We start from the raw sequence: 55,987 nt of genomic DNA on the forward strand, positions 1-55,987 counted from the left end.
GATGAGCTCGACGCGGCTGTCGGAGGTGTTCACGTGCTGGCCGCCCGGCCCTGACGACCGCGAGAACCGCCAGCCGAGTTCGCGCTCGGGAATGGTCAGCGCGGGCGACACCTCCAGATCCATGTGACCAGCGTGACACGATCTTGGGGTTGGTGTCGGCTGGAGTGCTCCGGTGGCCAAGCAACACCGTGATCGCGCCTGTCGAACTGTGGGGGCACTGTGCGCCCGGGTGGTGGCGGACAAAGCCACGTTTCTAGGAGGCGGTGGTGACTTGATTTCGGGAACACACGTTGACGCTGGTCGAGCCCGCCGAGACCGGTGAGCGGCTGGCCGGGTTCCCTCCCCCAGGCCGCCAGGTGCGGGTGGGGTCGTAGCAGTAGGGTGCCCGGACTTGGGGTGTGCCCCGGATCATGCGGATGTCCCAGCCGGAGGTGTCGATGCTGTGGTGGTGGTACCAGCAGAGCAGTACCCCGTTGGTGATCTCGGTCTTGCCGCCGCGGTACCAGGGGGTGACGTGGTGTACTTCGCACCAGGCGGCGGGCACGGTGCACCCCGGAATGATGCAGCCGCCGTCGCGGGCGGCGATGGCGCGGCGCTGGGCCCGGTTGAAGAAACGATTCTCGGTGCTGAGGCTGAGGACCTCGTTCCTCAGGCCGAACACGATCTCCTGAAATCCGCCGGCGCAGAGCGCCTGCTTCACACTTGTCAGCGAGATCGGCGCTTCGACGCCGTCGATCCAGCCCACCCCGCGGTCGGCGGCCAGNCCCCGCGTCACGGGTGGCGGCTTCGAACACCCCGCGGAGGATGTCGGCGCGCTTCTGACCGCCGTTACGGTCGTCACTGAGGGCCGCGGCTTCCGCGCCCGGGATCAGCTGCCCGGCCGCCATGCGCGCCTGTTCCTTGGCCGTGGGGAATGCGGGCGCCGCGTGAGCGGAGAGATACGTGTCGAAGATGGCGTTCATGATGCCGCGGAGCTCCGACGTGACGCCGCCGCGAAGCGGGTAGAGGCCGTCGCGGAAGAGCCCGAACCCCACAGTGCTGCGGGCCTCGGCGACGGGCTCGTTCGGGGCGGTGCCGTCGGGATCGAGGCGAGCCTGCCACTGCCCCGCCATACCCCGCACCAGGTCAGCAGGAAACGCGAACCCCTCACCCGGCAGGCCCTGGGTTTCGTCGGTGACGGCGCCGGTCGCGCTGGCCACCAGGGCGCGCTCGGCGGTGCCGAGGTCGTCGGGCGCGACCCGGGCCGCGACCTGGTCGAGGGCGGTGACGATGTTCTCGGCCGCATCCACGCCGAGGTCCCCGGCGGTGAGGGCATCGGCCACGGCCGGGTAGTAGGGCGGCAGCATGCTGGTGCCCGCCCGGCGCGGGGTCACGTTCTCGCCCAGGCGCACCCGCCGGTTCGCCTCACGAGAAGAGACGCGGGTCAGACGAGTGATCAGGTCGATGCCGCTGCTGGCCCCGTTCTTATCCGCCAGGGACTCATGGCCCAGGATGCGCCGGGACCGCACCGCAATATCGGCGGCGGAGGCGACCCTGGCCGCATCGACCCGGCGGCCGAGGTCTTCGACCGTGCCGAGCACCATCATCGCGTCCGCCTCGCCCAGGAGGGAAAAGGACACCGAATCCAGCACGGCCGCGGCCAGATCACGCGCCTGCTGCAGCTGCTGCACAAGGGGTGACTGTGTACGGGGTGCCTGCGCGAGGGGTGCCTGCACGAGGGAAGGCACCGCCTGCGGTGAGGCGGTGGGGTGGTGCGGAGTGGGGGCTCCAGCCATACCTCAATAGTAGACTTATACGAATGTACAGTCAAGAGGTTCTGCACGGATATCGAAAGTAATTCGGTCGGCGCGGTGCCGTGGTGTTGGCTACGCACCGGCATCCGTTGCTGTGATCTCAGGCACCCGGGCTCCCTAACGAATTCGACGGAGATTTTACCGATTTCGAGCCCAAACGGATGCTGTGGGCCGGTTCTGAGCAAAATCTCCGTCGAATTCGTTCGGCCGATGGCCACCGGTTGGAAGCTTCGCGATGGGTTGGGAGGTTGGGCCGCCTTCAGGCTGAGCCAGCAGCAGCAGCAGCAGCAACAGCAACGGCAACCTCAGCCTGCAGCGGAAGCGCCCGGACGCTCTCGAAGCGGCGCAACTCCCCGTCGATCGGATCGGTGAAGGTCACCTCGCTCGCCAGGAGCTGCAGCGGGCGGGTGAAATCGTCGAGCGCGACATCCTGAACGACCGGGTACACCGGGTCATCGATGATGGGGATCCCTAGGCCCAGCATGTGCATCCGCAGCTGATGGGTCTTTCCGGTGCGCGGCGTCAGCCGATAGACGCCCGTGTGCTCCAGAACGGTCTCCAGCTCGATCAGCGACTCGGCATTGGCCGGGTCGTCGGTCACCTCGGCCTGCCAGTGGCCGCGCCTGCTCGTGAGGTGGTTGCGCACGGTGACGGGCAAATCCAGATCCGGCCGCAGCGGGGCCAGCGCCCGGTAGGTCTTTTCGACCTCGCCGCGTTGGAACATCGATTGATACTCCCCACGCCAGCGCCGCTCCGTCGCCAGAACCACGAGGCCCGATGTCACCCGATCCAGGCGATGCAACGGCGAGAGCTCGGGAAGTCCCAACTCGGCGCGCAAGCGCACCACCACACTCTGTACAACGTGTCGGCCGCGCGGAATGGTCGAGAGAAAGGCCGGCTTGTCGATCACGACGAGTCGGGCATCCCGATGCACCACGTGGATGGTCCCGGGCACGACTGTCTCATCGGCGAGATCGCGATGAAACCAGACAAAGGTACGCGGGCCATAGGGGTCGCTGCCCACGACCAGCGCGCCCGACTGATAGGCGAAGCGTTCCCCGGCCAGAAACCCGGCGACATCGACGAACTCGGCGAGTCGCTCGAGCAACCACGCACCCATGGTCGGCCACGGATGCGGCCCGGCCCGGCCCCCATCCGGCGTGCATACCCAGGCAGCGTCAAGCCCGTGGCGCTGTGGCAACGGGGAGGGCGGTGGCATTCACCGATCGTACGCCGCCCGGCAACCGCTCCACCAACTCGGAGACACCGGCGGCGAGCCGAAGCACATGACTGCGAAACCCTACAGGTAGTATGTGAATCGCACCCCAACCACTAGATGTGGTTCTTTCGCCCGACTCAGCGTCCCGCCCGATTGCCGTGGGTACCAACCCCAAGGAGATGGCAGCGCGTGCTGAAAATGGAAAACCCCGGCGCAGGAAACCTCACGACCGAGCATGCTCTGGGCGCGCTCATGGTGGCCAAACGGGACGGCCGCCTGCTCGCCTTCGACAACGCCCGCATCTACGGGGCACTGGCCAAGAGCTTCACCGAGGTGAACGGCGAGTTGACCCCGCTCACGCACCGCACCATCCGTGACCTGGTCGCTCGCGTCGACCGCGAGATCGCCTCGCGCTTCGCCGTCGACATCAAGATCTACGAGGTGCAGAACATCGTGGAACACGCCCTGCTGGACAGCAAGGAGTACGACGCCGCCGAGGCCTACATCAATTACCGCATCCAGCGGGACTTCGCTCGCAGCAAGGCCACCGACATCAACCACTCGATCATAAAACTGATCAGCAAAGACGAGTCGGTCGTCAACGAGAACGCCAACAAGGACAGCGACGTCTTCAACACCCAGCGCGACCTGACTGCCGGCGCGGTGGGCAAGGCCATTGGCCTGAAGATGCTGCCCCCGCACGTCGCCAACGCCCACCAGAAGGGCGACCTGCACTTCCACGACCTCGACTACCACCCCTACGCGCCGATGACGAACTGCTGCCTGATCGACTTCACGACGATGCTGAGCCAGGGCTTCCGAATCGGCAACGCCGACGTCAACCCGCCCCGGTCGATCCAGACGGCGACGGCCCAGATCTCGCAGATCATCGCCAACGTGTCGTCGAGCCAGTACGGCGGATGCTCGGGGAACCGCATCGACGAAGTTCTCGCCCCCTACGCCGAGAAGAACCTCGAAAAGCACTTGGTCGACGCAGGCAAGTGGATCGCGGATAAGTCGCAGCACCGGTCCTATGCCGAGGAGAAGACCCTCAAGGACATCTACGACGCGATGCAGAGCCTCGAATACGAGATCAACACCCTGTTCACCTCGAACGGGCAGACCCCCTTCACCTCCCTGGGCTTCGGCCTCGGCACCAGCTGGTTCGAGCGAGAAATCCAGAAGGCGATCCTACAGATCCGGATCGAGGGGCTCGGCAGTGAGAAGCGCACGGCGATTTTCCCGAAACTGATCTTCACCATCAAGCGCGGCCTCAACCTTGCACCGACCGACCCGAATTACGACATCAAGCAGCTTGCGCTGGAATGTTCCACCAAACGCATGTACCCCGACATCCTCAACTACGACAAGATCGTCAAACTCACCGGCAGCTTCAAGGTGCCGATGGGCTGCCGCTCGTTCCTGCAGGGCTGGACCGACGAGCAGGGCAACGACGTCTCCGAGGGTCGGATGAATCTCGGAGTCGTGACGCTCAACCTGCCCCGGATCGCCCTCGAGGCCGCCGGTGACAAGGACAAGTTCTGGAGCATCCTCGCCGAACGGGTGAGCACGGCGCGCGACGCCCTGCTCTTCAGAATCGACCGGTGCAAGGAAGCGACCCCGGAGAACGCCCCGATCCTCTACATCTACGGCGCCTTCGGCCAACACCTGAATGCCGGTCAGCCCGTCGACACCCTTTTCAAGAACAAGCGCGCCACCGTTTCCCTCGGCTACATCGGCCTCTACGAGGTGGCCGCGGCCTTTTACGGCGGTGACTGGGAGTCCAATCCGGAGGCGAAGGACTTCACCGTCGAGATCCTGCGCACGCTCCATGGGCGCACCCAGGAGTGGAGCACCGAGTACGGCTACCAGTTCAGCGTGTACTCGACGCCGAGCGAGAGCCTGACCGACCGGTTCTGCCGACTCGACACGGCGAAGTTCGGCGCCGTGGCAAACCTCACCGACAAGGACTACTACACCAACAGCTTCCACTACGACGTGCGCAAGAGCCCGACGCCGTTCGAGAAGCTGGACTTCGAGAAGGTCTACCCGGCGTACTCCTCCGGCGGGTTCATCCACTACTGCGAATACCCGATCCTGCAGCAGAACCCCAAGGCACTCGAGGCGGTGTGGGACTACTCCTACGATCGCGTCGGCTATCTGGGCACCAACACTCCGATCGACCGGTGCTACGCCTGTGGCTTCTCGGGCGACTTCGACGCCACCGCGCGCGGGTTCGAGTGCCCCGAGTGCCACAACGCCGACCCGATGACCTGCGATGTCGTCAAGCGCACCTGTGGCTACCTCGGCAACCCGCAGGCCCGCCCGATGGTGCACGGCCGGCACACCGAGATCACCTCCCGGGTCAAGCACATGCCGGGCGCCACCGGCATCCGTGGGGCGGATGCCGCGGCATCCGTCGCCGAGGATGCGTAACCCCCGGCCCGGCGAGTGGCTGTCGGAGAAACTGAGCCAGCGGTACGTCGGCGACTACAAGCCCTTCGTCTTCGTCGACGGCGAGGGGGTGCGGTGCAGCCTGTACCTGTCCGGTTGCCTGTTCGCCTGCGAGGGCTGTTTCAACGAGGCCACCTGGAGTTTTCGCTACGGGCAGCCGTACACCCAGGAACTTGAAGATCGGATCCTGGCCGATCTCGGCCAGGAGTACGTACAGGGCCTCACCCTCCTCGGCGGGGAGCCGTTCCTCAACACAGGGGTGTGCCTGGCCCTCCTCGACCGCGTGCGCCGGGAGCTCGGCACGTCGAAGGATGTGTGGTGCTGGACCGGCTACACGTTCGAAGAACTGTTGCGGGAGAGTGCGGACAAGCTGGCCCTTCTCGGCACGATCGACGTTCTGGTCGACGGTCGGTTCGAACTGGCCAAGCGCGACCTCAAACTGCAGTTCCGGGGCAGCAGCAACCAGCGGATCATCGACGTTCAGGAGTCCCTGGCCAGTGGACAGGTGACGCTGTGGGGCGGGCTCACGGACGCGACCGGCACCTTCGAACAGATCGAGAAACGGAACCTGATCTAGGTCAGAACAGCGGCCAGGGCACCGCGGGCATGTCGCCGCGCGGCGCAGGGAACCGCCCTTCAGAGCGCAACCGGTCGCAGCGTGCAGCCAGTGCGGCGATCTCGGCGTCGGTGAGCAACCCGGCGAGGATGTCGCCGAGCTCGCCGGTCAGCTGCGCACTGACCCGGTCGATCCCGTCCAGCTCGTCGGCGATGAGCTCGTCGCCCAGCCAGCCCCAGAGCACGGTGCGCAACTTATGGTCGATATGAAAGGTGAGGCCGTGGTCGATGCCGTGACGGTGCCCGTCCGGCATCGCCAGGATGTGGTCGCCCTTGCGATCGGCGTTGTTCACGACGATGTCAAACACGGCCATGCGTCGCATCGCGGCCGAGTCCTCATGGATGAGGGTCACCGCACGATTGTGCTCGTCCCGGCCGTCGAAGACGCGACGCCAGCCCGGGGTCGGCGCGGCTTCCCACGGGACGAGGTCGACGGCATCCTGATCGGGATCGGTATGCTGCCACAGCTGCACCATCCCCCGGCCCATCGGGCCACCCCGCAGCCAGGTCCGAGGCACGACGTTCCAGCCGAAGGCCTGCGAGACCAGGTAGGCCGCGGCCTCGCGGTTGGCGAGGTTGCCGTCGGGAAAGTCCCACAACGGATTCTCGCCGGCGATGGGCTTGTAGACCACCGTGAACCCGCCGATGGTGCCGAGGAAGGTCGCGTTCGAGGCCGTCGTGATGCGTCCCGTGAGCGCGAGCTCACCGTTGAGCTCACCGTCGAGGGCGGCATCGTGCATCAGGGGCTGCCGGGGAGGGTGCAGGTGTGTCCGTCGGCGTCGATGGGGTTGCCGCAGAGCGGGCAGAGGGGGCGGCCGGCCCCCACCACCTCGCGCGTGCGCTTGGCGAAGGCCCGGGCGGTACCGACGGGCATCCGTACCAGGAGCATCTCCGCCGGCTCCTGCATGATCGCGTCGAGCAGATCCTCGTCGGGCACGTCGTCACTGGCCGGATCGACTTCCACGAGCGGATAGGCCTCAAGCACGACCTGCACGGTCGAGGGGTCCCAGCCCAAGCTCATCCCGCCGGTGCGGAATTCCTCCGCGACGGGCTGATCCAGCGGCTCGTTGTCGACGAGTTCGACGGGGGTGGTGCTTGGGATGCTGAACGGGTTGCCCTCATGGCTCATCAGCTGGTCGAGCATCTCATCGATTTTCTCGGCGAGCAGCGCGGATTGTTGTTTCTCCAGGGCGATGCTCACAATCTGAGCTCCGGTGCGCACCTGCAGGTAGAACGTGCGAGAACCAGGCAGACCGACGGTGCCGATGACGACACGATCCGGCCAGGCAAACTCATGGACGATTGTGGGCATGTGGGTATTTTAGGCGACCGTTGTGTGCGGCGCCTGACCAGCCCCGCCACCCACCGGCGCGTCGGCCAGAGGGGCGCTGGCGCCGAGCCAGGCGAGGTCGCCGGCATCCGTGTTGATGGCGTGCACGCTCGGCCGACTGGTGCCGAAGCGCACGATCGAAACGGATGCCGGACCCACGTTGATGCGCTGAAAGAAGTCGAGGTGCATGCCGAGCGCATCGGCCAGAACGGACTTGATGATGTCGCCGTGGCTGACCGCCACCCACACCGCGCCCGGACCGTGCTCGGCCTCGAACGCCGCATCGTGACGACGGATGGCGGCGACCGACCGGGCCTGCATGGTCGCCATCGACTCTCCGCCGGGAAAGGTGACGGCCGACGGCTGAGACTGCACTGACGACCAGAGCTTCTCCTTGGCGAGATCGCCGAGGGCTTGGCCCTGCCACTCACCGTAATCGCACTCGGTGATGTCCTCCTCCACCGGCGTCACGAGCGAGCCGGCCTGGTGGTCCAGGATGAACTGAGATGTCTGCCGGCAGCGCTCCAGAGGACTCGACACCACGCCGACCAGCGGCACCACGGCCAGGCGCTTGGCCGTGAGGGCGGCCTGGTCCTGCCCGATCTGGTCGAGCCGAACGCCGGCAGCGCGGCCGGCCAGCATTCCGGTGGCATTTGCGGTGGTGCGGCCGTGCCGCACGAGGATGACTGTGGCCATGGGTACAGCCTAGACAGGCAGGGTGGGAACGGAGCCCGGCCAGACGATCTGATGCTTGAGGAAGCCGGATGTCACGTCGCGTCCTCCAAGCTGACCGCCGGCACCGTCCACGCGGTGCAGTCAGCTGGACTCTCCGTGACTCAGCCGGTCGGGTCGGTGATGAACCCCTCGTCGATCATCCAGGCATAGGCCACATCAGCGGGTTCCTTCCCGTCAACGTCAACCTGACGGTTCATGCCGCGCAGAACCTTGTCGGTGAGCTTGGGCGAAATCCGGGCGAAGATCTCTTCCAGGCCGGGGGTGGCCTCGATCGACTCGGTGAAGAAGACCGGCGCGACGTTGTACGCAGGGAAAAACGCGAGATCGTCGATCAGAACTGTGAGGTCGAGCGCGTCGAGTCGACCGTCGGTCGTGAAAACCTCGCCGAAGTTGCAGGCCCCGTCGTCGGTCGCGCTGTAGATCGCACCGGTGTCGTAGATTCCGATGTTGCCATTGGGCACCCCGTCAGCGGCGTCACGTTCGAGTCCGTAGTGGGCGAGCATGGGGTTCATGCCGTCCGGCCGGGAGTTGAATTCGGATTCGACGCAGAAAGTGCGATCCTCGACCGGCAACGCGGCGAGTTCGGACATGGTCGTGATGCCGCCGAGCTCGGCGACCGCCTCACTGCGCACAGCCAGGGCGTAGGTGTTATTCATCGGGGCCGGTGCGCCCCAGGTGATGCCGTTCTGGATGTCGATGTCATACACGGCTTGCCACATTTTGTCTTGGTCGGCGATCGACTCGTCCTGACCGAGGTAGGTCAGCCACGCGGTTCCGGTGTATTCCCAGATCACGTCGGCCTGACCAGAAAGAATCAGCTCGCGGGTCGGCTGGCTGCCGGGCAGATTGCTGAGGTCTGTGACGTCGAATCCCGCGGCGGTCCCGGCGAGCACCGCGATCTTGCCGAGCAGTAGCTGCTCCGTGAAGTTCTTGGACGTGACCGTGAGGTCGACGCCCTCGGCGCCCTCGAGCGGGGTGATCGACCCAGGTCCGACCGCGGGAACGTACGAGGTTGCCGGCTTCAGGCCGCAACCGGTCAGAGCGACTGCGGACAGGGTGAGGAGACCGGCTGCCACCCCCCAGCGGCCCAGGGACGTGAGGCGGGCGCGAGAAGACGAGCGATACATCTAGAGTCCCTTCGGGCGGGCGATGTGTTCCACAACGCGGCCGACCCAGTCGATGAGCAGGGCGAGCAGAGCCACGAGCAGCGCTCCGGTGACGAGCACGGGGGTGAGGCTGAGATTGACGCCCGTAGTGATCAGGATGCCGAGTCCGCCGCCGTTGACGAACGTGGCCAGGGCCGCGGTGCCCACCAGCAGAACGAGAGCGGTGCGCACGCCCGACAGCATGACCGGAACGGCGAGCGGGAGCTCCACCCGAAACAATACGGCGGCGGAGCTCATGCCCATGCCTCGTCCGGCCTCGATGAGGCGGGCGTCGACCTGCTGCAGGCCCACCATGGTGTTGCGCAGCACCGGAAGCGCGGCGTAGAGCACGAGACTCAGCGTCGCGGCCCAGAAGCCGAAGCCGACCCAGAACGCGAGCAGCACGACGACGCCGATCGCGGGGGCCGCCTGACCGAAGTTGGCGATGGCGAGCACCGGAGCGGTCAGAAACCGCAAGGGTCTGCGGGTCAGGGCGATTCCCAAGGGAATCGCGATGACCAACACGATCACCGCAGCGAGCAGGGTGAGCTGGATGTGCTCCACCGTGTAGACCCAGAGCGCGCCGGGAGCGAGGGTGGTGAGCACGATCGGCGACAGGTTGGCCGTCAGCAGCCAGATCACGAGCGCCAGGAACGCGAGCAGGATGCCGGCCAGCTGGTAGACCAGTCCCCGCCAGGATCGCCACACCGCGCGCGCACGGCTGACCGGTAGGCCGGTCGCAGTCGGGTCGCCCGGCGTTTCAACGGCGGAATCGCCGCCGGCAAGGCCCGCCTCTGTATGCGGGGTGCGGGTACTCACTGAACGGACCGCGCGTCAGCGCCGCTGGGATCGGTCTCGATCAGGTCTGCCTCGGCGGCAGACACCTGCGCCTGGAACAGGCCGGTGTTCAGCCCGACGGGGGCTTGGTCTGACTCAAGCACGGCAGCGGACTGTGACCGGGTGATGGCGTCCATCACGGTTTGAACGTCGATGACGCCCTTGAACATGTCGCGGCGGCCCGTGACGAGCGCGGCCCCGGCGCTCGAGACGAGCATCGTGTCGAGCGCGTCATTGAGCGTGGCCCGCTTGCCGACGAGCGGAAGTTTCGGGTCGGGAACGTCGCTGATGACCTCGAGGCGGCCGAGCTGGCGCGCGGAGAGCCACTGGATGGGTCGGCGACGCTCATCGACGATGACCGCGTGGCCGTGGCCGGTCTCGACGACGCGGGCCAGCACATCCGCTGCCCGTTCACCGGGTTTGCCCACGACGGCGTCGCTGAGGCTGACCTCCGCCACCCGCGTCAGGGTGAGCTGTTTGAGGCCGGCGCCGGACCCGATGAAGTTTTCGACGAACTCGTTGGCCGGGTCGCCGAGGATGCGTTCCGGAGTGTCGTACTGCACGAGCTGGGCACCCTCGTTGAAGATGGCGATCCAGTCGCCGAGCTTGACGGCCTCGTCGAAGTCGTGGGTGACGCAGACGATGGTCTTCTGCAATTCTTCCTGGATGTTGAGCAGTTCGTCCTGCAGGCGCAGTCGGGTGATCGGGTCGACGGCGCCGAAGGGCTCGTCCATCAGAAGCACGGGCGGGTCGGCCGCAAGGGCGCGCGCCACGCCGACGCGTTGCTGCTGGCCGCCGGAGAGCTCCTTGGGGTATCGGTCGCGGTAGAGCGCCGGGTCGAGGGAAACAAGCTCGAGAAGCTCGTCGACGCGGGCCGCGATGCGGGCCTTGTCCCAGCCGAGCATCTTCGGCACGATGCCGATGTTGGTGGCGACCGTCATGTGCGGGAAAAGTCCTCCGGCCTGAATGACATAGCCGATGCCTCGGCGCAGGGTGTCGCCGTTCATGTCGGTGACGTCGTCGCCATCGACGACGATGCGACCCTCGGTCGGTTCGATGAGCCGGTTGATCATCTTGAGGGTCGTGGTCTTGCCGCAGCCCGAGGGACCGACGAGCATCACGATCTTGCCGGCCGGGATCTCCATGGTGAGACCGTCGACGGCGGGGCGCGCCTGGCCGGGGAACCGCTTGGTGACGTGGTCCAACAGGATGCTTGCACCCGTGATGCCGGTGGGGGTGACGGATTCTTCGGTGCTGCTGGATTCAGCAGGGTTGGATGCAATGTTCTCAGACACGGATACCTCGAGGTGTGGTCAGGCGGCCGAGGCCGAGGAGAAGGAGATCAAGAATAAGGGCGAGCACGACAACGCCGATGACGCCCGTCAGCACTGACTCGAGGGAGTTGGCGCCGCCGAGTCGGGATAGGCCGGAGAAGATGAATCCACCCAGGCCCGGGCCGAGGGAGTATGCGGCGATCGCGGCGACACCCATGACCATCTGAGCGGATACCCGAACGCCCGTGAGGATGATCGGCCAGGCGATCGGCAGTTCCACCTGCAGGAGCGTGCGAAACCGGCTCATGCCGATGCCGCGGGCGGATTCCACGATCGATGGAGCGATACCCGACAGGCCCACGACCGCGTTCCGCAAAATGGGCAGCGTGGCGAAGAACGCCACCACGACGACGGCCGGAGGGACACCGAAGCCGAGCGGCGCGATGAGCAGTCCGATGAAGGCAAACGACGGGATGGTCAGGCCGATGGCCGACACCGAGTTGGCGATCCCGGTGAGCGCGGAACTGCGGTAGACGAGCGAAGCCAGCACGACGGCGATGACTGTCGCCAGGATCAGGCACTGAACGACAAGGCTGAAATGCTGCCAACTGCTGAATAGGATCTGCTCATACTGATCCCCTAGAAAGTCCAACACATCAAAACCTCTTCGAGTCGAGAACACACCGATTCACCGCCACCGGCACGGGCGCAACGGGAGGCGCGGATGCAGAACTGGATGGGGACGCAGGCTGTGAGCCTTTGGTGAGGGTTGCTGAGTATTCTCGCACGGCCACCCCCCCTATTGCCGCAGCGAGATATAACGGACCGGTGTGCGCCTGACTGACCGACGGGATGCTCCTCTAGGGTGTGAACACCGTTTACGTCAGGAAGCAGCTGAATGAATTTCGATCTCGCAGGCAAGACAGCCCTCGTCACCGGCGCCAGCTCGGGCATCGGCAGTCACTTCGCCCGAGCCTTCGCCGCGACGGGGACGAGCCTCATTCTGGTGGCCCGCCGAACCGAGAAATTGGAGGCTCTCGCATCCGAATTGCGCAAGCAGAACGGGATCGACGTCCACGTCATTTCGCAGGACCTGAGCGAGCCCGGTGCGGCCGCCGCGGTCGAGCACCAACTCCTCGACCAGCAGATCACCGTTGATGTTCTCGTGAACAACGCCGGCTTTGGAACCAATGCGCGCCTGGTCGACGAAGACCGAGCCCGCCTTCACTCGGAAATCGCTCTGAACGTCAGCACGCTGGTCGACCTGACGGCTGCCTTCCTGCCGGGCATGGTGGCCCGAGACTCGGGCATCATCGTGAACATCGCCAGCACCTCGGCGTACCAGCCCGTGCCCGGGATGGCGGTCTACGCAGCCACGAAGGCGTTCGTCCTATCGTTCACCGAGGCCGTCTGGGGCGAGACCCACAACACCGGAGTGCGGGTTTTCGCGGTGAGTCCGGGTTCCACCGACACTGAGTTTTTCGACATCGCCGGTTCGCAGTCACCCGGCAAGCGAGTGCCGGCCTCGAATGTCGTCGACGTGACCCTGGCTGCCATCAGCGCCAGAAAATCGGTGCCGTCCGTGGTTGTCGGTGCGCGCAACAGAGTCACCGCATCGCTCGTCGCGTTCATCCCGCGCAGAACGGTGATCACACTTGCCGGTTCGATCTTCCTTCCCCGGGGCTAGCCGATCGGTCTGTGGCTCCCGGAAGGTCAGATCCAGTGCCAGGTCGAGAGCGGATTCGGCCAGGGCACCATCGGCGTGCGGCCCGGTGTCGCCGCCTGGCTCGACCTGACCTCGAAGGAAGGGCACGTGCGCAAAAAGCTCGATGGCGACGTGCTCCCGACGCGTCCGAGCCGACCGTCGCGGTGCGTGCGCGCACCCAGTTCGGCAACATCAGCATCCAGCGCGCGGTGAACTCGGCGCCGAGGAGGTTGTTGCAGCGCCATGCCCGGCCTCGCACCAATTCGACGGAGATTTTGGGTCAGACACCCGTTTTAAGCCTCAACGCGCTGTTTAGAGCAAAATCTCCGTCGAATTCGTTCAGGACGAGGTGCTGCCGGGCCCCACACCAGGAGGTTGTTGTCTTGCCGCGCCCGAGCAGGCGGCCCTTGGCACCGTGTTCAACCAGTACGGCACATAGTCTCGATCGGCGGTCCGTCCAAGGCCCGGCGTTCGTCGAGGACCGCCCTCTCGATACTCGTGCGCGAAACATGCGGGAATCTCTCGGCGAGACGATCGACCACCTCTGCGACGGCCCTGAGTGCGTCTTCTCTGCTCACTTGCCCAGCCGTGTTCGGTTCAGCACGTCAAATGGAGCACCCTTGCGGAAGGTCCCCTGGGGCGACGGGCCGCGAAATGAGGTAGCCCTGCACGGTGTCACAGCGCAAATCACGCAGGAGCTGGAGTTGGTCCTGACGTTCGACGCCTTCGGCTGTGACCGAGAGCCCGATGGCATGGGCGGTGTCGATGATCCCGCCCACGAGCAGGGCGTCCGAAGGTGAAGAATCGATGTTGTCGACGAAGGATTTGTCGATCTTGACCGTGGTCAGAGGCAGGCTACGCAGCAGGGCAAGCGAAGAGAAGCCGGTGCCATAGTCGTCCAGGGCGATGCTGATCCCCGCCTCCCGGAGCTGTTGAAGCTGTCCGATCGCCCGGGGCAGATCGGTGATCACGGCGCCCTCGGTGATTTCAACCTCGATGAGGTGCGCGGGAACGCGATGCCGGTGAAGTGCCTCAACGAGCTCGGGAACGATGGTGCGGGCCGCCAGTTGGAGTGGAGACACATTTACTGCGACTCGGCGCGGGGTTCCCGCATCCAACCAGAGTCTGGCTTGGGCGCAGACCTCGTTGAGGACCCCTTGCCCGATGCGGTGGATGTCGCCGGACAACTCCATGATCGGAATGAATTCCGCGGGCGAGACGGGGCCCAGAATCGGGTCGGTCCAGCGCAGCAGCGCCTCCACCGCCGAGAGGTCGCCGCTGGCCAGGTCCATCTGCGGCTGATAGTGCAAGTTGAAAGCGCGGGTCGCGAAGGCCTGCGGCAGGCGCCGCCGGATGAGCGCATTCCGCACGATGGGCGCGGCCTCGCCGTGCCCATCGAGACGGGCAACCTGGCGTTTTCCGGCCTGCTTGGCCTTGAGCATGGCCCCGTCGGAGTGGCGGAGCAACGCGTCAAGCCAGCTCAGTTCCCGTTCTGCTCCAACATCACCGGCCATCGCGATGCCGACGGATGCCGAAACATGCAGCAGATGGCCGTCACAGACGAAGGGCACCGACGCGCCGAGTACGACCTGATCCGCGATGGCGAGAAGCTGCACGTCATCCACGTCGACCAGCAACACCGCAAACTCGTCGCCGCCGATGCGGGCGAGCACATCGGCGGGGCGAACGATGTCGCGCAGCCGGTCTGCGAAGCCGACCAGGATCTCATCCCCGGCCTGGTGACCGAAGGTGTCGTTGATCGCTTTGAAACCGTCAAGGTCGATGTAGAGAACCGCGATGCGGGTCATATCCACGGTTCCCTCAATCGACGCGGCTCCGCTCTCCTCCAATTGCCTGCGGTTGGGCAGTCGGGTCAGGGAATCGTGGAGTGCGGCGTAACGAAATTCTGTCGACAACCGTTCGAAGATTTGTGACACCGACACGACCCGTGGCCCCTCGTCGGTCAGCACGAGCACGTCACGGTACCGGTTGCCCTCCGGCAGCTCCAGGATGCGCTGCGCCGCATTCGCCAGGCTCATCGCACCGGGCAGGGCGAAGGAATTTTCCGGCACCATCTGGATGGCCGTCGACCGGGCGTGCAGGCCGCGACCGTAGCCCAACCGTCCGGTCAGAGTGAATTCCACCTGTTCCCGTGTCAACAGGAAGAAACTGCCGGCTTCCCGCACGACGAGGGAACGAAGTTGTCGGTTCGCACGGAATATGCGGTCGATTTCGCTGACCGGCGTCGTGGCCGTCACCTGTTGGACGCTGGTAGCCAGGTCTGCCAGACACACGACCCGCCCCACGCGGTTGGGTGCGGTGTCAGGAATGGTGCTCATCCCAAATGGTTACCCGAATGCTATCCGGGACCCGACGTAACCCGCCGGAGTTTGCCAGTTGTCCAGCCACCCGCCGCTCATCACCGCCGGATGAACAGCGGGTCGTTGCCTCAGCGGGGTCACGCTCACATTTATGGCTGGGCTTCGGTTTCTGCCTGCTGTCGAGCCTGGGTGTGCTGGATAACGAACACCATGACGAGGGTGATCGAGGACGTCACGCTGTAGTAGGGCACGTTGTTCCACCAGGAAGGAAAGCCAATCAAAAAGCCCAGCGCCAGCCATAGCGCCGTGTGAAATGCGACAGCCAGCCCTACCGTGGCGAGCGAGGTCGCATCACCCACCTGATGGAAAGTCGGCTGTCCTACAGGTGCTCCCGCCGCTCTGGACCGCGGCTTTCGCCTCGCGGGGCACTTCTGACGCCGCCGCGGTGAATTGGGCGACCGGGCGCGCGTCGTGACCTCGAGGCCGACGGCAACCCCGCATCCCGCTTTTCGTTCTGACCAGACATAGGCATTTCAGTAACCGAAATGGCGTTCCTCGCAGTCGGGACTAGAGCAGCGGTCCGCGCCGCGCCGATAGCCCGGCGAAGAGGGCGTGCAACAGCGGGAGCGCGGACACGGCTACGAGCACCGTTCCGAGCACGACATCTTCGGCACGAAGCAGAATGCCGCCGATCAGCAGAGCGGCGAAGAGGATTGCCGAGACGATCTGACGTGCGGTTCGCTCGATGATGACCAAGCGACGCTCGATCCGGGGAGTCTGCACCGAGACGGTACCGTCGTCGAATCGCGTCGTGAGGCTGTCGAGCCGCTGGGGAAGCCGCGCGATGATGGCCGCAACCGACGCCACTTGCTTTGCGGTCGCCTGCACCACGTTCCCGCCCTCAGCGCGGATCAATCGGGCGGAATATGGCTCGATGGAATTCCAGATATTGAAGGCGGGGTCGAGCGAACTGCACATTCCCGAGGTCAGCGACATCGCGCGCACGATGAGCAGAAAGTTCTCCGGAAGCTGAAACGGCAGCGAGCGCACCACATCACCGAACTCGATGGCGAAGGCGCGGAACTCGCGCGGGTCGACATCCTGCAACTCGGCGAAACCCATCCCGCCGAAACGGGCGAACAGCTTCGTCATCGCGCGCTCGAGTTCGGCGGTGTCAGCGGACGGCAGGAGCACACCCACTTCGCGGATGCCGTCCACCATCCCTTTTCCGTCCCGTGACGCGGCGGCGATGAGCAGATTCACCAGGCCCCGACGCAGGACATCGGGCACGTCGCCCATCATCCCGAAGTCGATGAAGGTGAACTTCCAGGCCCGGCCGTGGTCCGCTCCGGGTACACCGGCGGCGAGCGGCGTGACGAAGATGTTTCCGGGGTGCGGGTCGGCGTGGAAGTAGCCATTGACGAAGAGCTGGTCGAACATGACCGCCGCGAAGTCCTCGGCAACTTCTGACGGGTCGATTCCGGCTGCCCTCAGCCCGTCGACGTCGTTGATCTTGATCGCGGTCACGTCTTGGAGGGTCAGCACGCGCCGCGTGGTGCGCTCCCACACCAATTCGGGAACGCTGACCCGGGGGTCGTCTGCGAAGTTCTGCTCGAACCGTTCGGCGCTTGCCGCCTCGTGCAGGTAGTCGATCTCCTCAAGACTCGTGAACGCGAACTCCTCGACCAGGGCGGGCATGTCGACGCGATCCGAAACGAGACGCACGTGGCTGAGCCAGCGGGCAACACGTCGGAGAGCGCCGAGGTCGACCTCGACGATCTCGCTGATGCCCGGCCGCTGAATCTTGACGACGACGTCGAGCAGGCCGGTCTCGGCGGCATCCAGTTCCGACAGCCGAGCGCGGTGCACCTGACCGAGGGATGCTGCGGCCAGCGGCGAGGGATCGATGTAAGAGAACGCACGCTCGAGCGTCACACCCAGCTCGGCTTCGGCGACGGCCTGGATCGCCGGAAAGGGCACCGGCGGAACCTCGTCTTGCAGACCTTCGAGCTCTTTCGTGATCTCCGGCGGCAGCACGTCGAGGCGCGACGACATGTACTGGCCGACCTTGATCATGAGGCCACCCAGGTCGACCGCGAGCACGTGGAAGCGCTGCGCGATGTGCTGCAGTCGCGCCGATCTGCTTCGTGCCGCGACCCGCGCGAGCCCGACCCGCGGGAGAAGGACCTCGTAACACCACGTCTGCGCCAAATACAGGGCGGCGAACCGCAAAATCCGGCGGGAGCGGGCGCGCAAGTCTGCGACGTCGGTCACCTGATCTCCGTGATGCCGACGTGCTGAGGGCACTCGGTCAGTCCTGGGCGAGGATGGCGTACAGCTTGCGACGCGCCTCATCCAGGATGGCGACAGCCTGCTTCACCTGCTCCGGGTTGCCGGATCGCCCGACCTGCGCGGCGGCCTGAGCCAGGTCGATGCCGGCCTTGGGCAGCGCGGTCGCCCGCCCGGTGTCCCGAGCGCTCTGGGCCTCCCACGGGGCCGGCTGGTCGGCCATGGCATCCGCTGCCCCGCGACCTTCCTCCGTGAGCGAGTAGGTCTTGCGACCGTTGGACTCCTCGGCGTTGATGAGGCCCTCGTCCGCAAGCAGCTGAAGCGTGGGGTACACCGAGCCGGGGCTCGGCTTCCAGGCGCCATTACTGCGTTCCTCGATCTCATGAATGATCTGGTAGCCGTGCATCGGCTTCTCGGCGAGCAGCGCAAGCACCGCCGCACGCACGTCCCCGCGTGCCATTCTCGGACCGGCCTTGCGGTCGAACTGTCCGCGCAGCTGCTCCATGGCATCCCACATCCCGCTGGGCCAGCCCTCACCAGCACCGCCCCGGCGTGCCCCGAACCCGTCACCCATAAATGAACCACTCATGATGTCCTCCTCAGCGCCGAAGCCATCCGGCTCGGCGATAGTTAACGATATATCGTTCGCGACGTGATGGCGAAACCAGGGTCAATCTTCTTTCCACCGTCTGAGAGGCGCCTGTGCCCACCCTGCCGCGCGGTAATGTTGACCCCATTGCCGTCGCCCTGCACCAGGACGACGCCCCTGAATCCGAGGAGAACCAGATGTCCGTCGGCCTGCTCGCCGTTGTCGATGACATACTCACCGCCGCTCTCAAAGCTAGCGCGAAGACCGCAGGCGTCGTGATCGACGATGCGGCCGTCACGCCTCAGTACGTTCAGGGACTGTCACCGGCGCGCGAGCTTCCCATCGTGTGGCGGATCGCTCTCGGTAGCCTGTTCAACAAATTCGTCATCATCATCCCGCTCGCACTACTCCTCTCCGCCTTTGCGCCGTGGGTGTTGCCGTGGCTGCTGATCATCGGCGGTACCTATCTGTGTTTCGAGGGTGCGGAGAAAGTCACCGAGTGGTTCGGAGTTCATCACGGCACTGACGACACTGAGATGAGGGATGAGCGAAAGCTCGTCTTCGGTGCTATTCGCACCGACCTCATCCTCAGCACGGAGATCATGCTCATCGCACTGGCGGGTCTCGATCCCGATTTTGGGATCTGGATGACGCTCGGCGCCTTGGTCGTGATCGGCCTGGGGATGACGGCGCTCGTCTACGGCGCGGTCGCCCTGCTGGTCAAGATCGACGACATCGGGCTGACGCTGATGAAGCACCCGGTACGACGGGTCAGACGCACCGGCGCGCGCATTGTGCGATCGATGCCGGCCGTGTTCCGAGTGATCAGCGTCATCGGCACGGTCGCCATGTTGTGGGTAGGAGGCCACCTGGTGATCGTGAACCTGAACGACACGATCTGGAGCGTTCCATACGACGTTCTGCACGCCGTGACGCAGGCGGTCGAACCTGCCGGACCCATCATTGCCTGGGTCACCGACACCGCGATGTCGCTCGTTTTCGGGCTCATTCTCGGCCTGATCATTGTCGCGGCCCTGTCCGGGATCTCGCGCCTTCGCAAGCAGAATCGGTCCCACCGCGTAACGGCCTGACCCCGTCGCCGGCTGGCAAGCCGCAATCAGCATGAAACGAGGATGTCCCGGTGCAGTTCTCCCTGTGGGTGGCCCTTGTCGGCGCGGGCACCCTGATCAGCTTCACGCCCGGTGCGGGGGCGATCAACACCATGAGCAACGCTCTCAACGCGGGCTTTCGCCGCTCCATCTGGGGAATCCTCGGCCAGCAGGCCGCGCTTCTCATCCACATCGTGATCGTGGCACTCGGTGTCGGTCTGCTCGTGGCCGGTTCTCCGATCGCCTTCAACGTCATTCGCTACGCGGGTGCCGCCTACCTCGTCTACCTGGGCATCCGTCAGTTTCTGGCCAAGCCGGAACTCGATGGCGAGCGCACCCGGGCCCTGAGCGATGAGCCCCGCTGGTCGATGTTCCGACGCGGGCTGTGGGTGAACATGCTCAACCCCAAAGCGATCGTGTTCTTCCTCGCGTTCCTGCCCCAGTTCATCCGGGTGGACAGGCCGATGCCGACCCAGTATCTGATCGTCGCGGCCACCGTCGTTGCGATCGACATTCTGGTGATGTGGTTCTTCTTCGCCGGAACAGCGCATTCATTCGCGCGATTCACCCGCGACGATCACGGCCAGCGCGTGTTGAACCGCGTCTTCGGTGTGCTCTTCGTGGCTGTCGGCGTGCTGCTCGCGGTCCTCCACTGAGGAGTCCAAACCACCGGTTGAACGTGTTTTTCGCAGCCGGGTGAGCAGCCGAAAAATCACATACCAAGACCACTAGGATGTTCGAAGATCGTCCCATTGGCACCTCGGACGTGATCGAGAGCAAGGAGCACAGATGACGCCTGCCGTGGACGCCGACCTCGTGATACTAGGTGGTGGACTCGCCGGTCTCACGCTGGCCGCCCGGCTGGCCCGAGTACGTTCCGGTTTGCGCGTCGTGGTGCTGGAACCCCGCACGGCCTATCAGGACGACCGCAGCTGGTGCTTCTGGCGACCGGAACAGCACGACCTGTCACACCTGGTCTCACGAAGCTGGAAGACCTGGACCTTTTCGGATGCGGCGGGCCTCACCGTTCGGCATCGGGTACCCGGGCTGGCCTACCAGTACATTCGGGGCAGTGATTTCTACGCGAGCGCGCAGGCCGACATCGCCGAGTCTGCGAACGTCGACCTGCGCCTCGGCGTGCACGCCGAGACGGTCGACGCAGTCCCCGGCGGCGTTCGGGTTGAGACGAGCGCGGGCCCTCTACTGGCCCGTCAGGTGGTTGACACCCGACCACGGGCCGCCGAGTCGATGCTCTACCAGAGCTTCGTGGGCTTCGAACTGGAGCGTGAGCATCCGTTGCCGTTCGAGCTCGGCGAGGTCACGCTGATGGGGTCGCTCGACGCCGACGCCGAGGGTTTGAGCTTTGTGTACGCCCTGCCGCTCGGCCGGAACCGCGCGATCGTGGAGTGGACCCGCTTCGGCACGGCGCCGATAGAGCGGGAGCGCCTGGTCGGCGAGCTCGACGAGGTACTCACCGGGCTCGGCCTGGCCGACGCCCGCCGGGTGCGCACCGAGGGTGGCGTGCTGGCCATGGGTCTGGGCCGGCAGACGGCGTCGCCGATCCCCGGGGTCGTGCACGCCGGCAATGCCGGCGGGGCGCTGCGGGCTGCCTCGGGCTACGGGTTCCTGCGCATTCAGCGCTGGGCTCAACTCTGCACGGAGAGCCTGCTCGCTGGCCAGGGTGCGGTGGGCCACCCAGACGAACCTCGGGCGAGGCGCGCCTTCGATCGCATCTTTCTGCAGGCCGTTCGGGCGCATCCGGAACGCACCGCGGAGTATTTTTTCGCCCTCGCCCGCGGCGTTGCCCCCGCCGCGCTGGTGCGTTTTCTCAGCGACGGCGCCCGGCCCACGGACTACGCACGCATCATCGCGAGCCTGCCGTGGACCCCTTTTCTTGCCCAGGTGGCCGCGCCTGCGGCGTTCAGCCCGGCACAGACCCTGCCGGCCACCAGACCGACGCCGACCACAGAAACCAGCGTGCAGCGATGACCGATCAGACCGCTCCTCCCCGTAGCGAGGCCGCCCGCGTCACGCCGCGGCGGCGGCGCGCGCCCGCCGAGACGGTGGTGTTCTCCAGCCTGGCCCTGGTCATTCTGGCCGTGGTCGGACTGGGCATTCCCATGCCCTCGCCCACGGTTCAAATCGTGCTGCTGGGCATCCTCGCCGGTGTGCTGGGCCTGCCCCACGGCGCTCTCGATCCACTGATCGCGCGCCGGGCTGGGCTGTGGCGCACTCCGCTGGGCTTCGCCGGGTTCAACGCGGTCTACATTCTGGTCGTGGTCGGCGTGGTGCTGCTCTGGCTGGTCGCGCCCGTGCTGAGCCTGGTCGCGTTTTTGCTCGTGTCGGCGCTGCACTTCGGCTCCGATTGGAATGCGGACCGGTCGGTCGGGCTGCGTTTTCTCGCCGGATTCGGGCTGCTCACCGTGCCGGCGCTGTCGCATCCTGACCAGGTCAGCGCAATCTACGTGGTGCTGTCCGGTGACGGAGGCGCAGTGGTGGCCAGCGTGCAGGAGTGGCTCGGGCCGATCGCCGTGGCAGGTCTGATGATCGCTGCCCTGGTCGCCCTGCGACACCGGCCGAGTGAGAGCGTTGAGATCGTGCTCGCCACAGTGCTCGGCCTGGCCACAGAACCGCTGGTCTTCTTCGTGCTGTATTTCTGCGCACTGCACAGTTTTCGGCACTTGAAGGGAGGATTCCAGGAGGAGCGGGGCGGCGGACGGCAGACGGCCCTCCTGGTCGTGGTCTACACCGTGGTCCCCCTCCTCGCGGTAGCGGTCTTCCTCGTCGCGTTCGGCCCCGGCGGCGTTCTTAGCGAGCAGATCCTGCAGCTGGTGTTCATCGGTCTGGCAGGGCTCACCGTGCCGCACATGATGGTGGTGACCTACGAAATTCGTCAGCGACGAGCAGCTGGTGCGGTTCTGCTTTGACATCTCCTGCCCGTGCCGAGCGGAACTGTGGTCAGCACTGCGTCGCCCACCAGGGTGATGCCCCCATTCGAGGAGGTCCAGATCTCGTTCGGCTTGCTCGCCGTAGTCGATGACGTACTTACCGCCGCCCCCAAGGCGAGTGCTAAGACCGCAGGAGTCGTCATCGACGACGCGGCCGTCCCCCCACAGTACGTTCGGGTTTTCACACCGGCACGCGAACTCCACGTTGTCAGGCAGATCGCACTCGGCAGCCTGTTCAACAAGTTCATCATCATCCCGCTCGCACTGCTCCTTTCCGCATTCGCGCCATGGGTGTTGCCGTGGCTGCTGATCATCGGCGGCAGCTATCTCTGCTTCGAGGGTGCGGAGAAAGTCACCGAATGGTTCGGCGCCCACCATGAGACTGACGACGCTGAACCGCGGGATGAGCGAAAACTCGTCTTCGGCCCTACTCCACCGACCTGATCCTCAGCACAGAGATCATGCTCATCGCACTGGCGGGTCTCGATCCCGATTTCGGGACCGGTTTGACGCTCGGCGCCCTGGCGGTGATCGGCCTCGGCGCGCGCATCGTGCGGTCAATGCCGGCCGTGTTCCGGGTGATCGGCGTCATCGGAACGGTCGCGATGTTGTGGGTCAGCGGCCTCCTGGTGATCGCAAAACTGGCCGACACCTTCTGGCACGGCGCCTACGACGTGGTGCATGCCGTCACGCGCTCGATCGAATCTGCCGGTCCTGTCGTCGTCTGGGTAGCCGACACTGCGATGTCGGCCGTGTTCGGGCTCATTCTGGGCCTGATCATTGTCGCGATCTTTTCCGGAGTGTCGCACTTTCTGGAACGGAATCGGACAGACCGCGTAGCGGCCTGACGAGAGCCTCGTGGGCGTCGGCGTGCTGCTCGCCGTCATTCACTAAGAATCTGAGGATGCTTCTGCCTCTACCCGGGCTGCGAACTCCTCCATGCCTGTGGCGATGTTCTCTTGTCGCGAGTCATCATCTTCGGGGTTGTCAGGAGCGTCATACGGCCAAGACATGTACACGTTGGGGTCGATCACGAGGAACGCGGCCAGCGAGCTGCTCGGGATCGCTTCATAGTCGCGCACCTGCTCGTCTGACTGGTCCATGCCCATCCATGCGATGCCCGTGTTTTCTGGCAGGACAACCCAGCCTTGACCGCGGAACACCTCGGCGAGATCTGGTGGGACGCTGGCATGCACCTGAGCGAAACCGCGGGTGGTGAGGGCCGGTGCGAGAGTGTTGAGGAGTTCCCGGCACACCTGCGCGGATCCACCGGTGATCAGCAACTCGAAGACGGCGGTGCCGTGGTCGCTGACGATTGCATCGTCGATGTCATCGTCGGTGGAGTCTTCGTCGAGCTGATTTTCGTCGACGTAGCTGTCCGGTTCGGTGACAAGAGCGCCGAGAAGCCGGCCGTCATCGGTTTCGGCGACGAGGGCCAGAGCCATGGATTCAATTTGAAGTTCGATGGTGTCGTCGAAATAGATCTCAGGCGCGTCATCGACTTCGGCCTGCGGGTGTTCAGCGAACAACGCGACGAAAGCGGTTCGATGCTTCTTATTGAGGCGTCGGACTCGGAAGCTCAGTTTCTCGCTCATGCTTGAGCCTCTCGATGATGTTCTGCGTGCTGTCATGCTCCGGTACCGGAACACTCGAATTTATCATGCGGGCCAGAGCAACACTGGCACTCCGCTCCACACCCCCGCTCGTCCTGACGCTCATCGTCAGGGGAGCATACTTCTGCTTCTATTTCTTGATCTCGTGCCGAGATGAAGAGTTTTCGCATGGCGCCAACGTAGCCCGCTGTCAATGAACGTGGCTAATGTGGCGAGACGTTCGTCTTGCGACCCGAGCGGGGCGAGAAAAACAGAATCGAGACCGATCATGGGAAAACTCGACGGCAGGATCGCGCTGGTGACAGGCGGTTCCGTGGGCATGGGCGCGGCGGATGCGACGCTGCTGGCAGCAGAGGGAGCCCGGGTCATCGTGGCCGACATAGCCGATGACGCCGGCCAGGCGCTGGCAGATTCGATTGACGGCGTCTACCGACACCTCGACGTGGCAGACGAGGCGCAGTGGAAGCAGGTGGTGGCCGACGTCGACTCCACCGTCGGTCACATTGACATCCTCATCAACAACGCCGGAATCGTCGCGTTCACGCCTGTTGCCACTACAGAGTTGGAGGAGTGGAACCGCGTCATCGGCATCAATCTGACCGGAGTCTTTCTGGGCATCCGCTCGGTCGCTGAATCAATGAAAGCTGCCGGCGGAGGCGTCATCGTCAACGTGTCGTCCACCGCGGGAATCATGGGCTACTCCAACCTGAGCGCCTACGTTGCCAGCAAGTGGGGAGTGCGCGGACTTACAAAAGCCGCGGCCCTGGATCTCGGCGCTGACAACATCCGCGTAGTCTCGGTGCACCCGGGCGGCATCCGTACACCGATGACCGCCGGTATGGAAAGTTTGGAGATGTACGCCGGGCAGCCGATCCCGCGCATTGGCGAGCCTGAGGAGGTGGCGAAGCTGATTCTGTACCTGGTCGCCGACGCAACCTACTCCACGGGCACCGAATTCATCGCCGACGGCGGTGCGACGGTTGGGCAAGTCCTGAACGTGTGAGCGTCAGGTCGCCGGTTTTGACCCCTGCGGAGTGACGACCACCTTGCCGAGCGCACGCCCTTGGCCCACGTAGGCGAGTGCCTGCGGCACCTGGTCGAGCGTGAAGGTGCGATCGACTCGGATGCGGAGGTCGCCGGCGACAGACAGCTCGGCGGCGGGCATGAAGTGAACCGGTCCCTGTCTGAGGGCAAGGACACCCATCCGGCGCCCGGTCAGCAGGCCAAGCGCAAGGCCGATCGTCGCGTCCCCCAGAAGCGTGGGCACTGCTCCGCCAACGCAGAAATAGCGGCCGTCCGAAGCAAGCGCCTACCGGGACTGAATAGTCCAACTCGACGATTTGCTGCTTCAGTCGCTTTGTCTCGGCCTGCGCGTCAGAGGCCGTTTCCGAAAGGATGGCACAACACGGTCGGGCAAATGATGGGATTTCGATGGGAAGTTTTTTTTGGGATTTTCCATCTTCTCGGTATTGCGGTTTGCTGTCCGTGCCGCTTGGATGCTGGAGATGAATGGTTCTCATGTCCCGAGTCAATGATGCGCCGGTTGTCGCGGTTCCCGTCTCCCGCGCGACAGGGGTTATGGTCGCGGTGCTCCGCGTCGGTGTTGCACTGATGTGGATCCAGAATGTCGCCTGGAAGATCCCTCCGGACTTCGGCCGAGCACAGGAGAACGGACTTTACTTCTGGGCGAGCGAGGCGATCGCCCATCCTGTTCTACCGCCCTACTCCTCACTCGTCGAAGCCGTCATCCTGCCCAATATCGAGGTCTTCGGGTGGTTCACCCTCCTCGTCGAAGGCGGACTCGGGGCTTTTCTGCTCATCGGCCTCGCCACGCGTTTCTGGGCTGTCGTCGGCATCGGCCAGACCCTGGCAATCACGCTTTCAGTACTTTTCGCCCCGAACGAATGGCACTGGTCGTACTATCTCATGGCGCTCGCTCACCTCGCGATCTTCGCGACCGCAGCTGGGCGAAGCTATGGAATCGACGGTGTCCTTCGCCAGCAGTGGGTGCAATCCTCAGGGCGCGCAGCCCGACTGATGATGAGGCTGTCATGAGGCGATCACCAGCCGGCTCGAGCGTCTTCGACCGCGGTAGCGTTCTTCTCGGCCTGGCCTCACTTGTGTTTGCGGGCTTTGTGTTCGGCGCCCAGCTTCCGACCGAATTCGACTTCGTGCACATCGGGGCAACTGGTGCTGTCGTTCTACTTGTGAGTGGCACACTCGCCATCGTCGGCGGTACCACTCGGCGCCCCGCGCTCTACGCTGCCGCCGGTGTTCTGCTGACCGTCGCCGCGCTCGTGCAACTCGCAGGGCTCGCAGCGTCTTTCAGGCCGCTGGGGGGCGACGCCTCTACCATGGCGGTCACCGGTGGTCTCGGCATCGGGCTTCTCATGCTCGCCCGCGCTGTCCGTTCGCTCATTCGCACCCACGATTCCGACGAAAGGTAAGCCTCAATGGACCTGAATTCACGCGTTCAGCCCGTGCTCGACGTTGCACGAACTCACGCCCACGCAGTAGATGCGGATGGGCGTTTTCCACATGAGGCCGTGGCGGCCCTGCGCGAGTCCGGTTTGCTCGGACTCACTCTGCCCACTGAGGTTGGTGGTCTTGGTGCGGGGCCACGCGAGCTCGTTGAGGTCATCAGCCAGCTTGCGGGAGCGTGCGGGTCGACCTCCATGATCTATCTGATGCATGTGAGCGCTTCCATGCCCGTCGCAGCCGCACCGCCAGCGGGGATGCCCGCACTCCTCGAGGATCTCGCCAGCGGTCGCTCTCTTGCCTCCCTCGCGTTCTCTGAAGCGGGTTCCCGCTCACACTTCTGGACTCCGGTGTCGCGCGCGACCTCGACGTCAGACGGAATGCATATTTCTGCGAAAAAGAGTTGGGTGACCTCCGCAGGCCACGCGGATGTCTACATCATCTCTACCGGGACTGCGGATGCCGAGACCGTCGACCTGTTCGCGGTCCCGGCAGATAGCCCGGGGCTCAGCGTTGACCGGCCGTGGAGCGGTATGGGATTGCGTGGGAACTCCTCGAGCCCGATGACCATCGACATGGATTCTTCCGAGGGATTCCGTCTCGGGACGGCCGGTAGCGGATTCGGGCTCATGATGAGTTCTGTTTTGCCGTGGTTCAATCTCGGCAACTCGGCTGTGTCTATCGGGCTCAGCCGTGCGGCCGTCGACGCAGCGGTGAGGCATACGGTGGGAACCCGGCTGGAGCATCTCAACCAAAGCCTGTCAGCGCTACCGACAATTCGGGCGCAGTTGGCGAAGATGTCAATCGATCTCGCGAATGCGAGCGCGTACCTTGATCGGGCCGCTGGTCGCGTGGCTGACCCGCAGGAGGATACCCCCCTATTCGTGCTCGGCAGCAAGGCATCATCGAACGATGCCGCGCTGCGAATTACGGATGCCGCGATGCGCGTCTGCGGCGGTGCGGCGTTCTCGGAGCACCTGCAAATAGATCGGTACTTTCGCGATGCCCGCGCGGGCCACGTGATGGCTCCGACATCCGATGTGCTCTATGAGTTCTACGGCAGGGCGATCACTGGCCGCCCACTTTTCGACGCCCCGGAAACCGCCGCGGCACCCGCCGCCCAAACTCGTGACACTGCCTCTGCGGGTGCTGCAGCATGAGTGCGCCCCTGATCATCGGCTCCGTTGCGTACTCTCCCAATGTCGTACCCATCTGGGAAGGGATGCGAGACTACTTCGCCGAGACCTCAACGCCGATCGACTTCATGCTGTTCTCAAATTATGCGAGTCTGGTGGACTCCCTCATCACGGGAACAATCGATCTCGCGTGGAATACCAACCTGGCCTGGGTGCGCACCGTCGCCCAGACGGATGGAGCATGCCGTGCACTCGCGTCCCGGGATACGGACCTTGTGTTCCAGACGGTGTTCGTCGCCCGAGCAGGCAGCGGTTTCACCGGGCTGGAGAGTCTTCGTGGACGTCGACTTGCCCTGGGGTCACGCGATTCAGCGCAAGCCGCCATCCTTCCCGTGCATTTTCTGCGTGAGGCGGGGATCGGCGAGACGGATGTCGATCTCACTCGCATCAATAGCGATGTCGGGAAACACGGTGATACGGGCAGGAGCGAACTCGACGCCCTTCGCGCGGTGCTCGAGGATCGGGCGGATGCTGCGGCGATCGGCATCAACACGTGGCAAGCGATCGGTCGCGGTGAGCTCCTCCCCGGCGCGTTCGAGTCCTTCTGGATCTCCCCCGAGTACAGCCACTGCACCTTTACCGCCATGCCGTCGCTGACGATCGACCGGTCGGACGAGTGGGTGGCAAACCTATTCGCGATGGACTGGGAGAACCTCGAACATCAGCGAATCCTCGAGATGGAAGGCCTGCGGGCGTGGGTGTCGCCGAAACTTGACGGGTATGCCTCGCTCATCGCGGCCGTGCGGGAACAGAAAGTATCGGACCGATGGTGACCGCGAGCCCTCCGGTAGGCGCGGGACTGCTCCTCGACCTGGTCGAGAACGTGAGCCGGGTGGCAACAGGCCGTACGGCTTCTGTCGACTTCGGGACATGCGATCGGGACGCCGCCCTGGAACTCATCTCAGCGTGGTGCCTTTCGAGTGGGAATGAGATCGTCAGCATGGTGGGGTCGGCCATCACCGTGCTCCACGGCCGCTCGCCCGACCCGCTCGCCGGGCTCGATCCCGGTCAGCTCCCAGGATCCCGGGTCTGGGTATATACCAATTTTGATTGCAATCTGGCTTGCGACTATTGCTGCGTTCGGTCGTCTCCGAAGGCAGAGCGGAGAGCCATCGGAATGGATCGAGTCCGGCAGATCGCGCACGAGGCTGCAGATGCCGACGTCAAAGAGCTCATCCTCACCGGCGGAGAGCCGTTCTTGCTGAATGACCTCGACGAGTTGGTCAATGCCTGCACGAACAAACTGCCCACGACGTTGCTCACCAACGGCATGCTTTTTCACGGCAGGCGGCGCGAGCGCCTGCGTCGAATGGACCGCTCCCAGCTCGTGCTGCAGATCAGTCTCGACTCTGCCACATCCGAGATCCATGACAGCCACCGCGGCTCCGGGTCCTGGGCCAGGGCCGTCGCGGGCATCCAAATCGCACACGACGAGGGATTTCGAGTCAAGGTCGCAGCCACTTTGCCGGCCGACCAGATGCACGAACTTGCGCCGTTTCACGCCTTTCTCGATACTCTCGGTATCCTGCGGGACGACCAGGTAATCCGCGCACTCGCCCACCGCGGAGTCGCTGAGTCTGGCATAGAACTGACCGTTGACTCGCTCATACCCGAGGTGACGATCACCGCCGACGGCGTTTACTGGCATCCCGTTGCCGCCGACCACGACGACCAATTCGTAACGGGAAACATCTTCCCGCTTGCAGATGCGATCGCTGAAGTGACCCGCCGATTCATCGCGCATCGCCGTTCCGCCAACGCAATCTCGGAATGGTTCCCCTGCGCGTGACCGTATCGGCTCGGCGAGCCTCCGCGTGGTCTCGGTTCACCCGGGCGGCGAATTCAGGTGGTGTGTGCAACACCGGTTTGATTTGTTCGATTCGAGATTAGTGTGGCGAGGACTTCTGCGGGCGTTCGGTAGCCGTGGCGTGTGCGGGGCCGGCGGTTGAGCTCGGCGGCAACGTTCTCGAGGATCCCGGACCCTCCGGCCTCTGCGGTCGCTGTGTTGCCCGCCCTGACCGCAACGCGGCGGCAACTTCCAAGCGCAACGATCCACGACCTTGCACGTAGAGGGCCTGGTAGATCGTCTCGTGTGACACCTGCATCTCCAGATTCTCCGGATGCTCGACTTTCAGTCGACCCGCAACCTGTTCCGGGCTGAACCGATCGGTGAGCATCACGGTGACCTGTTCCCGTAACGCTAACCCGTCCAGCTTCCGGGCTCTTGGCCGGCGAGCCCTTGCCCAGGTCTGCTCCTGCGCGAGCGAGGGCACATACCGGCCAGTGATTCGGTTTCTGGTCACCTCCCGACTGATCGTCGACGGTGCCCGGCCCAGCGCCGCTGCGATGCGACGCACCCCGTGACCCCGGGCGAGCTGGAATCCGATCTCTTCTCGATCTCGCAACGATCAAAGTCCGACACTGGCGACACTGAAATCCTGAACCGGTGATAGCAGCACCTTCCAATGCTCGCTTAACCACCGATACTCAGTAGGACGCGACACCCCCGCAGCCTGCGCCGCGACGGCCACCGACAGCCCCGCGTCCACCCCCTCCCAAAGCCCCGTCTTCCCGGTCCATCTTTCCAGTACAGAGGACGTCCATTCTCCCTGGAAAAGCTAGGCCCAGCGCCACGAGTGGCCTACCTTGGGGACGAGCGGAATGCCCCGGAGGCCAATTCGCTACCGCCGTATGTCGGCGGGCACCGCTATCGAGTAAGGAAGTCCACCGTGGCATACAACGTCGCCCAGAAACTCATCGCGTCGCACCTGGTCTCCGGGGAGATGGTGCCGGGGACCGAAATCGGCCTGCACATCGACCAGACCCTCACCCAGGACGCGACCGGGACCCTGGTCATGCTGGAGTTGGAGGCGCTGGGACTGGACCGCGCGCGCACGGAGGTTTCCGTGCAGTACGTCGACCACAACCTGTTGCAGGCCGACAGCAAGAACGCGGAGGACCACGACTTTCTCCGCTCCGCCTGCCAGCGGTTCGGCCTGTGGTTCTCGAAGGCCGGGAACGGGGTGTCGCACCCCACGCATATGCAGCGGTTCGGCATCCCCGGCAAGACGATGGTTGGCTCCGACAGCCACACCCCGGCCGCCGGCTCGCTGGGGATGCTGGCCATCGGCGTCGGCGGCACCGAGGTGGCCCTGGCCATAGCCGGCGAGCCCTTGTACATCAGGATGCCCGAAATCTGGGGCGTGAAGCTCACCGGGCAACTGCCGCCGTGGACCAGCGCCAAAGACGTCATCCTCGAAATGCTGCGCCGGCACGGCGTCAAGGGCGGCGTCAACCGGATCGTCGAGTACTACGGCCCCGGCCTCGCCACCCTGACCGCGATGGATCGGCACGTGATCGCCAATATGGGCGCCGAACTGGGCGCGACCACCACCGTTTTCCCGGCCGACGATCAGGTGCAAACCTTCCTGCGCGCCGAACAGCGCGAGCAGGATTTCACCGAACTGCTCGCGGACGAGGATGCGACCTACGACGTGACCGGGGAGATCGATTTGGCTTCGATCGTGCCGTTGATCGCGCTTCCCAGCTCGCCCGGCAACGTCGTGCCGGTGCGCGAAGTGGCGGGGCGCCCGGTAGGACAGGTCGTGATCGGGTCGTCCGCGAATCCGGGCCTGCGCGATTTCGCGATCGTGGCCGCGATCACGGAGGGGCGGCAGTCATTCCCCGGCCTGTCCCTCGACGTGAATCCCAGCTCCCGGCAGATTCTGCAGGACATGACCATCATGGGGGCCACCCTGGATCTGATCGGGGCGGGCGCTCGGCTGCATCAGTCCGGCTGTATGGGCTGCATCGGCATGGGCCAGGCCCCGGCGAATGGCAGCATCAGCCTGCGCACGATGCCGCGCAACTTTCCCGGCCGCTCGGGCACCCAGGAAGACTCGGTCTACCTATGTTCGCCGGAGACGGGGGCCGCCGCCGCGCTGACGGGACAGATCACCGATCCGCGGGACCTGCCCGGGCTCTTCGGCTTGGAATATCCCCAGATCATACTTCCGGCGGTGTCGAGTGTGAACCTGGCGATGCTCGAGAAGCCCTTGCCGCCGGAGGAATCCATAGCGGTGCACCTGGTCAAGGGCGAAAACATCTCCTCGTTGCCGGTCTTCGGACCGCTCTCCGAGCACATCGAGGCACCTGTCGCCCTGATCGTGGGCGATGACATTTCGACGGATGAGATCCTGCCGGCGGGTGCGCGCGTGCTCCCTTTCCGCAGCAACGTCCCCAAGCTCGCCGAATTCACCTTCGACCAAGTCGACCCGACCTACCCGACTCGCGCTGCCCAAACCCGAGATACGACCGGCCACATGATCGTCGCCGGTGCCAACTATGGGCAGGGCTCCTCTAGGGAGCACGCCGCGATCACCCCGCGCTTCCTAGGATTAAGGGTGGTGCTGGCGGTCTCGTTCGCACGCATCCACTGGCAGAACCTGGCCAACTTCGGCGCGCTGGCGCTCCAGTTCGCCGATGCGGCCGATCACGATCGCATCGCGCAGGATGACGTGCTCGTGCTCGACGGGATTCGTGAGGCTCTCTCGAACGGAACGGAGATCCTCGTGCGCAACACAACCCGTGATGAGGTCTACTCCGTGCGCCACGAACTCTCGACCCGGCAGATCGAGATGCTCCTCGTCGGTGGCCTCATCCCGTGGCTGCGCACCCGGAGCGCGCGCGGAGCCGCCGTTCCTGAGGAAACCAAATAGGCCCGCGCAGTTTCATTTTGCGGCAAATTTTCATTCTGTGACGGTAACCGCCCCCAGTGCCCGACCGATCTCAATGTCGCATGTGACGGTGAGTACCAGACCAGCCACGAGGGCGTGTCCGTCGCCGGTGATGCCGGCCGGGGAAGTCGCTCATCGTCTGGGCCTTCGCTGAAGGTCGCGCCGCAGCAGCAGCCGTCGATCGTTTCTTGAAGGTGAGACGCAGCTGCCCTCCCCAAGCCAACGGACCACCCCTTCACCATCTAATTGACCTTCAACCCAACCGCGGCCCTATGCGCCTAGACCGCGCGGAAAACGGAGATCTACAAGCATGAGATCCTCGAAAATCAGCAGACTCCACGCGCTGGCAGCGTGGCCGACTCCGAACTGAGAACGGGCGGCACCGACCAGCCACGCGCGGCAATCACAGCACCGTTGACACGCGCACAGCGGTAGCGGAGCATGAGGGAAATGGAAGTTGAGAACGACATGCAAAAGAAGTCGCTCACCGCACTCGTGCGCCACCATCTCAATCACGCACGGGACGCATCCAGCGGTCGCAGCGCGGAGACCGTTTACGGCGGCCACGTGCACGTCCTCCGGCAAACGCTGATCGCGCTCCGTGCCGGGCGACGCCTTGGAGAACACGACAACCTGGCTGAAGCAACCGTGCAGGTCCTCGAGGGGCGGGTCGTTCTCACCTCGGGTGGCGCATCGTGGTCTGGATGGCGCGGGGACCTGATCACGATGCCGCCGGGCCGCAACTCGCTGGAGGCTGTCGAAGACGCGGTCATCCTGCTCACCGTGGCCAAGCTCATCGCTCCGGCGCGGCGTCCTCCGCCGATTGCACTCGGCAAGCCGACGGCAGATGGGGGCCGTGACGGGACGACCGAGGGGACGGAAACCATCGTGCTCGACGCCCGCACCATCCCGCACGCCATCCGGCACGCGGCCGTCTTCGGCGCGCTCGACGCCGTTGTGCCGGGGTTCGCCCTGGACGTGATCGAACCGCACGACCCCCAACGGATGCTGGCGGAACTTCAGCAGAGCCAGCCAAACACTTTCGACGTGAGCTACATCGAACGAGGCCCGGAGCTCTGGCGGGTGCGTTTCAGCCGCGCATAACCGACAGAGCCGACCGGTGAATTCGGGGAAGTTGTTGGTGGCCAGGAGGCATTCGATCTCTTGGCGGCTGTCGTCGCGCCAAGTGAGTCCGTTCCACTCCAAATATTTCCCCACCTTGACCGCCAGAATCGTCAACAGTACGCGGCACGCTGAGGAGCACCCAAACCACCTGCATTTCCAGTCAGGAGAACCGAATTCCCGCGGAGTAAACGCGATGGGGAGACCATCCCTGCGGATGATCCCCCCGGAAACCGTGTGAATGGCGACTAGCTGAAGGAATCTCCACAGCCGCAACTGCTGCCCGCGTTCAACAGTGGAGACCCAGGCAGATCAGTCACCAGCTGCGGATCGATTTTCCGGGACAGCCCGAGATGAACGTCGTGCACGAAAGTATCTATCGGGCTCTGTATTCGCCGCACGCAAACGGGCTGTCCCGGGGAATGGCCCGTCACCTCCGAACCGGGCGCCGCGGGCGTCTGACCCACCGTCACACGACGAAACGGCGTTCGAGGTTCTCCGGCCCGCTGCTGGGCGAGCGCCCCGCTGAGGTCGACAACAGACTGGTTCCCGACCATTGGGAAGGCGACCTCGTCTGCGGAACCTTTAACCGTTCAGCCATTGCGACCCTCGTGGAACGCACCACTGGCATGCTCTTGCTCGTGCACCTGAACGGCAAACGCGACGCCACCACCGTCCGTGAACGCGTCGGTCAGGCCATGTCAGGGCTGCCGGCGCACCTACGAAAATCATTGACCTGGGACCAGGGTTCGGAAATGGCTGAGTATCTGCAGTTTCAGACCGAGACGAACATCCCGGTCGCGACGGTGATTTCCTGGTGTCGGGATATCTCCGCTCCCTGATCCCAGGTCGTCGAACGGCGCAGCCTGCGTCGCGACGGCCACCGACAGCCCCGCGTCCACCCCCTCCCAAAGCGACAAACGAACGCTCAAAGGCGACAACGGTCGAGCCATCAACAACACCCCTCAGAACTCAGGTTGGTGCGCTCACCACCTGAACTCGCCGACGACCTCATTGGCGTGATGTCCACCTTGCCGACGGCACGCCCTTCTCGGGTCATCATTGTCGACGTAGCGTAGGCGGGTGATTCCCGGCGGCACGGCCGACAAGCTGCACGACCCCCTCGTGCAATTCATCGCGTCGCTGGCCGCCGGGGTTACCTGCATCTGGGGTCAGGAAGACGATGTGGAGCGCTCCTGTTTATGGGAGGACATGCCCAGCGGTCGTGAAGAGGCGGTACCACTCCTCACGGCTGAGCGGAATTTCGGACCCTGCGGCAGACTCCACAACTCGCGCGGGCTTGGTCGTCCCCAGGACCACCTGAATGTTGGCCGGGTGCCTGGTGATCCAGGCGACCGCGATCCCCGTCGGCGTGACCCCGTGGGCGGCGGCGATGTCATCGAGGGCGTCATTGAGCGGGCCGTAATTCTCCCGGTCGCCCACGAACACGCCGTCGAAGATGCCGCTCTGGAACGGCGACCAGGCCTGCAGGGTGATGTCGTTCAGTCTGCTGTACTCGAGGAGCCCGTTGTCGCGGTCAATCGACTGGTCCAGCCCTGCCATGTTGGCAGCAACTCCCTGCGCGATCAACGGCGCGTGGGTGATGCTCAGCTGCACCTGGTTGAAGGCCAGCGGCTGGTTGACCGAACGCTTCAGCAGTTCGATCACCCCGGGCGTCTGGTTGGAGACACCGAAGTTGCGCACCTTTCCCGCGGCGTGCAGCGCGTCGAACGCCGCAGCAACATCCTCGGGCTCGACCAGGGTGTCCGGACGGTGCAGCAGCAAGATATCCAGGTAGTCGATGTTCAGCGCCGCGAGAGACTCGTCGACCGAGCGGAGGATGTGCTCCTTGGAGAAATCGAAAAAGCCCTGACGGATGCCGACCTTTGACTGAATGATGACCGCCTCACGCTCTGCGTCCGTGAACGTGACCGCGTCACCGAACCGCTTTTCGCAGCCGTGCGCGCCACCGTAGATATCGGCGTGATCAAAGAAATTGATGCCGGCATCCCGCGCGGTGCCGACGAGAGCGCGGATCTCCTCATCGTCCATGTCCGAGATCCTCATCATCCCGAGAATGACATTGGATGCCTGCAGATTCGTACGTGGAGGGTTGTATATCTTCATCAGACCATCCTGCCCTACTTCGAATTTCTGCCAGCTCGCGCTCAAAGCCTGTTGGAGAGTTTCCGCGCGCCACACTCACGTGCTCAGCCGGTGGCCGCGATCGGAAAACCAAATGAAGGGGAAGCCTTGGACCGAGTGCATTTTGCTCCGGCGGGTGGGGTGGCGACTGGCTCAACAGCCGCGCGAAGACATACATACACAGCGCGAAAGACCTCGTTTGGGAATCCCTCTACGACGCTGAATTCGCGGCCATGACGAGCCGCAAAACGCCCTCACACCAGTGAAGGGTCAGAGCGAAGTTCGGAATTCACCAAAGGTCTCGGGAACTCTCGGTTTTTTTCGCGACCCGACGCCCAAATGGAGCCAGATACCCGTGTGACCAGCCTCGCCGAAAGCGCCGAATCGTCCACCATAGACTCCGTCGACGCCGCCCTGCACCTCATCCTCTCGCCCAACACGGGCCGGCTCCACATCGTCAAGAACCGCGCTACCAACTACGTGGGCTGGCGCTATCATCGCATGCATACTTAGAAGCGCTACTGGCCACACGTGAACGACTCCTGGCGGCCACACCTCTGCTGATGCTTCTGCAGATCGTTCTACTTCCCATTTACCTGCTGCTGTTCGCGGGCCCGAACAATGTCTCGATGATCGAGATCGAGCCGTTCCTCGAGGCGTTCCTCGTCTTGCTCGTGATTCCCCTGCTGGCTGCGGTCACGGTTCAATGGGTTGGCCGTCGGCACCGGTTCGGCCGGGCAATCGAAGCCGTCATGCAGCCCTGGCGGTGGAGATCGGATCCCAGATCGCGGCGGTGGGCACGCGGATCGCCTCGCTTCTGCTGGTGGTGCCGCTGTACATCGCGTTCCCGGTCATCATGGTCGTCGTCGGGTTGTCAGCGAGTCGACTCGCACGCCTGGACGTGCCGGCGACCCGTGCGCTCGTCTTCAGCGGGTCCACCCGCAATTCCCGGGTGGTGCTCCCTCTGGCGCTCGCGCTACCGGAGTCCCTGTCCGTGGCCGCACTGGCCGTGGTTCCCCAGACCCTCGTGGAGCTGGTCGGCATGGTGATCCTCGTGCGTCTCGTACCTCGGCTCACCGGGCGTGCACACCGTCTGTCGGGCCGGTGACGGCCGCATCACGTCTACTCCAGGCACGGCCCGTCGAGGAGGTGGACCCGTGCGCCCCAATCATCGATCGCGTGCCACAGCCCGGTCGGCTCTGCCACCCGGTCGATGTCGGTGCGGGCGTTCCAGAACGCTCCACCCGCCACGATCAGGCACTGCCCCGCATCAACCCGCACCTCACTCACAGTCCCGAACAGCAGCACCCGCTCCCTCGGTTGCACCGTCACGGTGCCCACGTCGGCTGTGCCACCTGCCGCCTGAATGTCCATCGGGACCGGTCCAGCGTTGCGCAGGTTTCCGCAGCCGGGGACGGGGCCCCCGCAGATGTTCGACCCGGGGATGACGAGCGAGACGGCGAGCACACCGGCCACGACCAGCAGCGGCAGCCCGAACAGGGCGAACGTTCGGCCTCGGTGGCCCCGGTCCGTGCCCGGATCACGGGCACGGACCGCTGAGCGGTCCCGATCAGCCATCAGAATGGCTCACTTCGGGCCCGCGGTGATGTGGGTTCTGCTCCGGAACATCGTTCGCGGAGTTCTTGCGCACAGCGCGCCGCCGGAACGCTTTGTCGACCTCCATGATCACGAGAAGTCCCAGCGCCAGAAGAACGCCGACCGCCAGTTCGGCCGGGCTCAGAGGTACGGTGCCGAAGATTTCCTGGGCGAACGGCAGGTAGACCACGGCGAGTTGCAGGACGAGCGCGACCAGAATCATACTCACCAGAACCCTGTTGCCGCGCAGCCCCGTTCGCCAGACCGGCTCGACGAACGAACGGCTGGCGAGGGCTCGCGCGAGTTGGATGAAGGCGAGGCTCGTGAACACGATTGTCGCCAGGAGGGCCTCGGCTTCGGGAGTGATCGAGCCGCTGTCGCCGCCCGCGCTGTACCAAACGACCCAACCTACTGCGATCAGCGCCCCCCCGATCACCGGGCCCAGCCAAGCGATCTGAGTCCCGATGCCGCGACTGAGGATGCTCTCGGTCGGCTTGAAGGGAGGCCGGCGCATCGTGTCCCGCTCGGCCCGCTCGACGCCCATCCCGAGCCCCAAGAGGCCATCCGTGAGCAGGTTGGACCACAGAATCATGATCGGGAGAAGATACAGCGGCAGTCCGAAGAGCGGCGGGATTGCCACGATCAGCACTTTCGCGAAGTTGCCTGAAATCGAGAAGCCCACGAAACGGCGCACGTTGTCGTAGACGACCCGCCCCTCCTCAACCGCGGCCACGATAGTGGCGAAGTTATCGTCGAGCAGAACGACCTCGGCGGCCTCTTTGGCGACATCCGTTCCTGATCCCATGGCCACACCGATGTCGGCCTTCTTGAGTGCCGGCGCGTCATTCACCCCGTCACCGGTCATCGCCACGATTTCGCCGTTGGCCTGCAGCGCCTCGACGATGCGCAATTTGTGCTCGGGAGACACTCGCGCGAAAACGGAGGTGGTGCGCACTGCGATGCGCAATGTCTCGCTGTCCATCTGCTCGAGCTCGCGCCCGGTCAGGGTGAGGCCGTCCGGTTCGGCGATGCCGAGATCAACGGCGATGGCACGCGCCGTGCGGGGGTGGTCGCCGGTGATCATGATGGGGCGTATTCCTGCCGTCGCGCAGCGCGCGATGGCATCCCGAGCTTCCGAGCGGGGAGGATCAACCATCCCGATCAGCCCGAGCAGCACGAGACCCTGCTCGGCCTCCTCCCCCTTCCCCGACGGCGGGAGTTCCTCGAGGCCGCGTGCGGCGACGGCAAGCACTCGGAGGCCTTTTTCGGTCATCCGCTCGATGGAAGCGCTGAACCGAGTTCGAGCTGCGTCGTCCAGCGGGCGGACACGCCCGTTCTGCACGATCCGGTTGCAGAGCTCTGGGATACCATCTCCGGCACCTTTGACGAGGGCGAGGAAGGGAGCACCCTCTGCAACCGTCGTCAGCGTGTCAAGAAGACGGGAACCACCCTCAGGGGTGCGGTGCAGTGTCGTCATGCGTTTTCGGGTCGAGTCGAAAGGCACTTCGCCCACTCGCGGTAGTCCCGAGTCGAGATCTTCCTTGCTCATGGTGAACCGATCCGCCGCGAGCACGAGGGCGCCCTCGGTCGGATCGCCGACGGCTTCAGGATGTTCAGATCGCCGGTCCAGGACCGCGTCGTTGCAGAGGGCTGCGGCAGCGAGCAGAACCTGACCGTCATCATTGAGTTCGGGGGTCGCGCCCGCTGCGAGGTCGAAGCTGTCGCGCGGCGTCTCGAGCACAGTCACGGTCATCCGGTTCTCGGTCAGCGTGCCTGTCTTGTCGGAGCAGATGACGGTGACGGAGCCGAGAGTCTCCACCGCGGCAAGCCGCCGCACCAGCGCCCGGCGGACGAGCATCCGTTGGGCGCCGAGGGCCAGCGTGAAGGTCAGCACAGCCGGCAGACCCTCGGGGACGATTGCCACGGCGAGCGAGACCGCGGTGAGGAGAATGAGCGAGGTCTCCTCCCCGCGGAGAAGGCCGGTCAGGAAAACGAGAATGGCGACTGCGACGGCAACGGCGGCGAGAAGCTTCGCCAGCTTGTCGAGGCGTTTCTGCAGAAGCGTTCTCTCCTGCGGGACATCCTGGATCAGGTTGGCGATGCGTCCGAGTTCGGTGGCCATGCCCGTTTCGACGACGATGGCAGACCCTCGCCCGTAGGTTACGGAGGTGCCGAGGAAGGCCAGATTGGTGCGGTCTCCGAGAGGAATGTCGGTGCCCGGAATCGGGTCAGTGGTCTTGTCGACCGGTTCGGATTCCCCCGTCAGCGCGGCTTCCTGGGTGCGCAGATTGATGCTTTCGACGATGCGCACATCGGCCGGAATCACGGATCCGGTCTCCAAGCGCACGAGATCGCCGGGCACGAGTTCGCGCGCCGAGAGCTCACGGATCTGGCCGTCACGCACGACGCGCACGGTTGGCGCTGCCATTTGTTTCAGCGCGGCGATCGCCTTCTGCGCACGGTACTCCTGCACGACCCCGAGAACAACGAACAGAACGACAATGGCGATGATGGCTGTGGCGTCGATGGCCTTGCCCAGGGCCGCAGCCAAGCCGGCGGCCACGACCAGGATCACGATCAGGATGGATGACACCTGTTCCCACAGAATGTTCCACACCGACCGACCGGCGCGCTCCTCGAGTTCGTTGTAGCCGGACTCCTCCAGGCGATGAACGGCGATCTTCTCGTCAAGGCCCCGAGTCGCATTCGTCTGCAATCCGGCTATGACGACCGCGACTTCCTGGTCGTGCCAGGCGACCGTTTTGCCCACAACAGTGCTCATGATGTCTCCGCCATTTCATCCTTGTAGTGGTGGTAGCGCGCGAGAATATCCGGTTTGACCCGCTTGAGTTCAGCGGCAGGAAAGTGAGCGAGTAGCTCCCACGCACGGTCGAGAGTCTCGACGAGCGTGCGTGACACACCGGACTGGCCGACAAAACGCTGCTCGAAGTCCTCGGCGAAGGCCAGAAACCGCCGATCCTCTTCCGAAAGGGCCGACTCGCCGACGATCGAGCAGAGTTGGCGCAGTTCCCGACCTCTCGCAAAGCAGGCATAAAGCTGGTCGGCGACCGCTGAGTGATCTTCCCGGGTGCGCCCCGCACCGATGCCAGCGTTCATGAGCCGGCTCAGCGAGGGCAGAACGTCAATGGGCGGGCTGATGCCTCGCCGATGGAGATCCCGCGACAGCACGATTTGTCCCTCGGTGATGTAGCCCGTCAGATCGGGAATGGGGTGACTGATATCGTCGTCGGGCATCGAGAGGATCATCAGCTGGGTAACCGATCCCCGGCGGCCACGCACTCGCCCGGCACGCTCGAACAACGACGCAAGGTCGGTGTACATGTATCCCGGATAGCCCCGCCGACCCGGAATCTCCTCACGAGCCGCGGCCACCTCACGAAGCGCCTCGCAGTAGTTGGTGATGTCGGTGAGGATAACAAGCACATGGCGGTCTTCCTCCCACGCGAGGTACTCGGCGGCCGTCAGCGCAGCTCGGGGTGTCAGCAGGCGTTCGACCGTCGGGTCGTCGGCGAGGTTCAGAAAGAGCACCGTCCTTTCGAGTGCGGCGCTGTCGGCGAACTGACCACGGAAGTAGGCAGCCTCGCGTTGCGTGACCCCCATCGCTGCGAAGACGACCACGAAGTCCTCGTCGCTTCCGAGCACCCGCGCACTCGCGGCAATTTGCACCGCCAATTCGTTGGCGGGCAGGCCGAAGCCGGAGAAGATCGGAAGTTTCTGACCGCGCACCAGAGTGTTCAGGCCATCAATCGCCGAGATGCCGGTCTCGATGAACTCGGAGGGGTGATCGCGCGCGACCGGGTTCATCGGCGCCCCATTCACGTCGCGCTCGGCTACCGCCAGCAGCGGGGGGCCGCCGTCGATCGGTACGCCGGCACCGTCGAGGATCCGCCCGATGAGGCCGGGTCCGACAGGCAGTCGGGCGAAAGCACCACGGGTGCGGACGACAGTCCCCTGACGGTCAAGACCGCGGGTGCCCTCAAGCACCTGCACGGTCATCTTGTCACCGCTTACCTCGAGCACTCGACCCCGTCGTACGTCTCCGTCGGGCGCGATGACGTCAACCAGTTCGTCGTAGCCGACGCCCTGCGCCTGCTCGGCGATGAGCAGCGGGCCGGACACATAGGTGACCGTTCGGTGGTCGATGGAGAGCTTCGGGGTGGGGCCGGCTTCGGGCCCTGTGGATTTCATCGGAGTTCCTCAAGTTGGGTACGGATGCGAGCGGTCAGATCATTCGAGAGCTGAGCCATTTCGGCTTCGGGCCAGGCGCGCATGCGCCCGATCTCGAGCAGCGTGGGAACGGCCGACGCGGTGTCCGGCGCCACCCCGCGCTCGACTGCCGTCGCCAGTGCATCGTGCGCTGCGTGAATTGCGGTGAGCATCGTGTGCTGCTTGGCGAGCGAACAGGATGCGTCGCCCTCGTCGAACGCGGACTGTTGCAAAAAATCCTCTCGGAGCAGCCGCCCGATGGTGAGAACCACGCGCTGTGGCGCCGCAAGCGCGTCTGCTCCGAGGAGCTGCACGATTTCCAGCAGTGATGTCTCGCGTTGCAGCATGTCCAGCGCCCACGCCCGCAACACTGGCCAGTCCGCGGAGACCTCGTCGGCGAACCATCCGTCGAGCTGGTAGAGGGTGTAGCTGCGAGTCCAGTTGATCGACGGAAAATGACGACGCCTCGCCAGCGCGGTGTCAAGTGCCCAGAATGTCCCGGCCAATCTCAGACTGTGCTGGGTGATGGGTTCCGAGAAGTCTCCGCCAGCCGGGGAGACCGCACCGATGACGGTGACTGAACCTGTCCGATTCTCGTCACCGAGGCAGCGGACGGCGCCGGCCCGTTCGTAGAATTCAGCCAGGCGGGTGGCGAGGTAGGCCGGGTAGCCCTCCTCCGCCGGCATCTCTTCCAAGCGGCTCGACACCTCCCTCAGCGCCTCCCCCCAGCGGCTGGTGCTGTCGGCCATCAGCGCAACATGCAGGCCCTGGTCGCGGAAGAACTCCGCAATGGTGATCCCGGTGTAGATGCTCGCTTCACGGGCGGCCACAGGCATGTTCGACGTATTCGCGATCAGCACCGTTCGCTGCATCAGCGACGTTCCCGTGCGTGGGTCGACGAGCGCCGGAAACTCCTCGAGCACCTCTGCCAGCTCGTTGCCGCGTTCCCCGCAGCCGATGTAGATGACGACATCCGCCGTCGACCACTTTGCGAGTGACTGTTCGAGCACGGTTTTGCCCGTGCCGAATCCTCCCGGGATCGCCGCTGCGCCACCCCGTGCGATGGGGAAAAGAGTGTCGATGACGCGTTGGCCGGTCACAAGGGGCACCTCGAGAGCGAGTCGATGCGAGGCCGGCCGAGCCTGGCGCACGGGCCAGTACTGCAGCATCGCCACTTCCTCGTCGCCGACCGTTGCGACCGGTTCGCTGACTCGCAGGAGGCCGGTGCGCAGGTTGCGAACGATTCCGCTCACTCCCGGCGGCACCAGAACACGGTGCGCCATCGCCGCATCCGGCACAGTTCCGATCAAGTCTCCCGGCCCCACCTGGTCACCCTCGCGAACCGCCGGCGAGAAGTCCCACCTGCGCTCGCGATCCAACGCTGTTGCGCGGGCCCCGCGCGCGATGGTCGCGACGGCATACGGGTCGTCGCCGCGCCTGGCGAGCTCCCTCAGCGGTCGTTGCGTCCCATCGAGGATCTGGCCCAGCAGCCCCGGCCCCAGCTCGACCTGGAGCGGCTGGCCGGTGTTCACGACAGGTTCGCCGACCGCGAGGCCCGCGGTGTCCTCGTACACCTGGATGACGCAGCGTTCACCGTCGATCCGGATCACCTCGCCGGGGAGTTGGGCCGTGCCGACGAGCACGACGTCGTAGAGCCGGGCGTGGAGGCCTATCGCCTCGGCCACGGGGCCGGCGACCCGCCATAGGGTTCCGGCGTCGGTCAGGGTTTGTGTGTTCATTACCGGCCTTCTGAGTCGAATGTGATTTCGTAACCGACTGCCTGCCACAGCCGTTGGAGGAGTTGTTCTCGCCGTCCGGAGTCGCCGTGCGGACGCTCCCCGGAGGGGAGTGCGACCACGAGTGGGGGCAGGGTTCTTTCGATACGCCGGAGTAGCGGCGGGTCGAGGGACGTGTAGAACGGCTCATGCACCGCGATCACGCCCACCTCCACGCCCTCGTCGAGGAGTTCGCGGAGTCTGGTGCCTGCCGCCTCGGCATCGGCGACGACCATCACATCAGCACCGGCCAGGCGGTACCCGACGGCCAGTTCATCGACCGTCATCACCAGCAAGCGAGAACGCGCATCCGCTGTCACGCTCATCATCGTCGGGCCTTCGGCAAGAGAAGCTGCCCATCGAGGTCACCCGGAGAAGTCCCCAGAGCAGCGCCCTGGGCCAACACCCGGAGATTCCGCGTCTCCAGTGCCAATTCGGCGACGTAAGCGATCGGAATGGCGATACCCGAAGGATCTCCGCGGCGAAACAGCGAGATCTCGTTCAGCACCCGCTGCTGCTCCAAAGCGCGCTGAGTCCTCGCGACGTCGCCGTCGCGCGACCAGGCCTCAAGCGGGCTGTCAAGGTAGCGGGCCGATGCGGAAAGAAGTGCAGCAGCCTCGGTGTCTTCGGCCTGCCTCAACGCCGACTCCAGTGTGGAGGTGACGATTCCGCCACCGGGTAGCCAGGGTGCGACGTCGGGCAGCTTGGACATTTCGCGACGGGACAGTGCGGAACGAAGTCGCAGCAGCGCGATCACGTTGGTTTCGTCGACGCTGCGCGCAAGCGACGCGCGGAGGTCGACGGCCTCACTGCCAAGGTCATCAAGTTCGCCGACAACCCATCCCGTGTGGGCGGCAGTGATTGTGCTCTCAAATTGGCCGAGGTTGCCATCACGTTCGAAGGTGGCAAAGGCGTCCACCGCGTGGATCCCCCCCAGGTCGATAGCGACGCTTCAAGCGTCACGGGGGGAACGGTACTCGCCAGCAGCTCCTGAGCAGTGATCGCATCGCGGGGGTCAACCCGGATCAGCACGGTGCCGGGGAGTGCCGCGATCGCACCCTGGATGAGCTCGCCCAATAGCCGCGGGTACGCCGGTGAGTGCCGGGCTGACCTCAATTCCTCCGCGAGGTCCGCCCGCAGCGCGAGATAGGCCTCTTCGCGAGCAAGACGGACTTGGCGGACGGCGGCAAGACGGGCGGCTGTTATTCGCCGGCCGGCATCGACCTGGGATTCGGCCGTGGCCCGCAGTTCGAGCTCACGCTCAAGCGCGTGCGCCCTGATGGAAGCCTCGGCGACCGTGGCGTCCGCCTCAGCTCGCAGCGCTCGCAGGTCCGCCGCGATCTCGTCGTCGGCTTCGGCCTGGATGGCCTGAAGCAGGTCTGTGAGCGGCATCAGGCCGGCAGCAGGAGGATTGCCATAGCAGCCACGGCGAAACCAAGGATGACCAGGGTCTCCGGGATCGCGACCAGCAGAATGGCCCTGCCGGCGAGTTCCGGCTTCTCGGCGATGGCACCCATGGCTGCCGCACCGATTCGGGCCTGAGCCAGCCCGGTTGCCAGCGCCGAGATGCCTACTGCGAGGGCCGCGCCGATTGCGATGAGTCCGATTCCAATGTCCATTTTTTCCTCCTGGGTTATGAGTGTGATTTTCCGAACGGGATGAAGGCTTGACCGCCGCCAATGAAGAACTTCGAGAAGAACTCGACGTAATGAAGTCGTAGCGCTTGGATCATGGGGCTGAAACCTGCGAGAGCGAGGTTGAGTACGTGAAAGAACGTCGCGACGATGATGCCGAGCCAGAGCGGGCCCACGGTGGCGAGCTCGTTGGCGACGATGGCGAGGTATACCGACGCAAGGCCGACGGCGGCCAGCCGCAGATAGGAGAGGATGTTCCCAATCGCGCCGAGCAGCTCCAGCGGCGCCATCATCAGCCCGAGAGTGCCGTGGAGCGACATCACGAGGACCAGGCCGACCACGGTCAGGGCTATTGCCGGCGACATGAATCCCGGCGGCAGGGCGCCTGCCGCAAAACCGGCCAGACCCAACATCCCGCACAGGAAAGCGAACGTTCCCACCCGATCGAGGAGGTGACGGTGCGCGCGGTCCCGCCACGATTGCCACATGCCGAGGACAACGCCGAGCAGTACGTGCGCAGCCCCGATCGCCAGTGCGAACAGCAGGAGCGGCTGACTACCTGGAGGCCATCCAAAACGGGCATTCTGACATCGAGGACTGCGACATTCGGGGCCAGCTCGCGTATCAACTCCATCGCCTCGCCACCATCCGAGGCCTGGCCGACAAGCTGGAAATCACCCTGGTCCCTGATCGTCTGCTCCAGCGCACGCCGGAACAGTGGATGATCATCGGCCACCACGATTCGAACTCGAGGACCTACGGTTCGCATGCAAAAAGTTTAGCCTCCGTGGGCTGAAATCGGGCGGTTCAGACAGCATCGGACCCGAAAGGTGGCCGCCGGCGACGACTCGAGTGCCGGCATTTGCTCGACCCGGCACAATTGAACCATGACCCCGCTCCCCCGCAGCACCCCCGAGGCCGAGGGAATCTCCTCCGCCGCCATTCTCGATTTCATCGCCGCGGCGGAGGCGCAGCTCGAGAGCCTGCACAGCCTCATGGTCGTTCGACACGGTTGCGTCATTGCGGAGGGCTGGTGGTATCCCTTCGCGGCGCAGCATCCGCACCTCATGTTCTCGGTGAGCAAGAGCTTCACCTCGACCGCCGTCGGGCTCGCCATCGGCGAGGGCCGGCTCACGCTCGACGACCTCGTCGTCGACCTGCTACCAGACGACCTGCCCAAGCAGATCGACCCGCACCTGGCCGCGCTGACCGTGCGCCATCTGCTCACCATGACCACGGGGCATCCGACCGACACGGTGTCGCTCGCCGACGACTCGCACGGCGACAACTGGGCGCGCACCATCCTGGCCCAGCCTTTCGAGTTCGCGCCGGGCACCCACTACGTCTACAACAGCGGCGCGAGCTACCTGCTCTCGGCGATCCTGCAGCGGCTCACCGGAGAGCGCCTGTTCGACTACCTCACCCCGCGACTGTTCGCCCCTCTCGGCATCGTCGGCGCCACCTGGGAGACCTGCCCGCGCGGAATCGATGCGGGCGGCTGGGGGCTCTCCCTCACGACCGAGCAGCTCGCGACCTTCGGCCAGCTGCTGCTGCAACGCGGCGAGTGGAAGGGCACGCGACTCGTTCCGGCGGAGTGGATCGACGAAGCTACCTCGCTGCAGGTGGACACGTCGGGCACCGAGCACGACGTCGACGGCCGTCAGGGCTACGGCTACCAGTTCTGGCGGAACCGGCCAGCGGGCTACCGCGCCGACGGCGCCTTCGGCCAGTTCTGCCTCGTGCTTCCAAAAACGGATGCCGTGATCGTGCTGACCGCGGCGCTCCCGACCGCGCAGCGTGCCCTCGACCTCGTCTGGGAGCACCTGCTGCCCGCTTTCACCGACCAGCCGCTCGCAGAGATACCGAGTGGTCTTGCCGGAACGCTGGCGGGCCTCACCCTGCCGACCGTCGTGGGCGAACCCACGTCACAGACGGCGGCGCGGGTGGCGGGCGTCCGCTTCGACTTCGACGATGCGGACGTGACCGCGGTAACTCTCGAGCCGGGACTGCTCACGGTCATCCGTGGCGGCGAGGCCCGGCCGTTGGCCTTTGGCCACGGCGAATGGGTGGCATCCGCCGATGCCCGGGTTCTGGCGAGCGGCGCGTGGGTCTCCCCCAGCACTCTGGTCGTGCGGGCGCACAACGTGGGCACGCCGTTCTCGCGCACGTACACGCTCGAGTTTCGGGATGACGCGTTGACCCTGGATATCGATCAGAACGTCGCGTTCGGGGAGCTTCCGCGGACTCACCTAATCAGCCGGTAGCTGCTCAGATCCCCGTGGTTCCGTGCCAGAACGTGCCTCGCATGATGGCGATCGCGAGGAGACACGGCCAACTACACGGCGTTCGGTATGAATCCGCGCAGATAGGCGCGAAGGGCTGGATCACAGACATAGACGATTTTGTCGCGGACTGAAATTTCGTCCATGCCGCAAACCTAGCAGTGTCGAGTTCCATCGGACTTTGGCGGCGGATGCGAGGCCTTCCAGCGAAGCCTTGCTGCTGGCGAACTTCAGCCTGCCCACAATCGCCACTAATGGGTTCCGGGGCCCGGAAGCCCCGGCGCGCTGGCCCGGAACGACCCGACCGCTACCCCTCGACCCCGAGCTTTGCGGATCCGCCAACCACACCCCGGTCCCCCAGCGGCTGCGTCGGCCGCGCATTGTGACTGTGTGCGCCTTCAAGTGTGCCGATCTGCTCCGCCGACATCGAGATCGGCGTGCTCATCACGACCCACTGCACAACCTCGGCGCACGGCGGTGTGGTCAGGCTGCCCGAGTACTCGTAGTTCTCCAGCGACCGCGGCAGCACGGCCGCGATATCCATTGTCACGTCCCCGTCGTCAGCCAAATGAGTGGCCGCGTCGATGAACGGCGCCAGGGCGCCGGATGTTTGCCCCTCGATCACGAGGATGCCCAGCACCAGTGGCTTGCCTGCCGCATCCGCGTGCACCAGGTGCAGCTCGGCCACCGCCGGCCGGCCGTTCACGGTGTGCTCCGACGGCACGTGGGCGTGCATCTGCTGCAGACTGTACTCGTCGCCGGCGAAAGTCAGGGTCTCGCCCTCGCCATCGGCCTCGAACTCCACCGCGTTCCCGGTGTCGAACACATCGGCCCCCGCGTCCTCCGCGCTCAGCTGGATGACCGAGCTCGGTGCGGGCACGGTCGCGGGCAGGTCGATCGGGGACTGGGCGTTGCCCACGCCGCAGGCCGCGAAGCCGGGGTCCACCTCCGCCCACGATGCCGGTCCGCTCGCGCCGTCGCAAGACCATCGCGCCGGCTCCGCCACCGGTGGCTTGCTCGACTCCGTCGCGGGCTGGGCGCAGCCGACAAGGGTGGTGGCGGCCACCGTGAGAGCTGAGGTGATGAGCCAGGGTCGTGCGGACGTGGGAACTCCTAGAAAACGGCATAGAAAAACGCCACACCGAACATGTGGCATGACCACTCTTGTGACAGAGCCGCTTTCCCGAATTATCCTCTCGCTGCACCCGGCCTACGGTCATCGCCGATCTCCTGCAGTGCGAAAGCACCTCGCCTGAAATCCCCGCGCCCCTGCCGGACATCCCTCAGTATGAGAGTTGTGACCGACACCGAGCGCGAGAAGCGGATGCGTAACCTCGTCGTGCTCGTCGTCGACCCCGTGCGCCGCTATTTGCACCGCCGCACCGACGCCGCGACGGCCGACGACGTGATCGGCGACACCCTGCTGGTGTGCTGGCGCCGCCTCGACGAGGTGCCCGACGACGCACTCCCCTGGGCGATCGTCGTGGCTCGACAGTGCCTCAGCAACGCTCAACGCGCCGAGCGTCGGCGCATCCGTCTCATCGGCCGCATCATTGCCATCGACCCGCCGCCGGCCGCTGCGGACGAGAACCCCGCAGCATCCACCGTCGATGGCGCCGCCAAGACGGCCCGCGTGACCACCGCCCTCGCCGGCCTGCGTCGAAACGACGCGGAGATCCTGCGGCTGTGGGCATGGGACGAGCTGAAGAGCCCGCAGATTGCCGTCGTGCTCGGCATCAGCGCGAACGCAGCGGCGATCCGCCTGCACCGTGCGAAGGTGCGCCTCAAGCAGGAGCTACTGAAATCCGGCGACCCGACCGGACATGTACCGTACGACGAAGGGAGCGAAGATGCACGACGATGACCGTGCGCTGCGCGATCAGCTGCGCGCCGCCGATCCGGCCCGCACGCTGCCCCCTGCCTCGCCGACATGGCTCGACCACAGAATGGAGCAGATCATGACCGACCAATCCCCTGGCACCACGACCGTCACCCCCACGGCGCCGCGACGCGCCTTGCGGCGGTGGATGCCGGTGGTTGGCATCGCCTCCGGCCTCGCCATCGCCGCCGCAATCGTCGTGCCCCTCGTCGTCGGCGGCCCGGAGCCCACCGTCGAGGCGTTACAGCCTCCCATGGACGGAGGCCTCGCGAGCGGCAGCTGCCTCAGGCTCGAGCCGGCGACCGTCGCGGCGCAGGAGCAGGCGTTCGCCGCGACGGTGCTGCAGATCCAGAGCGACACCGTTCTGCTGGAGGTCAGGGAGCGCTTCGCTGGCGACGTCGCCGACCGCGTGGAGGTAACGCAGGTCGACGCGATGACCTCCGACTTCTCGGGCGTGCCCTTCGTGGTCGGCCAGAGCTACCTCGTCGGCGCAGTCGATGGAACGATCACCGGCTGCGGCGTCACCGGTGCCGACAGCGCCGAGCTTCGCGCGGTCTACGACGCAGCGTTCCCTGGCTGATCCACGCCCGCGAGAGCGGATGACGGGACCGGTGCCGGACTCGTCACATCTGGTTTCGGACCCCGCGGCGGTCAGTGCGACCGTTGTGGCGCGCCCCGGAAGAAAACGAGTTTGCCGGATGCGACAGTAACTCACTGCTGCGCCGGGATAATCTCCTGGCCGATCAATAACTGCGCCAGACCGACCGGTCGGTTTCCATGTAGGTTGGTCCCATGGATCGTCGGTCGCTCATTCTCAACGCAGCCCGAAACCTCACTCTCGAGCGCGGTGTTGTGCCGTCCTTGAACAGCACCGCGAGCGCCGCGAGGGTGTCAAAGGGCGGACTGATCCACCATTTTCCTTCGCGCGCAGCTCTTGTCCAGGGCTTGGCCATCGGGGCGTTGGAGGAGCTCGACGTAGCGATGCTTGCGGCGTCGATGGAGGGCCGCGCGGCGGAAGCCTGGCTCAGGCTTTCCGTGCCGACGGGTGATGACGTGGCTCTGTTCCGAGCTTTAGCGGTCGCGCACCGGGCGGTCGAGTCGCCGGGTGATGACGTCGCTGCCGCCGCGCAGGAAGCCGTCTCTCGGTGGGAGGCCATGATTCAGAAGGAAACAGGCGACGCAACACGCGCACGGGTGATCCGCCTCGTCGGTGACGGACTCGCAGCCAACGTGATTGCCGGCATCGAGCCTGCCCCCACCCCCGCACAACTCGACGCACTCCTCGACGCCCTGATCCCTCGACCCGGTGGTGCGTCAAGACAATGAGTGGAGCGCTACTGGGCGCGATTGCCGGCCTAGCGGCCCTCGACGCCTTCAATCCGGCGACCATCGTCGCCGTCACACTCATCCTGCTTGTTGCACCCAGTCGGCCCGGACTAACGGCACTGGTGACCATTCTCGGCGCGGCCACAACCGTGTTCGTGGCGGGTGCAGCACTGTTTCTCGGCGCTAGCACAGCCGCAGGCGCCGTCGGCGGCATTGTGCTCGCGCTGCGCTATGTCGCCTTCGGGGCAGGGGGAGCCGCGGTGGTTATCGCTGGCATTCGACGCTTCCGAACCCGACCCCGCAAACCCATCGAACTGCCCGCGTGGTTCACCCCGTGGACAGCATTCCCTTTTGGCGTACTACTCACGGCCGCTACTGCTTACCCTGCCTGGTGCTCCTAGTCATCGGCCTGCTCTCTCGCCAACGAACCCATGCGCTCCTGGCCCGCATCACTAACAGACTCGGAACCGGAGACGTCCCAGCGTCACATCCGGCGGCGATCGCGCTCATGACCCTTGGTCTCTTCGTCGGGACTCTGCCTCTCTGGGCTCTCAGCTAACATCGTCCGCCCCTTCTCTCTGGGTCTTCATCCTGTCTGGCCATTCGCGACGCATGGGTCTACTACCTCCTCGGTGGCTTCATCGAAGTGGTACTTCTCATCGCCATTGCCGTAACCGCTGTGCTTGCTACGCCAATTCCATGAGCGCGGTTGATGTTGCCGGAGATGGGCACTAAGTTGTGGATTCCCTGAATCTAACCGTCGTCTTCACGCTTTTCTCCAGTCCAGCCAGTCCATATTCGACCTCACTCCCAACAAAGGGGATGTCCCTTGGATTCATTGAGAAGGCTCACAACCGTCGCACTCGCGGGGTTATCCGTGTTCGCTTTGGCCGCCTGCGGAACCGGAACAGCAGTAGCCCCCAACGCGTCCGATGCCAGGGCGAGGTTAGCTCCAGCGGTCGCAATCGTGCCGACAACGGTCGCGTCTGGCGCATTCAGTGAGACGGCGCAGGTCTCCCTTGGGAAGGACGGGGCGCGCTCTACGGCCGGCGCGGCCGGAAGCGGTGACGCGTACTTCCCCAACGCCGGCAACGGCGGGTACGACGTCCAGCACTACGACCTTGCGCTTCGCTACATGCCGCCGACGGAACCCAAGGTCCTCACAGGCCGCCTCAGCGGCGTCGCGACCATCACACTCCGCGCGAAGCAGGATCTGCAGTCGCTTAACTTCGACTTACGCGGCCTCGACGTTTCATCGGTCCGGGTGGACGGCAAGGCGGCGGCACACGGGAAAGCGCAAGGCAAAGACAGCGCCGAGTGGTCACAGAAGCAGGACAATGCAAACCGATACTGGGAACTCACCGTTGAGCTGCGGCCGAAGCTCGAAGCAGGACAGACGACGACCATTGTCATTGAGTATGGCGGGATCACCGGGCGGCCACTAGACACCACCGGGGCCCTCTACGGGTGGGTCACCACTGCTGATGGCGCGATGGTGGTCAACGAGCCCGATGGAGCGGCGACCTGGTACCCCGTGAACGACGACCCGGAAGACAAGGCAACTTACAGGTTCCGCATCACGGTGCCGGCCGGTAAGACAGCTGTGGCAAACGGGCTGCCCGCCGGGGCGCCCAAGACAAAGGCCGGCTGGACAACATGGACGTGGCGGGCATCCGACCCGATGTCCAGCTACCTGTCGACGGCAAGCGTAGGCGACTACGCCTTGTCCCGCGACGTGAGTCCGGACGGTCTGCCGATCATCAATGCGATCGACGATGGAGTGACGGGCGCGCCCCTTGCAGAAACAGCGGCGGCACTCGCGCTGCAGCCCCAGATGATCACCTTTCTGGAGGCCCAATTCGGGCGATACCCGTTCGAGTCGTTCGGCGCCATTGTCGACGACGACTCGGTCGACTACGCCCTGGAGACTCAGACCCGCCCGGTGTACTCCGAGGTCGCAGACGAAAACACAGTGGTGCACGAACTGGGGCACCAGTGGTTCGGCAACTCTGTCACCCCGGCTGATTGGAAGGACATCTGGCTGAACGAAGGCTGGGCGACCTATATCGAGTGGCTCTGGGCAGAACATCAGGGCACCGCATCAATTTCCAATCAGTTCGCCGACACGGTGGCATACCTGGACGCAAACGACGGCTGGGCACTCAACATCGCAGACCCGGGTCGCGACAGCCTCTTCGCGAATCCGGTCTATCTGCGGGGCGCGGCTACCCTGTACGCATTGCGCGCGAAGATCGGTGACGAAGCGTTCTTCGCCGGCGCCCGCTTGTGGCTGACTGAGTACAACGACTCGAATGCGACCACTGCGGACTTCGAAGCCGTAATGGAAGAGAGCTCAGGCCAGCAACTCCAGACTTTCTTCGACGACTGGTTGCGCGAAGGCGACCGCCCGGCAATGCCCTAGCCACCAGCGCAGTCCCCGGCAAGGAGAACCCGAAGGTTCACGGCACGGTGTGCCCCGAGCAATCGAGCCCGACTGACTTCATGCGCCCGGACAAGGTGAAACACACAGCGTTCGAGACCATCCGACGCAGGTGAAAACAGAAAAACAGCCGGAGCTACGGCGCTGAAGAAGAACTCGCAGCCACAAAAAACCGCAAGATCCACTCAAACCAGAAATCGTTCCTGAGAAGCCTCAGGTGCGATTTCTTTATATTTTGACCGGATCGTTTCGTAAAGAGTTTCGCGAACGGCCCTTTGGTGGGCTGTCTACGAAAGCCAGCAGGGCGCGGATAGTGCGTGTGACCGCGGGACTCGTATTCCTCCGCAGGCCTTGCTCTTTTCCTCCACCCCTTCCTCGACCCGATCCGTGGGCCTCCTCGAATCGGATCGACCGCGGTGCGGATGCACTCGCCCTGAGCGTTGTCACTTAGACGTGTAATTCCGGTGGGATAGGGACCTCGCCTCGTTCGTGGATCGAACTCAGTATCGGCCGCGTTGTTCTCATTCGAGGAAACAGTCCCGAGGCTCGTGCACAATGAGAGTGTGGAAGCACGCCATCTGGACGCCGATATTGATGCCGTTAAGCAGCGCATAGCGTCTCTTGAAGCGGACTTGGCAGAGTCCCGTCGCGTTTTAAACGGTCTGGTCACCAGTCGGGCATTAATCCCCGGATCAGGGCAGGCGGACACAACCCAGGCGATTGGTGATTCGAGGCCGAAACCGTCGGTTCAAACCAGTGTCAGGCACGATTCATCTGCTGCCGACAAGATCGCTCTTTTCCGATCGCTCTTCGTTGGAAGAGAAGATGTCTACGCGACCCGGTGGACGAGCAGCAAGACCGGAAAAAGCGGATGGAGCCCCGCGGTGCGCGGCGGCTACTACACCGATGGCGTCACGACCGCCGATCTTCTCCCACTGTCCGATGAGGTCATCGAACGACATCTGGTGGGAAGCCGCACCGGCGCGGAGGGCCTGCACGCCGGTCTCTACCCGATGCTGAACGACGACACCTGCCGGTTGTTGGTGTGCGACTTCGACGACGGAACCTGGAAGGCGGATGCCGCCGCATACGCACAGGCGTGTTCTCGCCATGGCGTGAGCGCGGCCACCGAGATCTCCCGTTCGGGCGAGGGCGCCCACGTCTGGATCTTCTTTGCCCAAGCCATATCAGCCCACAATGCTCGGAATCTGGGGCTGGCTCTGCTCCGGGAGGCCATGTCGTTCCGAAGCGGCATGAGCCTCACGAGCTACGACCGCCTATTCCCATCTCAAGACCTCTTGCCTCACCGTTCTCCCGGGAGAATGCGGCTCGGAAACCTGATTGCCTTGCCCCTGCAGGGTTCATGCCGGCGCCGTGGGACAACGGTCTTCGTCGATTCCGTCACGTGGATGCCATTCGAGGACCAATTCGCTTTCCTCTCAGGCGTTGTGCCGCTCGATGCCGAGTCGATGGCCGAGGCTGTCAGCACGCTCCAGCCCCTGCGCACCGGTCCAGTCGACGCCAAGACAGGTCCGCATAAGCCCTCGAGGAACGCGGGGCCCGCTCCCGGCCCTGAGGCAACAGCCATCGCCTCGGTGCCAGCCACCGTCCTGGTAACCGTCAGCTCAGTGGTTTCGATTCCCACTCTCGGCTTGCCAGCAGTACTCGTCACGGATCTCAAGCACGCGGCGTCGCTGACAAACCCCGAGTTCTATCGCAGACAGGCGCAGCGATTCAGTACATTCGGCACACCGCGGTTCGTGTATTGCTTTGAACACGACGAATCAACACTTCGCCTCCCCCGTGGTCTTCTAGATTCGGTCACACAGCTGATGGCGACAGCCGGGATCACGATCGACGTCGTTTGGGATATCCCGACCTCGGAGTCCATCGACCTTACTTTTCGAGGCCAGTTGACGGCCGCCCAACGCGAAGCCGTGGATGTTCTGAACCGGTACGACACGGGTGTACTGGTTGCACCACCAGGCTCGGGAAAGACGGTCATCGCCTGCGCTCTCATCGCCGAACGCGGCCTGCCAACGGCGGTCATCGTCAATCGCGCAGAACTCGTCGAACAGTGGCGCGAGCGTCTCGGCCAGTTCCTTGACGTTGATCCCCGCCAGATCGGGCAGCTGGGCAACGGTAGGCGCAAACGTACCCACGTCATCGACATTGTCATGCTGCAGAGCATTGCCCACCGCGCGGCGGATCCGACAATCCTGAATCGCTACGGGTTGATTATTGTCGATGAATGCCATTCCCTGGGCGCGGCGGCAACTGAGGCCGCCGTGCGACAGGTCGCCGTGAGGCAATGGGTCGGCCTGACCGCGACGCCGTTCCGTGCCGACCAAATGGACGACATCATCACGATGCAGTGCGGGCCCATTCGTCACACGATCGAAGACACGGCGCTCTTCGAACAAGAAGTGGTCGTGCATAAGACAACGTTCAGGTCCAGCGCAGCAGACGCGACCAGCACCGAAATTCAGGCCGTCTACACCGAACTCGCAGACGATGTCGAGCGCAACCAGCGCATAGCGGCAGACGTGCTCGCCGCGTATCGAGCGGGACGGAACTGCCTCGTTCACTCGACCCGAGTTGAACATGTCGCTCGGCTCGCGGAGCTCTTGGAAATGGAAGCCGCTACGGTCTTCGTCCTGCACGGGAAGCTGGCCCCCAAGGAGCGGCGCCGGATCCGGACCGAAATGTCCGACCGGGACCCCTCCGATCCGTTCATTCTCGTGGCGATCGACAAGATCGCCGGCGAAGGCTTTGACCTGCCCAGCCTCGACACTCTCTTTCTCGCCGTTCCGATGGCGTTCAAAGGCCGGATCGTGCAACAAATCGGTCGCATCTCCCGCGCCTCCCGCCCCGCGACAACAAAGCCCGGACCTGCCACGTCACAGGTGCACGACTACTGGGACGGTGTTTGATCGAATGTTCCGCAAACGCCAGCGTGTCATCGCGAAGCTCGGCTTCACCGCGTCGGGCGAGGCCGACGCTAGGCCCCTGGCATCGGCCTCGCGACGAGTGCCCTGATGAGCGCAGCCAGTATTGCCGATCTGTGCGGAGTCGCCTTCACGGATACGCTTGATCGGCAATTCTTTCCAGTAGCGCTTGCCGAGGTTGGTCTTCCGGCAGCGTCAGGCCTTCACATCTCCGCGCCATCCGCCGT

56 protein-coding genes and 4 pseudogenes (2 of these 60 running past the window's edge) are annotated in these 55,987 nt (G+C 64.7%); 29 read left to right on the top strand and 31 right to left on the bottom strand.

Going from position 1 to position 55,987, the window contains the following annotated elements; all coding sequences use genetic code 11:
* The 4 genes and pseudogenes from arfB to CXY82_RS12350 form a co-directional block, all read right to left on the bottom strand.
* Positions 1-123 carry the 5' end (the start) of an alternative ribosome rescue aminoacyl-tRNA hydrolase ArfB gene (gene arfB, locus CXY82_RS12335; protein WP_104171177.1) on the bottom strand. 300 nt of this gene lie to the left of the window's left edge, so only the first 123 of its 423 coding nucleotides appear in the window; its start codon is at positions 121-123; its stop codon lies beyond the left edge, outside the window.
* A 130-nt stretch (positions 124-253) separates the two neighbouring features.
* Entirely contained in the window at positions 254-775 is a 522-nt protein-coding gene (locus CXY82_RS12340) for an HNH endonuclease signature motif containing protein (protein WP_233199327.1), read from the bottom strand.
* A 28-nt stretch (positions 776-803) separates the two neighbouring features.
* Positions 804-1,775: pseudogene (locus CXY82_RS18650) on the bottom strand (DUF222 domain-containing protein); the annotation flags it as partial.
* Positions 1,776-2,052: 277 nt separating this feature from the next.
* On the bottom strand, positions 2,053-2,901 hold the full coding sequence (locus CXY82_RS12350) for a pseudouridine synthase (RefSeq protein WP_233199329.1): 849 nt from the start codon (positions 2,899-2,901) through the stop codon (positions 2,053-2,055).
* 309 nt (positions 2,902-3,210) lie between these two features.
* Here CXY82_RS12350 and nrdD point away from each other — a divergent pair, with 309 nt between their 5' ends.
* Entirely contained in the window at positions 3,211-5,448 is a 2,238-nt protein-coding gene (gene nrdD, locus CXY82_RS12355; RefSeq protein ID WP_104171243.1) for an anaerobic ribonucleoside-triphosphate reductase, read from the top strand.
* A complete protein-coding gene (nrdG, locus tag CXY82_RS12360) occupies positions 5,441-6,043 on the top strand; it encodes an anaerobic ribonucleoside-triphosphate reductase activating protein (protein WP_104171180.1) in 603 nt (200 codons plus the stop codon). Before nrdD ends, nrdG begins: the two co-directional genes overlap by 8 nt.
* Before the next feature lies 1 nt (position 6,044).
* Here nrdG and CXY82_RS12365 read toward each other — a convergent pair whose 3' ends face one another.
* From CXY82_RS12365 to CXY82_RS12395, 7 genes are all read right to left on the bottom strand, one after another.
* The gene (locus tag CXY82_RS12365) at positions 6,045-6,821 is read right to left on the bottom strand and encodes an SCO1664 family protein (protein ID WP_104171181.1); all 777 of its coding nucleotides are present in this window, start codon (positions 6,819-6,821) and stop codon (positions 6,045-6,047) included.
* Positions 6,821-7,393 carry a DUF3090 domain-containing protein gene (locus tag CXY82_RS12370; RefSeq protein WP_104171182.1) on the bottom strand — a complete coding sequence of 191 codons (573 nt, stop codon included), beginning with the start codon at positions 7,391-7,393 and terminating at the stop codon, positions 6,821-6,823. Before CXY82_RS12370 ends, CXY82_RS12365 begins: the two co-directional genes overlap by 1 nt.
* Positions 7,394-7,402: 9 nt before the next feature.
* Positions 7,403-8,107: a histidine phosphatase family protein gene (locus CXY82_RS12375; protein WP_104171183.1), complete on the bottom strand. Its 705-nt coding sequence runs from the start codon at positions 8,105-8,107 to the stop codon at positions 7,403-7,405.
* Between the two features lie 140 nt (positions 8,108-8,247).
* Positions 8,248-9,273 (bottom strand): glycine betaine ABC transporter substrate-binding protein, encoded by a 1,026-nt coding sequence (locus tag CXY82_RS12380; RefSeq protein WP_104171184.1) that lies wholly within the window; start codon positions 9,271-9,273, stop codon positions 8,248-8,250.
* A complete protein-coding gene (locus CXY82_RS12385; RefSeq protein WP_104101721.1) occupies positions 9,274-9,999 on the bottom strand; it encodes an ABC transporter permease in 726 nt (241 codons plus the stop codon).
* Between the two features lie 107 nt (positions 10,000-10,106).
* Entirely contained in the window at positions 10,107-11,354 is a 1,248-nt protein-coding gene (locus CXY82_RS12390; protein WP_104171244.1) for an ATP-binding cassette domain-containing protein, read from the bottom strand.
* A gap of 61 nt (positions 11,355-11,415) precedes the next feature.
* The gene (locus CXY82_RS12395) at positions 11,416-12,057 is read right to left on the bottom strand and encodes an ABC transporter permease (RefSeq protein WP_104171185.1); all 642 of its coding nucleotides are present in this window, start codon (positions 12,055-12,057) and stop codon (positions 11,416-11,418) included.
* Positions 12,058-12,300: 243 nt separating this feature from the next.
* Between CXY82_RS12395 and CXY82_RS12400 the strand changes: the two genes are divergently transcribed.
* Complete coding sequence (locus CXY82_RS12400; RefSeq protein WP_104171186.1) at positions 12,301-13,089, top strand: SDR family oxidoreductase; 789 nt, start codon at positions 12,301-12,303, stop codon at positions 13,087-13,089.
* A 437-nt stretch (positions 13,090-13,526) separates the two neighbouring features.
* Here the strand turns inward: CXY82_RS12400 and CXY82_RS18655 are convergent, their stop codons facing one another.
* From CXY82_RS18655 to CXY82_RS12425, 5 genes are all read right to left on the bottom strand, one after another.
* Entirely contained in the window at positions 13,527-13,685 is a 159-nt protein-coding gene (locus tag CXY82_RS18655; protein WP_370287939.1) for a three-helix bundle dimerization domain-containing protein, read from the bottom strand.
* Between the two features lie 27 nt (positions 13,686-13,712).
* Positions 13,713-15,446: a bifunctional diguanylate cyclase/phosphodiesterase gene (locus tag CXY82_RS12410; RefSeq protein ID WP_104171187.1), complete on the bottom strand. Its 1,734-nt coding sequence runs from the start codon at positions 15,444-15,446 to the stop codon at positions 13,713-13,715.
* 131 nt (positions 15,447-15,577) lie between these two features.
* Positions 15,578-15,787 carry a hypothetical protein gene (locus CXY82_RS12415; RefSeq protein ID WP_104171188.1) on the bottom strand — a complete coding sequence of 70 codons (210 nt, stop codon included), beginning with the start codon at positions 15,785-15,787 and terminating at the stop codon, positions 15,578-15,580.
* 208 nt (positions 15,788-15,995) lie between these two features.
* Complete coding sequence (locus CXY82_RS12420) at positions 15,996-17,702, bottom strand: AarF/ABC1/UbiB kinase family protein (protein WP_233199330.1); 1,707 nt, start codon at positions 17,700-17,702, stop codon at positions 15,996-15,998.
* A 37-nt stretch (positions 17,703-17,739) separates the two neighbouring features.
* Positions 17,740-18,306, bottom strand: a complete 567-nt coding sequence (locus CXY82_RS12425; RefSeq protein ID WP_104171190.1) for a PadR family transcriptional regulator — start codon at positions 18,304-18,306, stop codon at positions 17,740-17,742.
* Positions 18,307-18,503: 197 nt separating this feature from the next.
* Here CXY82_RS12425 and CXY82_RS12430 point away from each other — a divergent pair, with 197 nt between their 5' ends.
* The 6 genes from CXY82_RS12430 (at position 18,504) to CXY82_RS18070 (ending at position 23,211) form a co-directional block, all read left to right on the top strand.
* The gene (locus tag CXY82_RS12430; RefSeq protein WP_104171245.1) at positions 18,504-19,397 is read left to right on the top strand and encodes a DUF808 domain-containing protein; all 894 of its coding nucleotides are present in this window, start codon (positions 18,504-18,506) and stop codon (positions 19,395-19,397) included.
* Between the two features lie 50 nt (positions 19,398-19,447).
* On the top strand, positions 19,448-20,071 hold the full coding sequence (locus tag CXY82_RS12435) for a LysE family transporter (protein ID WP_104101588.1): 624 nt from the start codon (positions 19,448-19,450) through the stop codon (positions 20,069-20,071).
* A 133-nt stretch (positions 20,072-20,204) separates the two neighbouring features.
* Positions 20,205-21,404: a lycopene cyclase family protein gene (locus tag CXY82_RS12440; protein WP_104101590.1), complete on the top strand. Its 1,200-nt coding sequence runs from the start codon at positions 20,205-20,207 to the stop codon at positions 21,402-21,404.
* The gene (locus CXY82_RS12445) at positions 21,401-22,342 is read left to right on the top strand and encodes a Brp/Blh family beta-carotene 15,15'-dioxygenase (protein ID WP_104171191.1); all 942 of its coding nucleotides are present in this window, start codon (positions 21,401-21,403) and stop codon (positions 22,340-22,342) included. The genes CXY82_RS12440 and CXY82_RS12445 overlap by 4 nt, the downstream gene beginning before the upstream one ends.
* Before the next feature lie 57 nt (positions 22,343-22,399).
* Positions 22,400-22,807: a DUF808 family protein gene (locus CXY82_RS18065; protein WP_233199336.1), complete on the top strand. Its 408-nt coding sequence runs from the start codon at positions 22,400-22,402 to the stop codon at positions 22,805-22,807.
* A 17-nt stretch (positions 22,808-22,824) separates the two neighbouring features.
* Positions 22,825-23,211 carry a DUF808 family protein gene (locus CXY82_RS18070; protein ID WP_233199331.1) on the top strand — a complete coding sequence of 129 codons (387 nt, stop codon included), beginning with the start codon at positions 22,825-22,827 and terminating at the stop codon, positions 23,209-23,211.
* Positions 23,212-23,253: 42 nt separating this feature from the next.
* Here CXY82_RS18070 and CXY82_RS12455 read toward each other — a convergent pair whose 3' ends face one another.
* On the bottom strand, positions 23,254-23,958 hold the full coding sequence (locus tag CXY82_RS12455; RefSeq protein WP_104171192.1) for a hypothetical protein: 705 nt from the start codon (positions 23,956-23,958) through the stop codon (positions 23,254-23,256).
* 286 nt (positions 23,959-24,244) lie between these two features.
* Here CXY82_RS12455 and CXY82_RS12460 point away from each other — a divergent pair, with 286 nt between their 5' ends.
* The gene (locus CXY82_RS12460) at positions 24,245-24,979 is read left to right on the top strand and encodes an SDR family oxidoreductase (RefSeq protein WP_104171193.1); all 735 of its coding nucleotides are present in this window, start codon (positions 24,245-24,247) and stop codon (positions 24,977-24,979) included.
* A gap of 3 nt (positions 24,980-24,982) precedes the next feature.
* On the opposite strand, the pseudogene CXY82_RS12465 reads toward CXY82_RS12460, so the two are convergent.
* Positions 24,983-25,270, bottom strand: a pseudogene (locus CXY82_RS12465) (zinc-binding dehydrogenase); the annotation flags it as partial.
* A 224-nt stretch (positions 25,271-25,494) separates the two neighbouring features.
* Here CXY82_RS12465 and CXY82_RS12470 point away from each other — a divergent pair.
* The 6 genes and pseudogenes from CXY82_RS12470 (at position 25,495) to CXY82_RS12490 (ending at position 29,439) form a co-directional block, all read left to right on the top strand.
* Positions 25,495-26,031 (top strand): DoxX family protein, encoded by a 537-nt coding sequence (locus CXY82_RS12470; protein WP_104171195.1) that lies wholly within the window; start codon positions 25,495-25,497, stop codon positions 26,029-26,031.
* Positions 26,028-26,423: a hypothetical protein gene (locus tag CXY82_RS12475; protein ID WP_104171196.1), complete on the top strand. Its 396-nt coding sequence runs from the start codon at positions 26,028-26,030 to the stop codon at positions 26,421-26,423. The genes CXY82_RS12470 and CXY82_RS12475 overlap by 4 nt, the downstream gene beginning before the upstream one ends.
* Positions 26,424-26,429: 6 nt before the next feature.
* Positions 26,430-27,017 (top strand): annotated as a pseudogene (locus tag CXY82_RS18660) (acyl-CoA dehydrogenase family protein); the annotation flags it as partial.
* Complete coding sequence (locus tag CXY82_RS18080; protein ID WP_233199333.1) at positions 27,018-27,614, top strand: acyl-CoA dehydrogenase family protein; 597 nt, start codon at positions 27,018-27,020, stop codon at positions 27,612-27,614.
* The gene (locus tag CXY82_RS12485; RefSeq protein WP_104101612.1) at positions 27,611-28,423 is read left to right on the top strand and encodes a phosphate/phosphite/phosphonate ABC transporter substrate-binding protein; all 813 of its coding nucleotides are present in this window, start codon (positions 27,611-27,613) and stop codon (positions 28,421-28,423) included. The genes CXY82_RS18080 and CXY82_RS12485 overlap by 4 nt, the downstream gene beginning before the upstream one ends.
* A 50-nt stretch (positions 28,424-28,473) precedes the next feature.
* Positions 28,474-29,439 carry a radical SAM protein gene (locus tag CXY82_RS12490; RefSeq protein ID WP_199180956.1) on the top strand — a complete coding sequence of 322 codons (966 nt, stop codon included), beginning with the start codon at positions 28,474-28,476 and terminating at the stop codon, positions 29,437-29,439.
* Between the two features lie 97 nt (positions 29,440-29,536).
* On the opposite strand, the gene CXY82_RS18665 is transcribed toward CXY82_RS12490, so the two are convergent.
* Positions 29,537-30,055, bottom strand: coding sequence for a helix-turn-helix domain-containing protein (locus tag CXY82_RS18665; protein WP_104171199.1), 519 nt, complete (start codon positions 30,053-30,055; stop codon positions 29,537-29,539).
* Between the two features lie 324 nt (positions 30,056-30,379).
* Between CXY82_RS18665 and CXY82_RS12500 the strand changes: the two genes are divergently transcribed.
* The 4 genes and pseudogenes from CXY82_RS12500 to CXY82_RS12515 all read left to right on the top strand — a co-directional run bounded on the left by CXY82_RS12500 (position 30,380) and on the right by CXY82_RS12515 (position 34,350).
* The gene (locus tag CXY82_RS12500; RefSeq protein WP_104171200.1) at positions 30,380-32,368 is read left to right on the top strand and encodes an aconitate hydratase; all 1,989 of its coding nucleotides are present in this window, start codon (positions 30,380-30,382) and stop codon (positions 32,366-32,368) included.
* Between the two features lie 72 nt (positions 32,369-32,440).
* A pseudogene (gene gltD, locus CXY82_RS12505) lies at positions 32,441-32,636 on the top strand (glutamate synthase); the annotation flags it as partial.
* A gap of 200 nt (positions 32,637-32,836) precedes the next feature.
* Positions 32,837-33,490 (top strand): DUF2249 domain-containing protein, encoded by a 654-nt coding sequence (locus CXY82_RS18670; protein ID WP_158252184.1) that lies wholly within the window; start codon positions 32,837-32,839, stop codon positions 33,488-33,490.
* A gap of 278 nt (positions 33,491-33,768) precedes the next feature.
* Positions 33,769-34,350: an IS30 family transposase gene (locus tag CXY82_RS12515; protein WP_146069126.1), complete on the top strand. Its 582-nt coding sequence runs from the start codon at positions 33,769-33,771 to the stop codon at positions 34,348-34,350.
* A gap of 358 nt (positions 34,351-34,708) precedes the next feature.
* Here CXY82_RS12515 and CXY82_RS12520 read toward each other — a convergent pair whose 3' ends face one another.
* Complete coding sequence (locus CXY82_RS12520) at positions 34,709-35,635, bottom strand: aldo/keto reductase family oxidoreductase (protein WP_104171202.1); 927 nt, start codon at positions 35,633-35,635, stop codon at positions 34,709-34,711.
* A 375-nt stretch (positions 35,636-36,010) separates the two neighbouring features.
* Here CXY82_RS12520 and CXY82_RS17380 point away from each other — a divergent pair, with 375 nt between their 5' ends.
* Both CXY82_RS17380 and CXY82_RS12525 read left to right on the top strand, forming a co-directional pair.
* Entirely contained in the window at positions 36,011-36,166 is a 156-nt protein-coding gene (locus tag CXY82_RS17380; RefSeq protein ID WP_158252185.1) for a hypothetical protein, read from the top strand.
* 253 nt (positions 36,167-36,419) lie between these two features.
* Positions 36,420-36,761: a hypothetical protein gene (locus CXY82_RS12525; RefSeq protein ID WP_104171203.1), complete on the top strand. Its 342-nt coding sequence runs from the start codon at positions 36,420-36,422 to the stop codon at positions 36,759-36,761.
* A gap of 14 nt (positions 36,762-36,775) precedes the next feature.
* Here CXY82_RS12525 and CXY82_RS12530 read toward each other — a convergent pair whose 3' ends face one another.
* From CXY82_RS12530 to CXY82_RS18675, 9 genes are all read right to left on the bottom strand, one after another.
* Positions 36,776-37,231, bottom strand: a complete 456-nt coding sequence (locus CXY82_RS12530; protein ID WP_104171204.1) for a hypothetical protein — start codon at positions 37,229-37,231, stop codon at positions 36,776-36,778.
* Positions 37,224-40,031: a cation-translocating P-type ATPase gene (locus CXY82_RS12535; protein WP_104171205.1), complete on the bottom strand. Its 2,808-nt coding sequence runs from the start codon at positions 40,029-40,031 to the stop codon at positions 37,224-37,226. Before CXY82_RS12535 ends, CXY82_RS12530 begins: the two co-directional genes overlap by 8 nt.
* The gene (locus CXY82_RS12540) at positions 40,028-41,458 is read right to left on the bottom strand and encodes a V-type ATP synthase subunit B (protein WP_104171206.1); all 1,431 of its coding nucleotides are present in this window, start codon (positions 41,456-41,458) and stop codon (positions 40,028-40,030) included. Before CXY82_RS12540 ends, CXY82_RS12535 begins: the two co-directional genes overlap by 4 nt.
* Complete coding sequence (locus CXY82_RS12545) at positions 41,455-43,215, bottom strand: V-type ATP synthase subunit A (RefSeq protein ID WP_104171207.1); 1,761 nt, start codon at positions 43,213-43,215, stop codon at positions 41,455-41,457. Before CXY82_RS12545 ends, CXY82_RS12540 begins: the two co-directional genes overlap by 4 nt.
* Positions 43,215-43,538, bottom strand: coding sequence for a V-type ATP synthase subunit F (locus CXY82_RS12550; protein ID WP_158250282.1), 324 nt, complete (start codon positions 43,536-43,538; stop codon positions 43,215-43,217). The genes CXY82_RS12545 and CXY82_RS12550 overlap by 1 nt, the downstream gene beginning before the upstream one ends.
* A gap of 38 nt (positions 43,539-43,576) precedes the next feature.
* On the bottom strand, positions 43,577-44,170 hold the full coding sequence (locus CXY82_RS12555; RefSeq protein WP_158252186.1) for a V-type ATPase subunit: 594 nt from the start codon (positions 44,168-44,170) through the stop codon (positions 43,577-43,579).
* Positions 44,171-44,642: 472 nt separating this feature from the next.
* Complete coding sequence (locus tag CXY82_RS12565) at positions 44,643-44,870, bottom strand: hypothetical protein (protein ID WP_198412860.1); 228 nt, start codon at positions 44,868-44,870, stop codon at positions 44,643-44,645.
* A gap of 14 nt (positions 44,871-44,884) precedes the next feature.
* Positions 44,885-45,250 (bottom strand): V-type ATPase 116kDa subunit family protein, encoded by a 366-nt coding sequence (locus CXY82_RS12570; protein WP_104171210.1) that lies wholly within the window; start codon positions 45,248-45,250, stop codon positions 44,885-44,887.
* Positions 45,235-45,654 carry a response regulator transcription factor gene (locus CXY82_RS18675; RefSeq protein ID WP_104171211.1) on the bottom strand — a complete coding sequence of 140 codons (420 nt, stop codon included), beginning with the start codon at positions 45,652-45,654 and terminating at the stop codon, positions 45,235-45,237. Before CXY82_RS18675 ends, CXY82_RS12570 begins: the two co-directional genes overlap by 16 nt.
* A gap of 118 nt (positions 45,655-45,772) precedes the next feature.
* Between CXY82_RS18675 and CXY82_RS12580 the strand changes: the two genes are divergently transcribed.
* The gene (locus CXY82_RS12580; RefSeq protein WP_104171212.1) at positions 45,773-47,149 is read left to right on the top strand and encodes a serine hydrolase; all 1,377 of its coding nucleotides are present in this window, start codon (positions 45,773-45,775) and stop codon (positions 47,147-47,149) included.
* Between the two features lie 325 nt (positions 47,150-47,474).
* Here the strand turns inward: CXY82_RS12580 and CXY82_RS12585 are convergent, their stop codons facing one another.
* Complete coding sequence (locus CXY82_RS12585) at positions 47,475-48,233, bottom strand: carbonic anhydrase (RefSeq protein WP_158252187.1); 759 nt, start codon at positions 48,231-48,233, stop codon at positions 47,475-47,477.
* A gap of 231 nt (positions 48,234-48,464) precedes the next feature.
* On the opposite strand from CXY82_RS12585, the gene CXY82_RS12590 reads away from it, so the two are divergent.
* The 6 genes from CXY82_RS12590 to CXY82_RS12610 all read left to right on the top strand — a co-directional run bounded on the left by CXY82_RS12590 (position 48,465) and on the right by CXY82_RS12610 (position 55,745).
* Complete coding sequence (locus tag CXY82_RS12590) at positions 48,465-49,031, top strand: RNA polymerase sigma factor (RefSeq protein WP_104171214.1); 567 nt, start codon at positions 48,465-48,467, stop codon at positions 49,029-49,031.
* The gene (locus CXY82_RS12595; protein WP_104171215.1) at positions 49,018-49,626 is read left to right on the top strand and encodes a hypothetical protein; all 609 of its coding nucleotides are present in this window, start codon (positions 49,018-49,020) and stop codon (positions 49,624-49,626) included. Before CXY82_RS12590 ends, CXY82_RS12595 begins: the two co-directional genes overlap by 14 nt.
* A 212-nt stretch (positions 49,627-49,838) precedes the next feature.
* Complete coding sequence (locus CXY82_RS12600) at positions 49,839-50,372, top strand: TetR/AcrR family transcriptional regulator (RefSeq protein ID WP_104171216.1); 534 nt, start codon at positions 49,839-49,841, stop codon at positions 50,370-50,372.
* Entirely contained in the window at positions 50,369-50,773 is a 405-nt protein-coding gene (locus tag CXY82_RS17110; RefSeq protein WP_146069129.1) for a hypothetical protein, read from the top strand. The genes CXY82_RS12600 and CXY82_RS17110 overlap by 4 nt, the downstream gene beginning before the upstream one ends.
* A 566-nt stretch (positions 50,774-51,339) precedes the next feature.
* Positions 51,340-52,794, top strand: a complete 1,455-nt coding sequence (locus CXY82_RS12605) for a M1 family metallopeptidase (RefSeq protein ID WP_233199335.1) — start codon at positions 51,340-51,342, stop codon at positions 52,792-52,794.
* 581 nt (positions 52,795-53,375) lie between these two features.
* Positions 53,376-55,745 (top strand): DEAD/DEAH box helicase, encoded by a 2,370-nt coding sequence (locus tag CXY82_RS12610; protein ID WP_146069130.1) that lies wholly within the window; start codon positions 53,376-53,378, stop codon positions 55,743-55,745.
* Between the two features lie 210 nt (positions 55,746-55,955).
* Here the strand turns inward: CXY82_RS12610 and CXY82_RS12615 are convergent, their stop codons facing one another.
* A protein-coding gene (locus tag CXY82_RS12615) for an SRPBCC family protein (RefSeq protein ID WP_104171218.1) crosses the window boundary here: on the bottom strand, positions 55,956-55,987 show its end. 424 nt of this gene lie beyond the right edge of the window; 32 of the gene's 456 nt are visible here — the last part of the coding sequence; its start codon lies off the right edge, out of view — the gene reads right to left on this strand; its stop codon occupies positions 55,956-55,958.

The organism is Cryobacterium sp. M23 (assembly GCF_002929655.1).
Taxonomy (GTDB): Bacteria; Actinomycetota; Actinomycetes; order Actinomycetales; family Microbacteriaceae; genus Cryobacterium; species Cryobacterium sandaracinum.

What these genes read in the sequence shown, in the direction of transcription:
- nrdD (WP_104171243.1), top strand. Translation starts at nt 3,211, where the DNA reads ATGGAAAACCCCGGCGCAGGAAACCTCACGACCGAGCATGCTCTGGGC.
- nrdG (WP_104171180.1), top strand. Translation starts at nt 5,441, where the DNA reads ATGCGTAACCCCCGGCCCGGCGAGTGGCTGTCGGAGAAACTGAGCCAG.
- CXY82_RS12365 (WP_104171181.1), bottom strand. Translation starts at nt 6,821, where the DNA reads ATGCACGATGCCGCCCTCGACGGTGAGCTCAACGGTGAGCTCGCGCTC.
- CXY82_RS12370 (WP_104171182.1), bottom strand. Translation starts at nt 7,393, where the DNA reads ATGCCCACAATCGTCCATGAGTTTGCCTGGCCGGATCGTGTCGTCATC.
- CXY82_RS12375 (WP_104171183.1), bottom strand. Translation starts at nt 8,107, where the DNA reads ATGGCCACAGTCATCCTCGTGCGGCACGGCCGCACCACCGCAAATGCC.
- CXY82_RS12380 (WP_104171184.1), bottom strand. Translation starts at nt 9,273, where the DNA reads ATGTATCGCTCGTCTTCTCGCGCCCGCCTCACGTCCCTGGGCCGCTGG.
- CXY82_RS12400 (WP_104171186.1), top strand. Translation starts at nt 12,301, where the DNA reads ATGAATTTCGATCTCGCAGGCAAGACAGCCCTCGTCACCGGCGCCAGC.
- CXY82_RS12410 (WP_104171187.1), bottom strand. Translation starts at nt 15,446, where the DNA reads ATGAGCACCATTCCTGACACCGCACCCAACCGCGTGGGGCGGGTCGTG.
- CXY82_RS12425 (WP_104171190.1), bottom strand. Translation starts at nt 18,306, where the DNA reads ATGAGTGGTTCATTTATGGGTGACGGGTTCGGGGCACGCCGGGGCGGT.
- CXY82_RS12430 (WP_104171245.1), top strand. Translation starts at nt 18,504, where the DNA reads ATGTCCGTCGGCCTGCTCGCCGTTGTCGATGACATACTCACCGCCGCT.
- CXY82_RS12440 (WP_104101590.1), top strand. Translation starts at nt 20,205, where the DNA reads ATGACGCCTGCCGTGGACGCCGACCTCGTGATACTAGGTGGTGGACTC.
- CXY82_RS12445 (WP_104171191.1), top strand. Translation starts at nt 21,401, where the DNA reads ATGACCGATCAGACCGCTCCTCCCCGTAGCGAGGCCGCCCGCGTCACG.
- CXY82_RS18065 (WP_233199336.1), top strand. Translation starts at nt 22,400, where the DNA reads ATGCCCCCATTCGAGGAGGTCCAGATCTCGTTCGGCTTGCTCGCCGTA.
- CXY82_RS18070 (WP_233199331.1), top strand. Translation starts at nt 22,825, where the DNA reads ATGCTCATCGCACTGGCGGGTCTCGATCCCGATTTCGGGACCGGTTTG.
- CXY82_RS12455 (WP_104171192.1), bottom strand. Translation starts at nt 23,958, where the DNA reads ATGAGCGAGAAACTGAGCTTCCGAGTCCGACGCCTCAATAAGAAGCAT.
- CXY82_RS12460 (WP_104171193.1), top strand. Translation starts at nt 24,245, where the DNA reads ATGGGAAAACTCGACGGCAGGATCGCGCTGGTGACAGGCGGTTCCGTG.
- CXY82_RS12470 (WP_104171195.1), top strand. Translation starts at nt 25,495, where the DNA reads ATGTCCCGAGTCAATGATGCGCCGGTTGTCGCGGTTCCCGTCTCCCGC.
- CXY82_RS12475 (WP_104171196.1), top strand. Translation starts at nt 26,028, where the DNA reads ATGAGGCGATCACCAGCCGGCTCGAGCGTCTTCGACCGCGGTAGCGTT.
- CXY82_RS18080 (WP_233199333.1), top strand. Translation starts at nt 27,018, where the DNA reads ATGACCATCGACATGGATTCTTCCGAGGGATTCCGTCTCGGGACGGCC.
- CXY82_RS12485 (WP_104101612.1), top strand. Translation starts at nt 27,611, where the DNA reads ATGAGTGCGCCCCTGATCATCGGCTCCGTTGCGTACTCTCCCAATGTC.
- CXY82_RS18670 (WP_158252184.1), top strand. Translation starts at nt 32,837, where the DNA reads ATGGAAGTTGAGAACGACATGCAAAAGAAGTCGCTCACCGCACTCGTG.
- CXY82_RS12520 (WP_104171202.1), bottom strand. Translation starts at nt 35,635, where the DNA reads ATGAAGATATACAACCCTCCACGTACGAATCTGCAGGCATCCAATGTC.
- CXY82_RS12530 (WP_104171204.1), bottom strand. Translation starts at nt 37,231, where the DNA reads ATGGCTGATCGGGACCGCTCAGCGGTCCGTGCCCGTGATCCGGGCACG.
- CXY82_RS12535 (WP_104171205.1), bottom strand. Translation starts at nt 40,031, where the DNA reads ATGAGCACTGTTGTGGGCAAAACGGTCGCCTGGCACGACCAGGAAGTC.
- CXY82_RS12540 (WP_104171206.1), bottom strand. Translation starts at nt 41,458, where the DNA reads ATGAAATCCACAGGGCCCGAAGCCGGCCCCACCCCGAAGCTCTCCATC.
- CXY82_RS12545 (WP_104171207.1), bottom strand. Translation starts at nt 43,215, where the DNA reads ATGAACACACAAACCCTGACCGACGCCGGAACCCTATGGCGGGTCGCC.
- CXY82_RS12550 (WP_158250282.1), bottom strand. Translation starts at nt 43,538, where the DNA reads ATGACGGTCGATGAACTGGCCGTCGGGTACCGCCTGGCCGGTGCTGAT.
- CXY82_RS12565 (WP_198412860.1), bottom strand. Translation starts at nt 44,870, where the DNA reads ATGGACATTGGAATCGGACTCATCGCAATCGGCGCGGCCCTCGCAGTA.
- CXY82_RS12570 (WP_104171210.1), bottom strand. Translation starts at nt 45,250, where the DNA reads ATGTCGCCGGCAATAGCCCTGACCGTGGTCGGCCTGGTCCTCGTGATG.
- CXY82_RS18675 (WP_104171211.1), bottom strand. Translation starts at nt 45,654, where the DNA reads ATGCGAACCGTAGGTCCTCGAGTTCGAATCGTGGTGGCCGATGATCAT.
- CXY82_RS12580 (WP_104171212.1), top strand. Translation starts at nt 45,773, where the DNA reads ATGACCCCGCTCCCCCGCAGCACCCCCGAGGCCGAGGGAATCTCCTCC.
- CXY82_RS12595 (WP_104171215.1), top strand. Translation starts at nt 49,018, where the DNA reads ATGCACGACGATGACCGTGCGCTGCGCGATCAGCTGCGCGCCGCCGAT.
- CXY82_RS12600 (WP_104171216.1), top strand. Translation starts at nt 49,839, where the DNA reads ATGGATCGTCGGTCGCTCATTCTCAACGCAGCCCGAAACCTCACTCTC.
- CXY82_RS17110 (WP_146069129.1), top strand. Translation starts at nt 50,369, where the DNA reads ATGAGTGGAGCGCTACTGGGCGCGATTGCCGGCCTAGCGGCCCTCGAC.